This is a genomic window from Bradyrhizobium sp. BTAi1, from assembly GCF_000015165.1.
Lineage (GTDB): Bacteria > Pseudomonadota > Alphaproteobacteria > Rhizobiales > Xanthobacteraceae > Bradyrhizobium > Bradyrhizobium denitrificans.
The window spans coordinates 6265358-6323028 of sequence record NC_009485.1 but is presented as its reverse complement, the minus strand read 5'-3'; the positions used below and the strand labels follow the sequence as shown (position 1 = coordinate 6323028).

At 66.1% G+C, this 57671-nt stretch carries 50 protein-coding genes and 2 riboswitches (2 of these 52 running past the window's edge); of the genes, 28 read left to right on the top strand and 22 right to left on the bottom strand.

Annotated features, from left to right (window positions below):
- A protein-coding gene (locus tag BBTA_RS28505) for a Do family serine endopeptidase (RefSeq protein WP_012045972.1) crosses the window boundary here: on the top strand, window positions 1-925 show its 3' portion. The gene continues 572 nt to the left of window position 1, outside the view; only the last 925 of its 1497 coding nucleotides appear in the window; the start codon falls outside the window, past its left edge; it ends in the stop codon at window positions 923-925.
- 311 nt (window positions 926-1236) lie between these two features.
- Here the strand turns inward: BBTA_RS28505 and BBTA_RS28500 are convergent, their stop codons facing one another.
- Window positions 1237-2136 (bottom strand): LysR substrate-binding domain-containing protein, encoded by a 900-nt coding sequence (locus BBTA_RS28500; protein ID WP_244424178.1) that lies wholly within the window; start codon window positions 2134-2136, stop codon window positions 1237-1239.
- A gap of 118 nt (window positions 2137-2254) precedes the next feature.
- On the opposite strand from BBTA_RS28500, the gene BBTA_RS28495 reads away from it, so the two are divergent.
- A complete protein-coding gene (locus BBTA_RS28495; protein WP_012045970.1) occupies window positions 2255-3676 on the top strand; it encodes an MFS transporter in 1422 nt (473 codons plus the stop codon).
- A 39-nt stretch (window positions 3677-3715) separates the two neighbouring features.
- Here the strand turns inward: BBTA_RS28495 and arsH are convergent, their stop codons facing one another.
- From arsH to serB, 3 genes are all read right to left on the bottom strand, one after another.
- Window positions 3716-4429: an arsenical resistance protein ArsH gene (arsH, locus tag BBTA_RS28490; RefSeq protein ID WP_012045969.1), complete on the bottom strand. Its 714-nt coding sequence runs from the start codon at window positions 4427-4429 to the stop codon at window positions 3716-3718.
- Window positions 4430-4736: 307 nt separating this feature from the next.
- A complete protein-coding gene (locus BBTA_RS28485; RefSeq protein WP_012045968.1) occupies window positions 4737-5018 on the bottom strand; it encodes a hypothetical protein in 282 nt (93 codons plus the stop codon).
- A 453-nt stretch (window positions 5019-5471) separates the two neighbouring features.
- Window positions 5472-6362, bottom strand: a complete 891-nt coding sequence (serB, locus tag BBTA_RS28480; protein WP_012045967.1) for a phosphoserine phosphatase SerB — start codon at window positions 6360-6362, stop codon at window positions 5472-5474.
- A 3-nt stretch (window positions 6363-6365) separates the two neighbouring features.
- Here serB and miaA point away from each other — a divergent pair, with 3 nt between their 5' ends.
- From miaA to ilvC, 7 genes are all read left to right on the top strand, one after another.
- Window positions 6366-7283, top strand: coding sequence for a tRNA (adenosine(37)-N6)-dimethylallyltransferase MiaA (gene miaA, locus BBTA_RS28475; protein WP_041750951.1), 918 nt, complete (start codon window positions 6366-6368; stop codon window positions 7281-7283).
- A 434-nt stretch (window positions 7284-7717) separates the two neighbouring features.
- A complete protein-coding gene (locus BBTA_RS28470) occupies window positions 7718-9487 on the top strand; it encodes an acetolactate synthase 3 large subunit (RefSeq protein WP_012045965.1) in 1770 nt (589 codons plus the stop codon).
- Window positions 9488-9854: 367 nt separating this feature from the next.
- Window positions 9855-10838 (top strand): threonine dehydratase, encoded by a 984-nt coding sequence (locus tag BBTA_RS28465; RefSeq protein WP_012045964.1) that lies wholly within the window; start codon window positions 9855-9857, stop codon window positions 10836-10838.
- A 175-nt stretch (window positions 10839-11013) separates the two neighbouring features.
- The gene (gene ilvN / locus BBTA_RS28460) at window positions 11014-11556 is read left to right on the top strand and encodes an acetolactate synthase small subunit (RefSeq protein ID WP_012045963.1); all 543 of its coding nucleotides are present in this window, start codon (window positions 11014-11016) and stop codon (window positions 11554-11556) included.
- 3 nt (window positions 11557-11559) lie between these two features.
- A complete protein-coding gene (locus BBTA_RS28455) occupies window positions 11560-12249 on the top strand; it encodes a class I SAM-dependent methyltransferase (RefSeq protein ID WP_012045962.1) in 690 nt (229 codons plus the stop codon).
- A 235-nt stretch (window positions 12250-12484) separates the two neighbouring features.
- The gene (locus tag BBTA_RS28450; RefSeq protein ID WP_012045961.1) at window positions 12485-13090 is read left to right on the top strand and encodes a LysE family translocator; all 606 of its coding nucleotides are present in this window, start codon (window positions 12485-12487) and stop codon (window positions 13088-13090) included.
- Between the two features lie 150 nt (window positions 13091-13240).
- Window positions 13241-14260 carry a ketol-acid reductoisomerase gene (gene ilvC, locus BBTA_RS28445; protein WP_012045960.1) on the top strand — a complete coding sequence of 340 codons (1020 nt, stop codon included), beginning with the start codon at window positions 13241-13243 and terminating at the stop codon, window positions 14258-14260.
- A gap of 81 nt (window positions 14261-14341) precedes the next feature.
- Here ilvC and BBTA_RS28440 read toward each other — a convergent pair whose 3' ends face one another.
- From BBTA_RS28440 to BBTA_RS41685, 5 genes are all read right to left on the bottom strand, one after another.
- The gene (locus BBTA_RS28440) at window positions 14342-14917 is read right to left on the bottom strand and encodes a hypothetical protein (protein WP_012045959.1); all 576 of its coding nucleotides are present in this window, start codon (window positions 14915-14917) and stop codon (window positions 14342-14344) included.
- Window positions 14918-14987: 70 nt separating this feature from the next.
- Window positions 14988-17060, bottom strand: coding sequence for a TonB-dependent siderophore receptor (locus BBTA_RS28435; protein ID WP_012045958.1), 2073 nt, complete (start codon window positions 17058-17060; stop codon window positions 14988-14990).
- A 112-nt stretch (window positions 17061-17172) separates the two neighbouring features.
- A riboswitch (cobalamin riboswitch) is annotated at window positions 17173-17387 on the bottom strand.
- A 132-nt stretch (window positions 17388-17519) separates the two neighbouring features.
- Entirely contained in the window at window positions 17520-19562 is a 2043-nt protein-coding gene (locus BBTA_RS28430) for a TonB-dependent siderophore receptor (RefSeq protein ID WP_012045957.1), read from the bottom strand.
- A 109-nt stretch (window positions 19563-19671) separates the two neighbouring features.
- Window positions 19672-19890, bottom strand: a riboswitch (cobalamin riboswitch).
- Window positions 19891-19988: 98 nt separating this feature from the next.
- Window positions 19989-21101, bottom strand: coding sequence for a DUF2336 domain-containing protein (locus BBTA_RS28425; protein ID WP_041751654.1), 1113 nt, complete (start codon window positions 21099-21101; stop codon window positions 19989-19991).
- A 355-nt stretch (window positions 21102-21456) separates the two neighbouring features.
- Window positions 21457-21579: a hypothetical protein gene (locus tag BBTA_RS41685; protein WP_256374677.1), complete on the bottom strand. Its 123-nt coding sequence runs from the start codon at window positions 21577-21579 to the stop codon at window positions 21457-21459.
- Between the two features lie 48 nt (window positions 21580-21627).
- Between BBTA_RS41685 and BBTA_RS28420 the strand changes: the two genes are divergently transcribed.
- Window positions 21628-22485: an SDR family oxidoreductase gene (locus BBTA_RS28420; protein ID WP_012045955.1), complete on the top strand. Its 858-nt coding sequence runs from the start codon at window positions 21628-21630 to the stop codon at window positions 22483-22485.
- Window positions 22486-22493: 8 nt separating this feature from the next.
- Entirely contained in the window at window positions 22494-22796 is a 303-nt protein-coding gene (locus tag BBTA_RS28415; protein WP_012045954.1) for a hypothetical protein, read from the top strand.
- A 30-nt stretch (window positions 22797-22826) separates the two neighbouring features.
- On the opposite strand, the gene BBTA_RS28410 is transcribed toward BBTA_RS28415, so the two are convergent.
- Together BBTA_RS28410 and BBTA_RS28405 are read right to left on the bottom strand one after the other, a co-directional pair.
- Entirely contained in the window at window positions 22827-23468 is a 642-nt protein-coding gene (locus tag BBTA_RS28410; RefSeq protein WP_041750950.1) for a response regulator transcription factor, read from the bottom strand.
- Complete coding sequence (locus BBTA_RS28405; protein ID WP_041751653.1) at window positions 23465-24874, bottom strand: histidine kinase; 1410 nt, start codon at window positions 24872-24874, stop codon at window positions 23465-23467. The genes BBTA_RS28410 and BBTA_RS28405 overlap by 4 nt, the downstream gene beginning before the upstream one ends.
- A gap of 188 nt (window positions 24875-25062) precedes the next feature.
- On the opposite strand from BBTA_RS28405, the gene BBTA_RS28400 reads away from it, so the two are divergent.
- The 3 genes from BBTA_RS28400 (at window position 25063) to BBTA_RS28390 (ending at window position 28450) form a co-directional block, all read left to right on the top strand.
- Window positions 25063-26007, top strand: coding sequence for a DUF2380 domain-containing protein (locus tag BBTA_RS28400; protein ID WP_012045951.1), 945 nt, complete (start codon window positions 25063-25065; stop codon window positions 26005-26007).
- Between the two features lie 216 nt (window positions 26008-26223).
- Window positions 26224-27933 (top strand): sulfatase-like hydrolase/transferase, encoded by a 1710-nt coding sequence (locus tag BBTA_RS28395; RefSeq protein ID WP_012045950.1) that lies wholly within the window; start codon window positions 26224-26226, stop codon window positions 27931-27933.
- A 121-nt stretch (window positions 27934-28054) separates the two neighbouring features.
- Entirely contained in the window at window positions 28055-28450 is a 396-nt protein-coding gene (locus BBTA_RS28390; RefSeq protein WP_012045949.1) for a rhodanese-like domain-containing protein, read from the top strand.
- Window positions 28451-28540: 90 nt separating this feature from the next.
- On the opposite strand, the gene BBTA_RS28385 is transcribed toward BBTA_RS28390, so the two are convergent.
- Both BBTA_RS28385 and BBTA_RS28380 read right to left on the bottom strand, forming a co-directional pair.
- Complete coding sequence (locus BBTA_RS28385) at window positions 28541-30097, bottom strand: ABC transporter permease/substrate-binding protein (RefSeq protein ID WP_041750949.1); 1557 nt, start codon at window positions 30095-30097, stop codon at window positions 28541-28543.
- On the bottom strand, window positions 30094-30888 hold the full coding sequence (locus BBTA_RS28380; protein WP_041750948.1) for an ABC transporter ATP-binding protein: 795 nt from the start codon (window positions 30886-30888) through the stop codon (window positions 30094-30096). The genes BBTA_RS28385 and BBTA_RS28380 overlap by 4 nt, the downstream gene beginning before the upstream one ends.
- Window positions 30889-31044: 156 nt before the next feature.
- On the opposite strand from BBTA_RS28380, the gene BBTA_RS28375 reads away from it, so the two are divergent.
- The 5 genes from BBTA_RS28375 (at window position 31045) to BBTA_RS28355 (ending at window position 35535) form a co-directional block, all read left to right on the top strand.
- Window positions 31045-31857 carry an ABC transporter ATP-binding protein gene (locus BBTA_RS28375; protein WP_012045946.1) on the top strand — a complete coding sequence of 271 codons (813 nt, stop codon included), beginning with the start codon at window positions 31045-31047 and terminating at the stop codon, window positions 31855-31857.
- Complete coding sequence (locus tag BBTA_RS28370) at window positions 31857-32642, top strand: ABC transporter permease (RefSeq protein WP_012045945.1); 786 nt, start codon at window positions 31857-31859, stop codon at window positions 32640-32642. Before BBTA_RS28375 ends, BBTA_RS28370 begins: the two co-directional genes overlap by 1 nt.
- A gap of 221 nt (window positions 32643-32863) precedes the next feature.
- Window positions 32864-33892 carry an ABC transporter substrate-binding protein gene (locus tag BBTA_RS28365; RefSeq protein WP_012045944.1) on the top strand — a complete coding sequence of 343 codons (1029 nt, stop codon included), beginning with the start codon at window positions 32864-32866 and terminating at the stop codon, window positions 33890-33892.
- 3 nt (window positions 33893-33895) lie between these two features.
- The gene (locus BBTA_RS28360; protein WP_012045943.1) at window positions 33896-34612 is read left to right on the top strand and encodes an NUDIX hydrolase; all 717 of its coding nucleotides are present in this window, start codon (window positions 33896-33898) and stop codon (window positions 34610-34612) included.
- The gene (locus BBTA_RS28355) at window positions 34609-35535 is read left to right on the top strand and encodes a polyphosphate kinase 2 family protein (protein ID WP_012045942.1); all 927 of its coding nucleotides are present in this window, start codon (window positions 34609-34611) and stop codon (window positions 35533-35535) included. The genes BBTA_RS28360 and BBTA_RS28355 overlap by 4 nt, the downstream gene beginning before the upstream one ends.
- A gap of 19 nt (window positions 35536-35554) precedes the next feature.
- Here the strand turns inward: BBTA_RS28355 and BBTA_RS28350 are convergent, their stop codons facing one another.
- A complete protein-coding gene (locus BBTA_RS28350) occupies window positions 35555-38296 on the bottom strand; it encodes an EAL domain-containing protein (protein WP_012045941.1) in 2742 nt (913 codons plus the stop codon).
- A 146-nt stretch (window positions 38297-38442) separates the two neighbouring features.
- Window positions 38443-39747 (bottom strand): FecR family protein, encoded by a 1305-nt coding sequence (locus tag BBTA_RS28345; RefSeq protein ID WP_012045940.1) that lies wholly within the window; start codon window positions 39745-39747, stop codon window positions 38443-38445.
- 207 nt (window positions 39748-39954) lie between these two features.
- Here BBTA_RS28345 and BBTA_RS28340 point away from each other — a divergent pair, with 207 nt between their 5' ends.
- Complete coding sequence (locus BBTA_RS28340) at window positions 39955-41676, top strand: POTRA domain-containing protein (protein ID WP_168167922.1); 1722 nt, start codon at window positions 39955-39957, stop codon at window positions 41674-41676.
- A 6-nt stretch (window positions 41677-41682) separates the two neighbouring features.
- On the opposite strand, the gene BBTA_RS28335 is transcribed toward BBTA_RS28340, so the two are convergent.
- Window positions 41683-42927, bottom strand: coding sequence for a multidrug effflux MFS transporter (locus tag BBTA_RS28335; RefSeq protein ID WP_012045938.1), 1245 nt, complete (start codon window positions 42925-42927; stop codon window positions 41683-41685).
- Between the two features lie 209 nt (window positions 42928-43136).
- On the opposite strand from BBTA_RS28335, the gene BBTA_RS28330 reads away from it, so the two are divergent.
- From BBTA_RS28330 to BBTA_RS28320, 3 genes are all read left to right on the top strand, one after another.
- Complete coding sequence (locus BBTA_RS28330; protein ID WP_012045937.1) at window positions 43137-43457, top strand: YqfO family protein; 321 nt, start codon at window positions 43137-43139, stop codon at window positions 43455-43457.
- 1 nt (window position 43458) lies between these two features.
- The gene (locus tag BBTA_RS28325) at window positions 43459-44085 is read left to right on the top strand and encodes a CAP domain-containing protein (RefSeq protein WP_012045936.1); all 627 of its coding nucleotides are present in this window, start codon (window positions 43459-43461) and stop codon (window positions 44083-44085) included.
- 189 nt (window positions 44086-44274) lie between these two features.
- Complete coding sequence (locus BBTA_RS28320) at window positions 44275-44628, top strand: hypothetical protein (RefSeq protein ID WP_012045935.1); 354 nt, start codon at window positions 44275-44277, stop codon at window positions 44626-44628.
- Between the two features lie 121 nt (window positions 44629-44749).
- Here the strand turns inward: BBTA_RS28320 and BBTA_RS28315 are convergent, their stop codons facing one another.
- Window positions 44750-45475 carry a Crp/Fnr family transcriptional regulator gene (locus BBTA_RS28315; RefSeq protein ID WP_012045934.1) on the bottom strand — a complete coding sequence of 242 codons (726 nt, stop codon included), beginning with the start codon at window positions 45473-45475 and terminating at the stop codon, window positions 44750-44752.
- A 130-nt stretch (window positions 45476-45605) separates the two neighbouring features.
- Between BBTA_RS28315 and BBTA_RS28310 the strand changes: the two genes are divergently transcribed.
- Window positions 45606-45839: a hypothetical protein gene (locus tag BBTA_RS28310; RefSeq protein WP_012045933.1), complete on the top strand. Its 234-nt coding sequence runs from the start codon at window positions 45606-45608 to the stop codon at window positions 45837-45839.
- A gap of 158 nt (window positions 45840-45997) precedes the next feature.
- Window positions 45998-46558, top strand: a complete 561-nt coding sequence (locus BBTA_RS28305) for an HXXEE domain-containing protein (protein ID WP_012045932.1) — start codon at window positions 45998-46000, stop codon at window positions 46556-46558.
- Between the two features lie 23 nt (window positions 46559-46581).
- On the opposite strand, the gene BBTA_RS28300 is transcribed toward BBTA_RS28305, so the two are convergent.
- The 4 genes from BBTA_RS28300 to BBTA_RS28285 all read right to left on the bottom strand — a co-directional run bounded on the left by BBTA_RS28300 (window position 46582) and on the right by BBTA_RS28285 (window position 53767).
- Window positions 46582-47748, bottom strand: coding sequence for a PepSY domain-containing protein (locus BBTA_RS28300; protein ID WP_012045931.1), 1167 nt, complete (start codon window positions 47746-47748; stop codon window positions 46582-46584).
- 54 nt (window positions 47749-47802) lie between these two features.
- Window positions 47803-50103, bottom strand: a complete 2301-nt coding sequence (locus tag BBTA_RS28295) for a TonB-dependent siderophore receptor (RefSeq protein WP_012045930.1) — start codon at window positions 50101-50103, stop codon at window positions 47803-47805.
- Window positions 50104-50504: 401 nt separating this feature from the next.
- Window positions 50505-51956: a sensor histidine kinase gene (locus BBTA_RS28290; RefSeq protein WP_012045929.1), complete on the bottom strand. Its 1452-nt coding sequence runs from the start codon at window positions 51954-51956 to the stop codon at window positions 50505-50507.
- 236 nt (window positions 51957-52192) lie between these two features.
- Entirely contained in the window at window positions 52193-53767 is a 1575-nt protein-coding gene (locus tag BBTA_RS28285) for a serine hydrolase (RefSeq protein WP_012045928.1), read from the bottom strand.
- Window positions 53768-53919: 152 nt separating this feature from the next.
- On the opposite strand from BBTA_RS28285, the gene BBTA_RS28280 reads away from it, so the two are divergent.
- Window positions 53920-54417: a hypothetical protein gene (locus BBTA_RS28280; protein ID WP_012045927.1), complete on the top strand. Its 498-nt coding sequence runs from the start codon at window positions 53920-53922 to the stop codon at window positions 54415-54417.
- A gap of 81 nt (window positions 54418-54498) precedes the next feature.
- Here BBTA_RS28280 and BBTA_RS28275 read toward each other — a convergent pair whose 3' ends face one another.
- Window positions 54499-55305 carry an alpha/beta fold hydrolase gene (locus BBTA_RS28275; RefSeq protein ID WP_244424170.1) on the bottom strand — a complete coding sequence of 269 codons (807 nt, stop codon included), beginning with the start codon at window positions 55303-55305 and terminating at the stop codon, window positions 54499-54501.
- Between the two features lie 902 nt (window positions 55306-56207).
- Between BBTA_RS28275 and BBTA_RS41680 the strand changes: the two genes are divergently transcribed.
- The gene (locus tag BBTA_RS41680) at window positions 56208-56333 is read left to right on the top strand and encodes a hypothetical protein (protein ID WP_256374675.1); all 126 of its coding nucleotides are present in this window, start codon (window positions 56208-56210) and stop codon (window positions 56331-56333) included.
- Window positions 56334-56460: 127 nt separating this feature from the next.
- Window positions 56461-57671, top strand: partial view of a 2-isopropylmalate synthase gene (locus BBTA_RS28270; protein WP_012045924.1) — the 5' portion only. The gene runs 361 nt beyond the window's last position; only the first 1211 of its 1572 coding nucleotides appear in the window; it begins with the start codon at window positions 56461-56463; its stop codon lies off the right edge, out of view.

Sequence of the window (57671 nt, the reverse complement as noted above, 5' to 3'; positions counted from 1 at the left end):
CCCGTTCAGCCTCGGCGGCACCGTCACCGCGGGCATCGTCTCGGCCAAGAACCGCGACATCTCGTCGGGGCCCTATGACAGCTACATCCAGACCGACGCCGCGATCAATCGCGGCAATTCCGGCGGTCCGCTGTTCAACCTCGACGGCGAGGTCATCGGCGTCAACACCCTGATCATCTCGCCGTCGGGCGGCTCGATCGGCATCGGCTTCGCGGTGCCGTCGAAGACGGTGGCCGGCGTCGTCGACCAGCTGCGCCAGTTCGGCGAACTGCGCCGCGGCTGGCTTGGTGTGCGCATCCAGGGCGTCACCGACGAGATCGCGGAGAGCCTCAACATCAAGCCGGCGCGCGGCGCGCTGGTCGCAGGCGTCGACGACAAGGGACCGGCCAAGCCGGCGGGCATCGAGCCGGGCGACGTGGTCGTCAAGTTCGACGGTCATGACATCAAGGAGCCGAAGGACCTGTCGCGGATCGTCGCCGACACCGCGGTCGGCAAGGAAGTCGATGTCATCGTCATCCGCAAGGGCCAGGAGCAGACGCTCAAGGTCAAGCTCGGCCGGCTCGAGGACAACGAGAAAGTGCAGCAGGCGGCGATCAAGAAGGACGAGCCGGCCGAGAAGCCCCAGACGCAGAAGGCGCTCGGGCTCGATCTCGCCGCGCTGTCGAAGGATCTGCGCACGCGCTACAAGATCAAGGACAGCGTCAAGGGCGTCATCGTCACCGGCGTCGACCAGGGCTCCGATGCCGCCGAGAAGCGCCTGTCGGCCGGCGACGTCATCGTCGAGGTTGCGCAGGAGGCCGTGACCTCCGGCGCCGATATTAAGAAGCGGGTCGACCAGCTCAAGAAGGACGGCAAGAAGTCGGTGCTGCTTTTGGTCTCCAACGCCGACGGCGAACTCCGCTTCGTGGCGCTCAGCCTGCAGTAAGAGGCGGCCTCGCCGCCGTCATTGCGGGCGAGCGGCGCAATCCAGAGTTCAATGAGCGGCTCTGGATTGCGTCGTCGCATATGGCCCTCGCAATGACGGTGATCGGCACGCGCGCTGCCGCAGTGGGAAAGCCGTGCCCGAGCCTGCATGGAGTGGTTCGGGACAGGTTCGTCAGTTGGCGCCTCTCATAATATCGGTCGCGGCTGTCTGGCTCCTGGATCGGCGCATCGCCTTCATTGGCTGACCGCAAGATGATGCTGTTCACGCAAGTCTCCGCTGGGGCAGGGCCTGGATCTCAAAGGGCCTGGACCTCAATCACTTTCCGACAGCAGCGCCGCCTCGCCGGCCAGCCAGCCCGTGAACAGTTTGACGCGCGGGTCCGCGCTCAGCACGGCGGGCCAGCGCACGACATGGACTTTGCTGGACGGCATATCCCATTCAGCTGCCAGCACGCGAGTCAAGCGCCGGTCGGCCAGCGCGTCGTGCACCAGCAGTGATCGTCCCAGTGCCACGCCCGCGCCCGCGATCGCTGCGGCCAGCGCCAGGCTGATCGTGTCGACCCGCATGCCGCCCGGCGCTGCCGCGCCGAGGCCGAGCCGCTCGAACCATGCCGGCCATGACCATTCCGCGCCGTCGTCGCGGCCAGCGCGCCCCTTGTGAATGATCGGATAGTTTGCGAGATCGCGGACGTTGTGCAGGGCGCGGCTGCGTGGCAACAGGCGCGGCATGGCGACGGGGAAGACACGCTCCCGGAACAGCACCCGTTGCGTCGAGCTTGCGCGTGCCACTGTCTTCGGCAGCCACAGCACCTGAAGGTCGACATCGGCCGCCCGCGCTTGGGCTTCGCTTTCCGCGACAAAGAGCTCGACGCCGACATCGCCGTGTCGCGCCAGAAAGCCGGGCAATCTCCGCACCAGCCAATAATGCGACAGGGCCGCGCCCACCCCGACCTTCAAGACTGCGGGCTGTGCGGCGGCACGGTAGCGCGCACGCAGCATCGCCAGTTCGTCGAGCAGGCCCACGGTCTCGGTGAGCAGCGAGGCGCCGGCCGTCGTCGGCGACAGCCCAGTCCCGCTGCGGTGGTTGAACAGCTTGGCGCCGAGATAGGTCTCGAGCTTGCGCAGCCGGTGGCTCACCGCGCTCTGTGTCAGTCCGAGTTCGGTCGCCGCCAATGTGATGCTGCGGTGGCGGGCCGCAGCTTCAAAGGCCACGAGCCCATCGAAAGGCGGAAGAGATCGCATGATGATAGTATGAATGAAATTCATGCTGACGTGAACAGGCGCGACGGTCATTTCTGAGGGCGTCGCTCGTCACGTTGGAGTGCGCTCAGTGCCTAACGCCCGTTCAGTGTCATCGCCGTCCGAACTGGAGACGGTCACGTCGATGTGGCCGGCGCTCGCCTTGAGCTTGGCCGCCTTCCTCACCAATTTCGACGTGACCGCCGTGGTCGTCGCCTTGCCCGCGATCGCGGACGGGCTGGGGCTCGGGATCGCCGGCCAGGCCTGGGTGATGGACGCTTACAGCCTCGCCTTCACGGCGGCGCTCCTGGTTGCGGGCAGTCTTGCCGACAGCATGGGCCGTCGCCGTGCGATGCTGGCCGGCAATCTCGTCTTCGCGGCGGCATCGCTGGCGTGCGCGCTGGCGGGGGATGGCTTGACCCTCGGGCTCGCACGCGCCTTGCAGGGATTGGGAGCGGCCTTTGTGATGACCGGCGGCGTCGCGCTGATCGCCGCGCTCTATCCGGCGCCGGGCGCGCGCACGCGGGCGTTGGGCTGGCTCGGCGTGGTCTCTGGCGTTGCCATGGCGCTCGGACCGAGCATCGGCGGCGGCATCTCCACGTGGGTCGGTTGGCGCTGGATCTTCGCCGCCAATCTGCCGGCGTGCCTGCTGGCCGCCTGGAGCATTCCCAGGCTCGTGCCCGAAATGCGCAAGTTGCCGCAACGTCCGCTCGACTACCTCGGCATGGGGCTTCTGAGCGCAGCGCTCTGCATGCTGATCGCCGCGCTGTTGCACGCGCGCGGCGGCGCAGATCTGGTCCTCGGAATTGTCCTGGCCGTGCTGCTTCTGGGGGCCTTCCTGTGGCAGCAGCGGCGCCGGCCGCAGCCGATCTTTGATCCCGCGATCTTCGTCAACCGCGCGATGATTGCGGTCGCGCTGCTGCTGAATTCGGTGTCGCTCGGCTATTGGGCCGTCCTGGTCTATCTGCCGAACTTTTTCGCTGCGACATTCGGCTGGAACGCGGCCGAATGTGGATTGGCGATGCTCATGGCGACATTCCCGATGCTCGTGGTGCCGCCATTCGGTGCCAGGCTGGTCAACTGGTGGGGCTGGCGACGGCATTTCAGCGTCGCGCTCGCCATCACGGCTGTCGGCAATCTGCTGTTCGTCGGCGCGCTCGCCACATCAGATCCGACGTTCCGAGCATGGCTGGTGCGCGTCGCCATGGGCGCGATGGGAGTGGGCGCCGCGCTGGCGCATCCGCAATTGTCGGGGGCGGTCGTTGCGCTGGTGCCGGCTGATCAGGCCGGCATGGCGGTGGCGGTCACGGTGATCATGCGCCAGGCCGGCTTCGCGATCGGGATCGCGACGCTCGGCGCCGTTCTGGGTCTCTCGGGAGGAGCGCCTGACTATGCCCGGATGTTCCTGGTGGCGGCCTCGGCCTGCGCCGTGGCCAGCGTTGCCGCGCTCCTGCTGCTGCCCTCGGCCACCGTCGCGCGGATCGGCGGGGAGAAGCAGCAGCAAGCGGCCTGATGGCGGGAAGCCATCTTTCCGGATCTGCTCCAGGACCGATCAGATCGACCTCTGATTGACCCGTTGCGAGAGCGCCTCGGCGCTTTCCTTGCGCTCGGAGTAGCGGTCGACCAGATAGTCGGCCCGGTCGCGTGTCAGCAGCGTGAACTTGACGAGCTCTTCCATCACGTCGACGAGGCGATCATAATAGGCCGATGGCTTCATGCGCCCGGCCTCGTCGAACTCCGCGAAGGCCTTCGGGACTGACGACTGGTTCGGGATGGTGATCAGCCGCATCCAGCGGCCGAGCACGCGCAGTTGGTTGACGGCGTTGAACGACTGCGAGCCGCCGCTGACCTGCATCACCGCCAGCGTCTTGCCCTGCGTCGGCCTGACGGCTCCCACCGACAGCGGAATCCAGTCGATCTGGGTCTTCATCACGCCGGTCATCGCCCCGTGCCGCTCGGGCGAGCACCACACCATGCCCTCGCACCAGGTCACGAGCTGCATGAGCTCCTGAACCTTCTGATGATCGGGCCCGGACTCGTCGACCAGGGGCAATCCGTGCGGATCGAAGCTCCGCGTCTCCACGCCATAACGGGCGAGAATGCGCGCGGCCTCCTCGGTGAGCAGCCGGCTGAACGAACGCTGCCGCAGCGATCCATAGAGCAGCAGGATGCGCGGGGGATGCGAGGACGGGGCTGGCTCCAGCAGCTTCGCCCGGTCGATCGGACGGAACGCGGCATCGTCCAATTGCGGCGTCGTGTCAGTCAACGCGGCTCCCTCCGGCCTCACACAGCAGCTGACATCCACTCTGGAGCGGGGATCAATGGCTCGTAATCAGATGCTGACCAAAACAACCCTCGTCAACACCATGGCGGGTTGGATCATCTGATGTCAACGGCGGGGGAAGGGAGGGGAGAAGGAGGCTCGTTGCCTCGACTGCTCCGACGTGGCGGCGCACCATCGTCACGTCGTGGTCGGCATCGTCCCGGGCGGTGGCGCCCGCGACCGGCGACACCTCCTCGAGCTATGACAGAACGGGGCTCGAGGAGATGGGTCGAGAGATCACATCAGGCGCTTAGTTGCGTGCGCTGCCGACCGTGGTCGGGACAACAAGAGCGGCGCTGCGGCGGTGGGTGGTCAGCACGGCGAGCTGGTGGTTCGTGGCGGGCATGCCGGCGCGCGTCAGGTCGGCAGCGGGGGCCTGCTCCTCGGCAGTCGAAGCGCCGACGACGGACAGCTGATGCGGAGTGGCCGGCAGCGCCTTGACTTCGTAGTTCGGCAATTCGGCTGCAACAGCGGCGCTGCTGAGCGCGGCGAGAACGAGCAGAGTGCTGGGAATGAGTCGCTTGATGGTCATCGGAGGTCCTTTTGTGACGATGATCGATCGCGTCATGCGCAATCGTGTTCGTGTCTTGGACGCTTCCTCACCTGAAAAATCATATATGCGATGCAGCATGGTTTGACAATTGATGGAACGGTGACGCGGTTAAAATTAGCGGCGTCGTTGCTGGATCTGATGCGAGTGTCGAATGACACGATCAGCGTTTTGAAATGATTTGGAACGTGGTTGCGCGTGAGCGCGGCAGATTGAAATAAACGTTCAGCCCGATTGCGCGAGCAGAGGCTGCACATGTCCTCGCCCTCGAATGCATGATTCGTATTCAAAGCGGCGTGCGCCGTTCGGCTGCCATCACGGCGCGATGTGTCATTCGTTCGGACGAGGCCGCGCCGTGTTCACGATCCGGCTCTCGGGGGTGACATGATGGCGCGCAGGCAGCCGCTTCTGCGCGGCGGCTGCTTCATCCAGGGCTCATTCCACGAATTCGGCGCGCGTGTAGCCCTGGGCGTAGAGGAGCGCGGTGAGGTCGCCGTGGTCGATGCGCGCGGAGGCGGCCGCGGAGACCGCGGGCTTGGCGTGATAGGCTACGCCGAGGCCGGCCGCCTCGATCATGCCGAGATCGTTGGCGCCGTCACCCACCGCCAGCGTGTCGATCTCGTCGAGGTCGAAGGATTCGCGAAGCTCAGTCAGGGTGGCGAGCTTGGCGTCGCGTCCGATGATCGGCTCACGCACGTCACCGGTCAGCTTGCCGTCGGCCACCACGAGCTCGTTGGCGCGATTTTCCTGAAAGCCGATCGTGGCCGCGATGGGACGCGTGAACAGCGTGAAGCCGCCGGAGATCAGACATGTATAGGCGCCATGTGCCCGCATGGTCATTACCAGCTGGCGGCCGCCCGGGGTGAGCTTGATACGCTTGGCGAGAACCTCGTCGACGACGCTCACCGGCAGGTCCTTCAGCAGCGCCACGCGTTCGCGCAAGGCCGGCTCGAACGCGATCTCGCCGCGCATCGCCCGTTCGGTGATGGCGGAGACACGCGCCTTCAGCCCGGCAAATTCGGCGAGCTCGTCGATGCATTCCTGTCCGATCATCGTCGAGTCCATGTCGGCCAGAAAAAGCTTCTTGCGCCGGACGGCTTCCGCCTGCACGACGATGTCGATCGGCATGTCGCCGCGCAGGTCGCGCAAGCGCGCCTCGATCTTGTGGACCTCGCCCTCGCCGGCGAACGGGATGTCGATCGCGACTTCGTCGAACAGCCAGCGCGGCGTCCCCGGCGATGGCAGTACGGCCATGAAGGCCTCCACGATCGTGGTATCAAGCGCGGGATCGGCGGGATTGCAGATGAAGGTGGCGACGAGAGACATCCGGTGACTTTGCCAGGGATCAACAAAGCCGTGCTTATCGCAGGGCCGACCGCCAGCGGCAAGTCGGCGCTCGCTCTGGAACTTGCGCAAAAAGCGGGCGGGGCGGTCATTAATACCGATTCGATGCAGGTCTACCGCGATCTGAGGGTGCTGACGGCCCGGCCGAGCCTCGCCGAAGAGGCCGCGGTGCCGCACCGGCTCTATGGCTGTGTCGATGCCGCCGTGAACTACTCGGCCGGCCATTATGTCCGTGATGCCAAAGAGGTTCTCGACGAGGTGCGACGAGGCGGGGGGCTGCCGATCTTCATCGGCGGCACCGGGCTTTACTTCAAGGCCCTGACGCGCGGCCTGTCGGCCGTGCCACCTGTGCCGGACGAGGTGCGCGAGGCGGTGCGTCTCAGGCTCGATCGCGACGGGGTGGAGGCGCTGCATGCCGAGCTGGCGCGGCGCGATGCCGCGGCGGCGGCGCGGCTGAATGTCCGCGACCGCACCCGTATTGCCCGGGCGCTGGAGGTGATCGAGGCCACCGGTCGGCCATTGGCCGAGTGGCATGCCGAGACCACCCCGCCACTGCTCCCGGAGGGAAGCTATCGGGCGCTGTTCATCGCTCCGGAGCGCGAGGCGCTGTACGCCAGGATCGATGCACGGTTTGACGCCATGCTCGCGGACGGGGCGCTGGAGGAGGTCGCGCGGCTGGCGGCGCGCGGGCTCGATCCGCTGCTGCCGGCGATGAAGGCCCACGGCGTGCCGGCGCTGATCCGGCATCTCCGCGGAGAGATCACGCGGGAGGAGGCGGCCATGATCGGCAAGGCCGACACCCGGCATTATGCCAAGCGGCAATTCACCTGGTTTCGGCATCAGCTGCCGGAGTTCGATTGGCTGACGCCGGAGCAGGCGCGGGGGTGGGTGGCGTTCCTCTAATTGTCATCGCGAGAAGCGCAGCGACGAAGCGATCCAGAGTTGTCGAGTGGCCCCGGGTTGCTTCGCTTCGCTCGCAATGACGGCGTGACGGCCAAATTACCGCTCGCCGAACGGCGAATTCCGCGTTAACCTGACAAAATCGCGCGCATGAGCCGGCTTTGCCTTGACATCGGGGTATCCGTGGCTATGTTCGCGCAACCTTTGGGAAGTCTGCTCGGCAACATGCGCAACATTATTACCGCCATCCTTATCGTAGTCGTACCCAGGCGCATCGCCGGGGATGGCTAGCGGCCATCCATCATCCGAGCGGTGCGCAGGGCCTTCCAGGGCCCTTTTTTATTGCCTGGACGACCCCGAACCGAGACGACCCCGAACTGACCGAAACGACTGACCCAGACGACAAAGCCGCTGACAGAAGCGATCCGGAGCCTGCCATGACCGACAAGAGCCACGATCCGAACCAGATGACCGGCGCCGCGATGATCGTGCGCGCGCTCATCGACCACGGCGTGCAGCACATTTTCGGCTATCCGGGCGGCGCGGTGCTTCCGATCTATGACGAGATCTTCCAGCAGAGCGAAGTCGAGCACATCCTGGTCCGTCACGAGCAGGGCGCCGGCCATGCCGCCGAAGGCTATGCGCGCTCGACCGGCAAGCCGGGCGTCGTGCTGGTGACATCAGGTCCCGGCGCCACCAACATGGTGACGCCGCTGGCGGATGCGATGATGGATTCGATTCCCTTGGTCTGCATCACCGGCCAGGTGCCGACGCATCTGATCGGCAACGACGCCTTCCAGGAATGCGACACCGTCGGCATCACCCGGCCTTGCACCAAGCACAATTGGCTGGTCCGCAACGTCAACGATCTGGCCAAGGTGCTGCACGAGGCGTTCTATGTCGCGACCTCGGGCCGGCCGGGCCCCGTCGTCGTCGATGTGCCGAAGGACGTGCAGTTCGCCACCGGCACCTATCATCCGCCGCGCAAGTCCGACGTCCACGTCTCCTACGCCCCGCGCGTCAAGGGCGATGCGATGCAGATCCGCAAGGCGGTCGCGCTGCTGGCCTCGGCCAAGCGGCCGGTGATCTATTCCGGCGGCGGCGTCATCAATTCGGGGCCGGAGGCCTCCAGGCTGTTGCGTGGGCTGGTCGAGGTCACGGGCTTTCCGATCACCTCGACCCTGATGGGGCTGGGCGCCTATCCGGCGTCGGGCACCAATTGGCTCGGCATGCTCGGCATGCACGGCACTTACGAGGCCAACATGACGATGCATGATTGCGACGTCATGCTGTGCGTCGGCGCGCGCTTCGACGACCGCATCACCGGCCGCACCGACGCGTTCTCGCCGAACTCGAAGAAGATCCACATCGACATCGATCCGTCCTCGATCAACAAGAACATCCGCGTCGACGTGCCGATCATCGGCGATTGCGGCGACGTGCTCGCCGACATCCTGCAGGTGTTCAAGGCCGAGGCAAAGACGCCGGACATCAAGGCGTGGTGGCAGCAGATCGCCACCTGGCGGGCGCGCAACTCGCTGGCCTACAAGCCGAACCGCGACGTCATCATGCCGCAATATGCGATCCAGCGGCTGTTCGAGCTGACGCGCGGCCGCGACACCTACATCACGACCGAGGTCGGTCAGCACCAGATGTGGGCGGCGCAGTTCTACGGCTTCGAGGAGCCGCACCGCTGGATGACCTCGGGCGGCCTCGGCACCATGGGCTATGGCCTGCCGGCGGCGATCGGCGTCCAGGTCGCGCATCCCGACAGCCTGGTTATCGACATCGGCGGCGACGCCTCGGTGCAGATGACGATGCAGGAGATGTCGACGGCCGTGCAGTACGAGCTGCCGGTCAAGATCTTCATCCTCAACAACCAGTATATGGGCATGGTGCGGCAGTGGCAGCAACTGCTGCACGGCAACCGCCTGTCGCATTCCTACTCGGAAGCGCTGCCGGACTTCGTCAAGCTGGCGGAGGCCTATGGCGGCGTCGGCCTGCAGGTCTCAAAGCCCGGCGATCTCGACGGCGCGATCAAGGAGATGATCTCGGTCAAGAAGCCGGTGCTGTTCGACTGCCGCGTCGCCGCGCTGGAGAACTGCTTCCCGATGATCCCCTCCGGCAAGGCGCACAACGAGATGATCCTGCCGGCGGAAGCGTCGGATCCGGCTGCGGCCTTCGCCGGCGGCAAGGCGCTGGTGTGAGGACTGTTCGTGAGCACAGCGCGCCCGACAAACTCCACTGTCATCGCCCGGCTTGACCGGGCGATCCAGGACGCCGCGGCGGTCGTGGGTCTCACACCGGCCGCGGCGTACTGGATGCCCGCCTTCGCGGGCATGACACGGTGGTGCGGTGCCGGCGCTCTTCACCTCTCCCCGCTTGCGGGGAGAGGTCGGATGGCATCGTCAGATGCAATCCGGGTGAGAGGGGCTCTCCGCACGGCCGTTGCGTGTGGCTGTCCCTCACCCCAGCCCTCTCAGCGCGAGCGAAGCTCGTCGCGCCCCCGTCAGCACGGGGAGAGGGAGCGCAGCGGCGTTCGCGGCTATCGGCAAACAACACATGAGCAGTCCCATGTTCACGCTCGCTGAGCTGGAAGCCGCCCATGCCATCGTCGGCGCCGCCGTGCCGGCGACGCCGGCACATGCGTGGCCGCTGCTCGCCGCGCGGCTGGGGGCCGGCGTCGTCGTCAAGCATGAGAACCACACGCCGGCCGGTGCCTTCAAGGTGCGCGGCGGGCTGGTGTATGTCGACAACCTCAAGCGCACGCAGCCTGATGTCCGCGGCCTGATCACCGCGACGCGCGGCAATCATGGCCAGAGCGTCGCTTTCGCCGGCCGCCGCAACGGCCTGCCGGTGACGATCTACGTGCCCAGGGGCAATTCGGTTGAGAAGAACCGCGCGATGGCCGCGTTCGGTGCCGAACTGATCGAGAATGGCAGCGATTTCCAGGAATCGCGCGAGGAAGCCGGGCGGCACGCGGCGCGTGATGGGCTGCACATGGTGCCGTCGTTCCATCCTGATCTCGTGCGCGGTGTTGCGACCTACGCGCTGGAGCTGTTCCGATCCGCCCCTGATCTCGATGTGCTCTACGTCTCGATCGGGCAGGGCTCCGGCATCTGCGGCTGCATTCTCGCGCGTGACCTGCTCGGCCTGAAGACCGAGATCGTCGGCGTGCAGTCGACGGAGGCGCCGTCCTACGCGCTGTCATTCGCGGCGCGCACCGTGGTGACGACCAGCAGCGCCGACACGAAGGCTGATGGGCTCGCGACGCGCAGCCCCGATGCCGATGCGCTCGCGATCATTCTCAAGGGGGCATCGCGCATCGTGCAGGTCAGCGACGCCGAGATCGCCGAGGCTATCCGCATCTTCTGGACCGACACGCACAATCTCGCCGAAGGTGCCGGCGCAGCCTCGCTCGCGGCGGCCCTGCAGGACAAGCGCAAGCTCGCCGGCAAGCGCGTCGGCCTGGTGCTGACCGGCGGCAACATCGATCTCGATTTGTTCAGGCGCTGGGTGATGCCGGCAACCTCCGAAGAAATGGCAGGAGTGTCGTGATGGGCACTCGGCGCACCACAAACACCGCCGTCATGCCCGGGCTTGACCCGCCTGCGCGGCCGAAGCCGCTTCGGCGCGGCGAAGGCCCGGGCATCCACGAGCCGCGCGCGCGACGCTCGACGTGGATGGCCGGGACAAGCCCGGCCATGACGGCAGAGACACCACGGGGACAGCAATGAACCAGCCAGCATCAGCCTATTTCCTCGAAGATCGCCACGACCCTAACGAGACGCACACACTGTCAGTGCTGGTGCAGAACGAGCCCGGCGTGCTCGCGCGGGTGATCGGCCTGTTTTCCGGCCGCGGCTACAACATCGAGAGCCTGACCGTCTCCGAGACCGAGAGCCAGAAGCACCTGTCGCGCATCACCATCGTGACCACGGGCACGCCGATGGTGATCCAGCAGATCAAGCACCAGCTCGACCGCATGGTGCCGGTCTATCGCGTCGTCGACATGACCTTGACGAAGCGTGCGATCGAGCGCGAGCTGGCGATGATCAAGGTGCGCGGCACCGGCGAGCCGCGCGTCGAGGCGCTGCGGCTGGCGGATGCGTTCCGGGCCCGCGTCATCGACGCCACCACGGAAAGCTTCGTGTTCGAGATCACAGGCAACACCGACAAGATCAGTCAGTTTATCGATCTGATGCGTCCGCTCGGCCTGGTCGAGGTGGCCAGGACCGGCATTGCGGCGATCGGGCGAGGACCGGAAGGGATGTGAGCCATGCTGGCGCGCGACTGGTACTACAACGAACGGAACCGGATCGGGCTGGATCATGCCGTGGCCTCGATCTATGGCGCGGGGGATGATGCGGACGAGCGCGCGCGCGCGGCGCTCAAGATGCTGGGCGTCAAGCCCGGCTGGCGAGTGGCCGATATCGGCTGCGGCAATGGCGTGCTGGCGACGGAAGCGGCGCTGCTGGGCGCGGTCGTCGACGCCATCGACATCTCCCCGGCGATGCTGGCGCTGACCAAGATCTACACCCGCGACCGCCGCACCGCGGTGCGGATGCATTCGGCCGGCCTGCTGTCGTTCGCCTATGAGGCCAATTCCTACGACCTGATCGCCAGCGAGTTCACGCTGCATCATCTGCCGGACTTCTGGAAGGCGGTGGCGCTCGCGCGGATCTACGGCGCGCTGAAGCCGGGCGCGCAGTTCTTCCTGCGCGATATCGTCTATGTCAGCATGCCCGACGGCGCCGAGCGCTCGATCGAGCAATGGGCCGATTTCAACATCAAGAACCACGACCTCGCCCGCGACAGCGTCATCACCCATATGCGCGACGAGAACTCGACCTTCGCCTGGGTGATGGAGCGGATGCTGAGCGAGGTCGGCTTCGTCACTGTGTCGGCCGACTACCACGCCCCGATGCACGCGACCTATGTGCTGCAGAAGCCGGCGGGGCAGGGGTAGGCGAGCTGTGTTGATGTTTGCGCGAGATGGCGAGGCGAGCACGCTGCCACCCTCCCCTGGAGAGGGAGGGGCGTTTCACATCGCGCGAAGCCGCGATGTGAAACGGGGCGGGGGGACGCCTCCCCGCGCGAGCTGTGCCTGGGGCCCACCCCACCCCGATCGCGCATTTCATGCGCGATCGACCCTCCCCCTCCAGGGGAGGGTGAAGAATCGTCGCGTGGCGGAAGCTCATTAGATGTCCCAGCAGCTCCTCATCGCCTTCGTCACCTTCGCCTTCGTGATGGCGTTCACGCCGGGGCCGAACAATATCATGCTGCTGTCGTCGGGCGTGACCCACGGCTTCCGCCGCACGGTGCCGCATATGATGGGCGTCAGCTTCGGCTTCGCCTTCATGGTCGGCGCGGTCGGCTTCGGGCTGGCCACGGTGTTCATCCGCTATCCCGTGCTGCAGGAGGTGCTGAAATATCTCGGCGCTGCCTATCTGATCTATCTCGCGGTCGTCATCGCATTCTCCGGATCGGCCAAGACCGATGACGACACGGCGCCGCGCGGCCCGATGTCGTTCTGGGGCGCGGCGCTGTTCCAATGGGTCAATGCCAAGGGCTGGGTGATGGTGATCAGCACCATCACGGCCTATGCCGCCATCGCCCGCTTTCCCGCCAACGTTGCGTTGCAGGTCGCCATCAGCTTCGTCATGGCGATCGGCTCGACCATTACCTGGACCCTGTTCGGCACCGCATTGCGGCCGCTCTTGAGCTCGGAGCGCGCGGTCCGCGGCTTTAATATCCTGATGGCCGTGCTGCTGCTGGCCTCGCTCTATCCCGTGTTCATGGACGCATGAGAGGGGCGGCCGCCATGCGAGATCGGGGTTTCCATCGCACCTCAAAATGCTCTAGACACGGGCCGGATTTCGTCCGGGCGCAGCCGCCCGTGCCTCACCCAAGCGTCTGACTTTCCAGCCAATTCCGGCCATTTCAAAGAGGAAACGACAATGCGTGTCTACTACGATCGCGACGCCGATCTGAACCTGATCAAGGGCAAGAAGGTCGTCATCGTCGGCTATGGCAGCCAGGGCCATGCCCATGCGCTGAACCTGAAGGATTCCGGCGTCAAGGACGTCGCGATTGCGCTGCGCAAGGGCTCGGCCTCGGCCAAGAAGGCCGAAGGTGCCGGCTTCAAGGTGATGGAAGTCGCCGAGGCCGCGAAGTGGGCCGACCTCGTGATGATGCTGACCCCGGACGAGCTGCAGGGCGACATCTACCGCGAGCACCTGCACGACAACATGAAGCAGGGCGCCGCGCTCGTCTTCGCCCATGGTCTCAACGTGCATTTCAACCTGCTGGATCCGCGCCCCGATCTCGACGTGCTGATGATCGCGCCGAAGGGCCCCGGCCACACCGTCCGCTCCGAATACCAGCGCGGCGGCGGCGTGCCCTGCCTGATCGCGATCGCCAAGGACTCCTCGGGCAATGCCCATGATCTCGGCCTGTCCTACGCCTCGGCGATCGGCGGCGGCCGCGCCGGCATCATCGAGACCACCTTCAAGGAAGAGTGCGAGACCGATTTGTTCGGTGAGCAGGCGGTGCTGTGCGGCGGCCTGGTCGAGCTGATCAAGGCCGGCTACGAGACGCTGACGGAAGCCGGCTACGCCCCGGAAATGGCCTATTTCGAGTGCCTCCACGAGGTGAAGCTGATCGTCGACCTGATCTATGAAGGCGGCATCGCCAACATGAACTACTCGATCTCCAACACCGCTGAATATGGCGAGTACGTCACCGGCCCGCGCATCATCACCCCCGAGACCAAGGCCGAGATGAAGCGCGTGCTCGACGACATCCAGTCCGGCCGCTTCGCCCGCGACTGGATGCTGGAGAACAAGGTCAACCAGTCCTCGTTCAAGGCCACCCGCGCCCGTCTCGCCCAGCACCCGATCGAGGAAGTCGGCGCTCGCCTGCGCGACATGATGCCCTGGATCAAGAAGGGCGCGCTGGTCGACAAGTCGAAGAACTAAGGTCTCGCGACGACGATCGAGAAATGCAAACGGCGGGCCGAGGCCCGCCGTTTTTGTTGGATCGAGCCGTCGCCGGTCCATTCAGGACATCGCGCGGCGTGAGACGCGCGGCGCGAGCAGGCGGACGATCTCACAGGTGGCGACGAGCCCGGCCAGCCAGGCGGCGCCGGTCAGTCCAAGGCGCGCGACGATCGCGGGCGTGAAGCTCGACGCGCCGCCGAGCGCGGGCGTGGCCGCGAGCAGCAGCAGCTCGTAGCCGGCGTAGGCGCCGAGCAGGGCGGTGGTGAGCGCGAGCGGCGCCGGTGCGGTGCGCAACGCCTGCAACACGAGGCGCGCGATGATCGTGGCGCCGAGCGCGGCGGCACCGATCGCGATCCCCCAGGCCAGCGTGTTGGCATCGATGGGATAATGCAGGGCGCCGAAGCCGATGCCCTGGTTGACCAGGAAGGCGCCGAGCACGCAGAGCAACGCGGAGCGGAGCGGCAGCAGGGCGGCTGCGACCACCGCGAAGGCCGCGAATGGCGTGGCGCAGGCAAAGGCGAAGCTCGCCAGCGCGCAGGCGGTGACCAGCAGCGCGAAGCAGAAGGCTGCGGCATGCCGCGGCGGCACGGGCGTGAGGCGAGCGTCGGCGGGGGAGGTGAGGATGTCGAGAGCCATGGGTCGTCTCCTTCGGGGGGATTGTAGTCCATTGGGGATGTCGATGACAGCGATTCGCAGGGCAGGGCGTTCACTCCATCCCGAAGCTCGCCACACGGATGCCGCCGAACATGCCGAGGCCCGGGGCCAGGAAGCCGGTCGGGTTCTGATAGTGCCGGTTGAACAGGTTATCGATGCGGCCGAATAGTTTGACTTTGTCGGAGACCGCGTAGTCGGCGCGCAGGTTCACGACCGTATAGCCGGGCGCGACGAGGCCAGAGGTCATGCCGTCGCGGCTGACGTCGCGCCAGTTGCTGACGCGCAGCAAGGTGGCCGACACCGTCAGCGGGTCCAGCGGCGTCCAGATCGCTGTCGCGCTCCATTTTTCCTTCGGGCGGCGCAGCAGCTGCTGACCGGTCGTCGCGTCGACCGCGCGCGTGAACGTATAGTCCGCGCGCAGCGACAGCCGGTCCGTCAGTTGCGCTGTGACGAAGCTCTCGGTGCCCTCGGTGGTGGCGAGTCCGACATTGGCGTAGGAGGTGAAGGTCGCATTGGAGTTGATCAGGTTGCTGATGCTGTTGTGGAAGTAAGTCGCGCCGAAGCGGATGCGATCGTCGAACAGCGGCTGCTCGAATCCCGCATCATAGCCGGTGCTCTGCTCCGGCTTGAGGTTCGGATTGGCGAAGAAGTTGAACGCCGGAAAGTCCTGATAGAGCTGGCTCAAGGTCGGCGCCTTGAAGCCGGTGCCGTAGCTCGCCTTCAGCTTGGTTTCGGTGACCGGCAGGATCACGGCCGGTGCGATCCGGTAGGTGCCATGGCTGCCGAATTGATCGTTGATGTCGTTGCGTAGGCTCGCGACCAGGAACATGCGCTGTGCGAAATTCGTCTGCACCTCGACGAAGCCGGCTCTGTTGCCGTTCTCGGCCGTCAGACCCGTGGTCTGGAGACGGTCGGTCTGCTGCTCGAGCCCGACGATGAAATTGTTGTGCGGAGCGAGTTCGGTGACCGCGTGCCAATCATATTTGATGCGCTCGCCGGTCGAGATTGCGGCGAGGGGATTGCCCGCGGTGAGATCGGACGTCCGGTTGTTGACGTAGTTGATAACGAAATAGTTTTTGATGCGGCCGTCGAGCAGCGACCACACGGCTTCCTCGCGCGTGGCGAACTGCTGCACGGCATGGCTGCTCTGGGCCGCGTTCGGGACGCTGGGAAAGCCGCCGTCGCCGGTGAACAGCAGCGTCGCGTCCGTATAGCGCAACACCGAATTCAGCGACCAGGCCTCGTTGAGGTCGACGCCGAATTTGGTCGAGGCGGTGACGTTGTCATAGGCGTTGCCGATCGCCTTCTGCCCCGCCGGCAGCAATTGCTGTGGCGTGACCGGAATGTCGCCGGCATGGAGATGCGCGACATTGATCGCGTAGTTCACATTGTCCTGCGACCCGCTGACGCCGGCCGACTGGTTGAAGGTCTGATACGTGCCGGTCTCGATCGAAGCGGTTGCCCGCGCCGGGCCGTCGCCCTTGCGCGTGATCACCGAGATGACGCCACCGATCGCATCCGAGCCATAGAGGCCGCTCTGCGGCCCCCTCAGCACCTCGAACTGCTGGATGTCCGAGGTCAGCAGATGGGCGAAGTCGAACGCACCATTGGCATTGGTGGCGTCGCCGACATCGATGCCGTCGATCAGGATCTTGGTGTGATTCGCGTTTGTCCCGCGGGTGAAGACCGAGCTCTGCCCGCCAGCGCCGCCGGTCTGCACGACGTTCAAGCCGGGAATGGCGGCGAGGATGTCGGGCACGCTGCGGGCCTGTTGTGTGGCGATGTCCTTGGCCGTAACGACGGTGATCGCGTTCGCCACATGGGCAGCGGGGGTTGCGATGCCGGTCGGGCTGACGACGAGTTGTGCGTTGGCCTTGGCGGCGGCGCTCTGCGTGGCCGCCGGCTGCGATGCGCGTGCGCGCGGCGTCTGCGCCCCACGCGGCAAGGCCGACTTCGGAGCGGCCGGCTTGCGGGGCGGATCGACCTCGACCGGCGGCAGCAGGTCGGGGGAGGCGGATTGCTGGGCGGTGGCCGGAGCCGCGCCGAACGTCGCGATGGAGACCAGGACGGTCGACGACAACAGGCCGGCGCGATGGCGCCGGGCGACGGATAGGAACGAGAACACGAGGAAACCTCGGCATGACGTCAGTGGCACGTCACCGCGAACGAGGTTTCACACCGGCCAATGCTGCCCGGCGTAGAAACGATGCCAATAAACGCCCCGACCGGCATCCTCGCGTGTGACCACGGCTGACGGCAGGTCTCCTGGCTCGCGGGTCGTCACCTCAACGCCGCCTTCCCAGGACCGAGAATTCCCAGTGGCATCTGACGTGAGATTCGCCGCTTACAGTTGCGGGGGCAGCTGCGGCCTTCGAACGATCCGTTAAGGACGTCCGGCACCGCATTCCCTTTTGAGCCCCGGTCAGGGGGCACCGTCACCATCACAGTAGGTGTGCGCGTGTGGCTGAGTCAATCGTGGCGATGATGGCGCCGAAGGGCCCCCGGCTACACCGTCTGCTCCGAGTCCGAGCGCGGCCGCGTGCCCTGCCTGACCGCGACCGCCCAGGCCAGCGTGTTGGCATCGTCACTGCAGCCCGGAGGTGGCCATCCGGATGCCGCCGAACATGCCGAAGCCGGGCGCCAGGAAGCCGGTCGGGTTCTGGTAATGGCGGTTGAACAGATTGTCGATCCGGGCGAACAGCTTGACCTGGTCCGAGAGGGCGTAGTCGCCGCGCAGATTCACCAGCGTATAGCCGGGCGCGACGAGGCCGGTCGTGGTGCCGTCGCGGCTGATGTCGAGCCAGTCGCCGACGCGCAGCAGGGTGGCCGACAGCGTCAGCGCATCGACCGGCAGCCATGTGGCGGTGGCGCTCCATTTCTCTCTCGGCTGGCGCAACAGCTGCTGACCGGTGCTCGCGTCGACCGCGCGGGTGAACGTGTAGTCTGCGCGGAGCCAGATGCGATCGGTCAGTTTCGCCGCGACGAAGCTCTCGGTGCCTTCGGTGGTGGCGAAGCCGATATTGGCAAAGGAGGTGGCGTTCGCGTTGAAACTGATCAGGTTGGTGATGTCATTGTGGAAGTAGGTCGCGCCGAAGCGCAACCGATCGTCGAACAGCGGCTGCTCGAAGCCGGCATCGTAGCCGATGCTCGCCTCCGGCTTCAGGTTCGGATTGGCGAAGAAATTGAAGGCCGGAAAATTCTGATACAACTGGCTCAAGGTCGGCACCTTGAAGCCGGTGCCATAGCTCGCCTTCAGCCGGGTCTCGGTCACCGGCAGGATCACCGCCGGCGCGATCCGGTAGGTGCCGTGGCCGCCGAACCGATCGTCGACATCGTCGCGCAGGCTCGCGACCACGAACCAGCGCTTGGCGAATTCGGTCTGCAGCTCGACGAAGCCGGCCTTGTTGCCGTTCTCGGCCAGGACGTCGGCCGCCTTCAGCCGCTCGGCCTGCTGCTCCAGGCCGACCACAAGATGATTGCGCGGCGCGATTTCGGCCACTGCGCGCCAGTCATATTTGATGCGCTCGCCGGTGGCGATGGTAGGCGCCGGATTGCCGGGCGCCAGATCGTAAGACCAGTTGTTGACGTAGTTCACGCCGAAATGGTTGCGGATGCGGCCGCCGAGCAGCGACCAGACGGCTTCCTCGCGGGTCGTCAACTGGCGGTCGGTGTGATGGCTTTGGGTTGCATTCGGAAAGCTCGGAGATCCGCTGTCCCCGGTGAACAGCAGGCTCGCGTCGGTGTGGCGAACCAGCGCGTTCAGCGTCCAAGCCTCGTTCAGGTCGACGCCGAGCCTGGTCGACGCCGTGACGTTGTCATAGGCGTTGCCGATCGCCTTCCGTCCTGGTGGCAGCAATTGCCAGGGCGTCACCGGCACATCGCCGGCGTGAAGGTGCGCAATGTTGAACGCGTAGTTGAATTGATCCTTTGAGCCGCTGAGTCCCGCGGTCTGGTTGAAACTCCGATACGCGCCGGTTTCGATCGAGCCGGTGGCTTGTGCCGGTCCGTCACCCTTGCGGGTGGTGATCGAGATCACGCCGCCGAGCGCATCCGCGCCATAGAGGCCGCTCTGCGGCCCGCGCAGCACCTCGAGCCGCTGGATGTCGGCGGTGAGCAGATGCTCGACATCGGGCGCGCCATTGCTGTTGGTGACGTTGCCGACATCGACGCCGTCGATGACGAGCTTGGTATGGTTGGCGCTGGTGCCGCGGGTGGAGACGGTGCTCTGCCCGCCCGGACCGCCGGCCTGCACGACGGTCAAGCCGGGGACCGTGCTCAGGATGTCCGGCAGGCTGCGGCCCTGCTGGGTGGCGATATCCTTGTCAGTCACCACGGTGATCGACCGGCCGGCCTCGGCGGCTGGCGTGGCGATGCCGGTTGGGCTGGCGGCGGCAGGCGCTACCGGCCTCTGCGCCGATGCCGCGCTGCGGGCATGAGATCTGCCGGCGACGACCGGTTTCCGGGCGGCCGGTTTGTGTGGCGGGTCGACCTCGACGGGCGGCAGCAGATGCGGGGAGGCGGATTGCTGCGCGGCTGCAGAAAACGCACCGAGCAGCGCAATCGATGTGAGCACACAGGACGAGGACAGGACGGCGCGGCAGTGCCGGGCATGGGAAACGGGAGACACGTGGACCTCGGCATCACGTCAGTGGCACGTCACCGCGAACGAGGTGCCACGCAGGTCGTTGCCGGCCGGCCTGAAGACGGTGCCAACACCATCCGGACCGATATGTTCGCGTGTGACCACCGCTGACGGCGGGTGCCCTGGCTCGCGTGTCATAGCCGCCATGACGTCGTTCCGGGACCAGGATTTCCGAGTGGCCTATGACGCGTCATTTGCCGCCTGCACGAGCGGGGACAGCTGCGCCCTTCGATCATGTCCCTCGCGAGACGCGTCCGGCGCCGCATTCCCTTTTGAGCCCCGGTTATGGGGCACCGTCGTCATCACAGTAGGTGTGCGGGTGTGGCCGAGTCAATCACGGCGACGCGATCTCCCGGCGATAGGCCGGTATCGCGCGACTCCGTCCTGCGAAACCGGCAAGGTCGGTCCGGCTTACTTCTCGACCTTGTTGTGCACCATCCAGAACCGCAGCGTGCGCTGCGCCGTGTCCAGCGACAGTCTGGTGTAATCGCGCTCCGCCAGCTTGAGCGTCTCGCTGTCGATGGCGTGCTTGATCGGGCGGTGAGTCAGGATCTTGGCGACGGCGGGCCAGATCAGCCCGGCCGCCCGGCAGGGGATCAGCACGATGTCGGTGCGCGGGCCTTCCAGCACCTTGGCCATCATCTCGGTCGGCACGTTGTTGAGCAGGCCGAGCGCGGCCGCTACTTCGCCGAAGCGGCGGGTCTCGGCGAAAAAGGCAATGGCGGTGTCGTTGAGCTCGTTCAGCCCTTTCATGCGCTTGACGGCCTCTTCGGCCAGCGTGAAGTCGCGCCCGACCAGGCCGCCATCGCTGCGCGCGACGTCGCTGATGGTCTTCAGGACCTTCTTGATCTCCTTCTGCAGCGCCGGCGGGGCGGAGGCCATCAGCTTGGTGCGCACCGAATCGGTGGCGCGGCGCAGGAGGTCGCGCAAATGCTTGTTCGGCAGGTCGACGCGCAGCCCGATGATCTCGGTCAGTTCGTCGTCATCCTCGGCATGCGCCATCATCCCGGAATAGCCGGTCTCGGAGAAGCGCGCGGTCTGGTTGTTGGCGAGCTTGCGGATGACGCGACGTTCGCCGCGGTCGACGATGATGTCGGTGACGGCCTCGGTCAGATGCGGGCGGCTCGAGATCGCCATCAGGTGGTCCTGGCCCTTGGTCGATGCGACCTCGACCAGGGTGTGTTCGGACAGCCGGGTCGAATGCATCAGCACGCTCTCGGCGACCGAAATCTCGTCGTCACGGGCGAGGCGCTGGATGACGTCGACCGGCGCGTAATCGACCGGCGCCAGATGCTTGCTGAGCTCGGCCCGCGCCCGCGTCTCGACGCGGGACACCAGCATGCACAGCACGTTGTCGAACACTTTGATCTGCTCCTCGCTGAGGCGTTCGCCATCATGCAGGAACAGGTTGGTGACTTGGCGGAGCGTGTGGACGCGCTTCTCGGAGGAGCCGCCGCGAACCGCGTCCTCGAGTTCGGAGATGATCGAATGTTCTGAATCGGGAAGCTGTTCTGGCTGAGACACGGTCACGCTCGTCTGGTCCGGAATTGCCGCAGCGGCCGCGCTTCTGCTCCGCTGCGGGCTCGGCACCGCGCAGCTTTCCGTATCGGCGATAACAATGTGTTAGGGGCCAGGAGCGTAGTACTCCGGAGAAACACGGATACGGAAAATTAAGACGAAGCGGCTAGCGCTGCTAAACAGGTGCCGATTGGCGCCACCGCAGCGCTGCATCGGACGATCGGCCACGATCGGCAAAAGAGCTCCGGGTAAAGACGGAAAGGTTAATGATCTCATAAGGTCAGAGACGTTTCTTGATCTCGATTATCCGCCCTCATCCAGCTCACCTCAGCTGTCATCCGCTCAAGGATCGAATTCTAAATCACATTCTTGCGGCGGTCCGCCCGGCCGCCAGCGAGACGATTCCCGGTGTCATCGGCTCGAACGGCTGCCGGAAGCGCAGCCGGCTGTCGCGCCCGTCCGCCGCTGAAAACAGCACCAGCATGACGCTGCATCTCATGCGATAATCGTCCGGCAAATCGTTGAGGTCGCCATGAAATCCGTCGTCGTCACCGGCGCGTCCACGGGCATCGGTTTCGCCTGTTCGAAGCTTCTGCTCGCACGTGGCTTTCGTGTCTTTGGGAGTGTTCGCAACCCGCTTGATGCGGAACGGCTGCGCACCGAGCTCGGCGCGAACTTCACTCCCTTGCTGTTCGACGTCACGGACGAGGCGGCGGTCAAGGCAGCCGCCGGCGAGGTGCGGGCGGCGCTTGGCGGCGAGGCGCTTGCCGGCCTGGTCAACAATGCCGGCATTGCGGTCGCTGGTCCGGTGACGGAGCTGCCGATCGCGGAGTTCCGCCGCCAGATGGAGGTCAATGTCATCGGCCCGGTCATTGCCACCCAGGCCTTCGCGCCGCTGCTCGGGGCGGATCCCGCGAGGTCCGGCGCGGCAGGGCGGATCGTGATGATCAGCTCGGTGGCAGGCCGCAATGGCAATCCGCTGATGGCGCCTTATTCGACCTCCAAGCACGCGGTCGAAGGTCTGTCGGAGAGCCTGCGTCGCGAATTGATGCTGTTCGGGATCGACGTCATCATCATTGCCCCCGGCGCGGTGAAGACGCCGATCTGGGCCAAGGCGGAGGAGGTCGACCTGTCGGCCTATCAGAGCTCGCCGTTCTTTCCGGCGTTGCAGCGGATCCGCGGCTTCATGCTGCATCTCGGCAAGATCGGGCTGCCGGCTGAGACCATCGCCGAGCGGGTGTTCGAGGCGCTGACGGCGCCCGCGCCCAAGGTGCGCTACGAGATTGCGCCCGATCCGCTGCGGCAGTGGATCACCCGGCTGCTGCCGAAGCGGACCGTCGACCGCATCATCGCCAAGCGGCTCGGCCTGACACCGCCGGCCAAGGTCTGACCCAGGCCATGACGACCATCGGCAAGACCCGGGCGGAGCTGACCCGCCTGGTGGAAGACGCGATCCGCGCGCAGCCGGGATGCGAGACCGCGCGCGTGCCGTCCGTCCAGGCCGTCGACGTGCGCAGCGGCCGCAACTGGGAAATTCCCCATGTCGTTCTTGGCGACAGCCTGATCAGCGACATCGACCGCGCCGTCATGAGCGTGCAGCGCCGGCTGGGGCGGGAGTTTCATCTGACGGTCGATCCCGAAAGCCGGGAGTCCGCATCGGAGACGGCTGACGCGGCACGCATTCACCCGGAGCAGTCCTGACCCCCGATAAATCGTGGACGTCGATCGGGGTCAGGTCAGCAGGCCCTGGCGCAGCGCCAGGCGCACCAGCTCGATATCGGTGCCGACGCCGAGCTTGTCCTTGATCAACGAATGCAGATTGGCGATCGTCTTCGGGCTGAGGTGAAGCGCGGATGCGATCTCCTCGGTGGTGCGCTCGGCGAGCAGCATCTGCATGACCTCGAACTCGCGCGCCGTGAGGACGTCGGCGGCGGCCCTCTCGCCACACAGGCGGCTGAGCGCGAGTTCGTGGTCGATGTCGGGGCTGATCGCGATGGCGCCGCCGAGCACCTCCATCACCGCGCGGACCAGGATCTCCGGGGGGCTGCTCTTGGTGACATAGCCGCGGGCACCGGCGCGGATCGCCTGCACGGCGAATCCCGCGTTCTCATGCATGGTGAACACGAGAATGCGCGCGTCGCGATCCCATTGCCGGATGCGTCGAATGCCCTCGATGCCGCCGACGCCCGGCATCGTCAGGTCCATGATGACGAGATCCGGCCTCACCTCCTTGAACAGGCGGTAGGCCTCGGCGCCATCGGACGCTTCGGCGACCACACGCAGGCCGTGCTGCTTCTGCAGCATGGACCGATAGCCCTCGCGCACCACGGCGTGGTCGTCCACCAGCATGATCGTGCCCGCCGCGTTCGTCATGCTGCGCACCCGATCGGTGCCTGCACGGGCGAAAAGGCCGGGACGGGGATCGTGACGTGAAGCCGCGAGCCGCCATGATCTCCCGCGGCGAAGCTCATGTCGCCGCCGAGAGAGGCCACGCGCTCGCGGATCCCGAGCAGGCCCATGCCTGGCGGGCCCATGAGATCGCTGGCTGCGCCATCATCGGCCACCGTGAGGACGATCCGATCCGGCGAAGGGCCCTGGCCCAGGCTGTTCTGTGCCGCCAACTGCAGGCGGACCCGCGTGGCCGCGGAATGCTTGGCGCAGTTGGTGAGCGCCTCTTGCGCAATGCGATAGAGATTGTTGGCGGTTGTGTCGGGGAGCCGATCGATCGGGCCGGACAGGTCGATCTCGAACCGGGCTGGTCCGCGCTGTCGCCTGTTCCAGCCCGCGACCAGGCCCTCAAGGCTGGCGGCCAGGCCGAGCTCGTCGATATCCGGCGGCCGCAGCCGCACCAGCGCGCCGCGCAGTGTCTCCATCATGTCCGCGGCGGTGCGTGCAATGCTGTCGCACTCGCCGAGCGCAGCGGGACACGCCAGGGCGACGCTCTCGCGCATCGCCGCCGCCAGCGCGCGGATCGCTGCGAGCGACTGCCCGAACTCATCGTGAAGCTCGCGCGCGAGGTGACGCCGCTCGTCGTCCTGCAGGGCGATCAGGCGCCGCGTCAGCTCGCTGCGCTGCGCCAGCGCCGCCTGCAGCCCGTCGGCAAGCTGGTTGAAGGCGTCGCGGATGGCTGAGAGCTCAGCGAGGTCGAAGGGCGGCAAACGCGCCGTCAGATCGTTGGCCACGATCCGCTCGAGGCCGGCGCAGATCAGCCGGGTCGGGCGCAGGGCGCGTGCCAGCGCCGCATGGGCCAGCACGCAGAGCAGCACCAGCGCCGTTCCGAGCACCGGCAGCAGCCGGCGCAACTCTCGCCAGGCGTCGGCCGTCATCACGTCCGCATCGATCCAGACCACCGCATCGCCGATCTTGCGGTCACGCGACAGCACCGACCGCGTGGCTTCCTGGCCCGGACCGAACAGCCCGCGATACAGCATCGCAAAGGCGCGCGGCGGTTCGTCGCTCTGCGCGTCCGCGCCGCCGCAAATCCGCTGCAGCATATGATCGCCGACCGCGCGGTAGGCGATGCAGAGGCCGGGCGTCATGCTGGCCGCCGCGACCGCATCGAGGTCGGGAAAGCCGGCCGGCGGATTGTTGACCCATTGCATCTTGCTCTGCTGCAACTGAAGCGTCCGGGCCGTGATTTCGGCAATCCGCGCATTGCGCGCATCCGCCGATCTCGCGATGTCGAACAGGACATAGGCACAGATCGCTGCGAAACAGAGGGTTGCCACCCCGGAGATGCGCAGTGTCAGCCGGTATTTGAGGTCGTAGCGGGTCCACATCTTCAGCGCATCCATGGCAGTCCAGCCCGGTCGGCATTTAACGGCAGAACCGGCAGGGCCGAAAGCGCCACGGGCGAGTGGCCGCGTGGTCGTGAAATTTTCCCGCGGGCCGTCGGGAGCGGAGCCGGTTCTGCGCGGCGGCAGCACGCCTAGCATTCGGTCCTGCAAGCATGTCTCTGGAGACCGCCATGTCACACCGCCGCTCCGTCCATTGTCTCTTCCTCGCGCTTCTTGTCGTCGCTGGTCCGCTCCGTAGCGCGGCCGCATCCGATCCCGTCCCGGCTGTGATGGTCGACGATTTCAGCTATCTCGACACGTCCGGCGAGCCGATCGACCAGACGGCGGCACATCAGCGCCGGCTGCAGGCCTTCGTGGCGGCGTTGAAGCACGACGTCGCGACCGATCAGCGTCTGCGGCTGGTCAGCCCGTCCTGCGGCGCCGCCTGTCCCGCGGCGGATGCTCCGCCGGCCGCCCGATTGCAGATGGCCGCCGCGGCCGGCGCGGGCATCGTCATCACCGGCGGCGTGCAGAAGCTGTCGACCCTGGTGCAATGGGCGCGGGTGGCGGCCATCGACGTCGCATCCAGCCGGGTGCTGTTCGACAAGCTGTTCACCTTCCGCGGCGACAATGACGAGGCTTGGGAGCGTGCCGAAACCTTCGTCTCACGCCAGATGCGCGAGGCGCTGGTCACGCCGGCGCCGGTCCGGCTGGCCTTGCTGCCGTTCGAGCTCGACGATACCAGCGCAGGCGCTGCGCTCGGCGAGACCGAGGCGGACCACAAGGAGCTGCAGGCGGCGACCGATGCGGTCCGGCAGGTGCTGGAGCAGTCCGGACGCTACCGCCTGGTGGACGCAGCCGCCGGCATCAAGCCGGGCCAGGGGCTGCGCGCGTGCGACGATTGCGAGGCTCGGATCGCCCGCGAACTCGGCGCGCAGCAGAGCCTGCTCGGGATCATCAGACGGATCGGCCGCACGGAATACATCGTCGGCTTTCGTGTCCGCCAGGCAGACGATGGTGCGCTGGTGCTTGCCGGCGACAGCGGGCTGCGCCTCGGCGCCAATTATTCCTGGAGCCGTGGCGCGGTGCGCGTGATCCGCGAGCAACTGCTCGGCAGTGGCGATTCCGAACGGTGATTGCCGGACCGAACGCGCAGGTGCCGCCGTCAGGATCGCGCGCCGCGGCGGTGGCCGGTGCGCCATGCTGCGATGCCGGCCGAGCGGCGGCGCTCCGGGCAATTCCGGTTGTTGTTATTTGTGACGATTTGATTACGGTCGGATGACACAGTAGGGCGTCCTGGTCGGCTGGCAGGTGCCGGCGCGGGGACTGTCCGGTCCGAGTATCGCCGCGTCATGTCGCTGACTCCGAACCACGAACCGATCACCACGCTCGCAGCGGCGAGCGCGACGCGATCTGCCGCCGTGCGGCTGTCGGCCGTCGCGGCACCGCATGTCGCGGCGCTGGCGCTGATGCTGCACACCGAGACCGATTTCGGCTCTCGCCTCGGCTTCGTGCTGGCCTGGGGCATCCTGAACGGCTTCTGGCTGGTGCTGCTGCGGCGCCCGGCGGTGTCGGGCGCCCTGGCGCTCACCATGGTCGTGGTGCTGGTGCTGCTGTCTCAGCTGAAGCACGCCGTGGTCCAGATGACCGCGAACTTCGTCGATGTGATGCTGATCGACCACGACAGCGCGGCATTCCTGTTCACGATCTTTCCGAACCTGAAGCTCTCGGTGCTGGTGGCGGCGGCCGTGGTGCTGCCGCTGATGGGCCTGCTGTGGTGGGTCGATCCGTTCCGCGTCGCGCGGCTGCCGGCGCTGGCGGGCAAGCTCGCCTGCCTCGCCGCGCTGACGCTTTATTCACTGAACTGGCGCGACGAGGCTTGGCGCGGCTATTACGACGACGGCTATCTCTCCAAATTCGCGCGCTCCGGCGTGACCGCGGTCTCGGATTTCCTCGCCAACGGCTTCATGGAATCCGACGCCACGGCCGATCGCCGGCTGGCGGCCGTGCTCCCGGACTCCTGCCATCCGGCCGGACGGCGGCCGAACATCGTGCTGATCCACGACGAATCGAGCTTCGACATCCGCTCCGCCCCCGGCATCAAGGTGCCCGAGGGTTATGGCAGCCATTTCAAGTCCTATGACGGCAAGGCGCGGCAGTTCATGGCCGAGAGCAATGGCGGGCCGAGCTGGTTCACCGAATACAATGTGCTCGCCGGCCTGTCGTCGCGCTCGTTCGGCCGCTTTGCCTATTTCGTCACCCGGATCGCCGCTGGCCGCGTCGAACGCGGACTGCCCTGGGCGCTGCGGCAATGCGGCTATGACACGGCCTCGATCTATCCCGCGCACGGCGCCTTCATGAGCGCGCGCAGCTTCCAGACGACAATGGGGATCGAGCGCTTCCTCGACGCGCGCGACCTCGGCGCCAAAGGCGTCGAGCCCGACAGCTTCTTCTATGACGCGGCGCTCGATCTGATGCAGCAGCGGCAGCGGACCAAGCCGCTGTTCATGTTCGTCTATCTCGCCGCCAATCATTTCCCCTGGGAGACCACGTTCCGGCCGGATCTGACGCCGGCCTGGCGCGCGCCCGGCAATCTGCCGGCGATCGATGAGTATCTGCGCCGGCAGGCGATGAGTGCGTCGGATTATCAGCGCTTCGTGGCGAGCCTGAAGAAGCGCTTCGGCGACCAGCCGTTCCTGATCGTGCGCTATGGCGATCACCAGCCGGAGTTCTCGCCGCACATTCTCGATCCCAAGCTCGACGAGGCCGGCATCGGCCAGAAGCTGGAAACCTATGATCCGCGCTATTACGCGACCTATTACGCTATCGACGGCGTCAATTTCGAGCCGCGCCGGAGCGAAATTGTGATGGACAGGATCGACGCGGCCTATTTGCCGCTGGTCACCCTGGAGGCGGCCGGCATTCCGCTCGACCCGTCCTTCGCCGAGCAGAAGGACATCATGCTGCGCTGCAAAGGCGTGTTCTATGCCTGTGGCGAGGGCGCCGAGGCACGCCGCTTCAACCGGATGTTGATCGATGCCGAGCTGATCCGGGGCTTGTAGAGCAGGCCTGTCGCTGGCGGAAGACCTCACGGATTCGCGATCAGCGGGTCGACCGATCGGAGCATTGCAGGGGTGGCCGTGCTGGGCTACCCCGTGCGCTCCGTCCAATGGGAGGTCCGACATGTCCACATCGGTAAAAGAGCTGTTGGCTGCGGCCAATGCCGTGGTGCCGAAGATCACCCCGGCCGAGGCGCAGGCGATGATCGCCAAGGGCAATGCCCTGGTGCTCGACGTGCGCGATGCGCCGGAGATCGAGAAGAGCGGCAAGATTGCCGGCGCCTTGCACGTGTCGCGCGGCATGCTGGAGTTTCGCGCCGACCCGGACTCGCCCTATCACGACAAGACCTTCACCAAGGACAAGAGCGTGATCATCTATTGCGCCTCCGGCGGCCGCGCCGCGCTGTCCGGCAAGACGCTGAAGGATCTGGGCTACGACAAGGTGTTCAATATCGGCGGCTTCAAGGATTGGGCCGACCATGGCGGCGCGGTGGAGAAGCCGATCGAGCCGGGGATGTGATCCAGCTCAGTTGATGGGTCGCGGCGGTCGTCGCACCAACCACCTCCGTCATTGTGAGCGCTCGCAATGACGCGGAGGATATGGCGCGACCTACTTCGCGATCCTGCTCCACAGCCAGCGCGCCACTGCTTGTGGTGACGAGTCCGCGTCGCTGCCGGAGGCGCGCAAATTCGCCTGTTGCATGGTCGCGATGTCGATGCGGCCGAGCAGTGGCCGCAGCGCGTCCTGCAGGGCGTGGTCCTCGGCCCGCTTGGGCGACACCAGCAGGATCGCGTCATAGGGCGGGATCGCATGCTTGGGATCGTCGAGCACGACGAGATCGTATTTCGCGATCAGGCCATCGCTGGTGTAGCCGGCGATGACGTCGACCTCGCCCGAGGCCACCGCGGCATACATGAAATCCGGCTGCATCTGGCGCTGGGTGCGGAAGGCGAGACCATAGGCGTCGCGCAAGGCAGCCCATTCCGGGCGTGAGAAGAACTCGTAGTCGCCGGCGATCGACATGTCCCGGCTGCGGCGTGCGAGATCTTCGACCGTGCGAATGCCGAGCGCCGTCGCCTTCTGGCGCGGCATCACCAGCGCATAGGCGTTCTCGAAGCCGAGCTCGCCGAGCAACGTGATCTTGTCCCGAGCGAGATCCTGCTGCAAGGCCGCGAGCAGCGCCGCGCGGGGCATCTGCTCCCGATGATGGAACTGGTTCGCCCACAGCGTGCCGGAATAATCGACATAGGTGTCGATGTCGCCGTTCTTGAGCGCCTCGTAAATGACGCTGGAGCCGAGGCCGGCGCGCGAGGTCGCGGAGAGGCCTGCCGCCTGCAGCCGCTCGCTGATCAGCGCCGACAGCACATATTGCTCGGTAAAGGTCTTGGCGCCGATCGCGTAGCGTGCGGGGCTGCTGCCGAGCGAGGGCAGCAGGCTCGCGCCCACCATCAGCGCGATGGCCGCGGTCCCCGATCCGACGCGGGCGCGGCTGCGTGTCCGCAGGCCGAGCTCGATGAAGGCCAGCAGCTGATCGACGGCGAGCGCCAGCACTGCGGCGGCGACGCAGCCGAACATGACCAGTACCCAGTTCTGGGTCTGCAGCCCGGCAAAGATGTAGTTGCCGAGCGAGGTCTGGCCGATCGGCGTCGACAGGGTGGCGGTGCCGATCACCCACACCGCAGCGGTGCGGATGCCGGCCATGATCACGGGCAGCGCCAGCGGCAGCTCCACCATGAGCAGCGCCTGGCGCTCGGTCATGCCGACGCCCTTGGCGGCCTCGATCAGGCCGGGGTCGACGCCGTTCAGCCCGGTGATGGTGTTGCGCAGCACCGGCAGCATCGAATACAGCGCCAGCGCCAGCACCGCAGGCAGAAAGCCGAACGCGGAGAATGACAGGCCGAACCAGCGCAGGGTCAGCGCGGCGAGTGCAAGCAGCAACGGGTAGAACAGCGCGAGCAGCGCCAATCCCGGAACGGTCTGCACCACGCTCGCGATCCCGAGCAGGAGGTTGCGCAAGGTGGGGCGGTTGCGTGCCAGCAGCGCGAGGGGAAAGCTGACAGCGAGTCCCAGCGCGAGCGCGGCGATGCTCACGCGCAGATGGCTGCCGAGATAATCGGCGAGATGCGACAGCGCCTCGGCGAAGCGTGGATCGGACAGCAGGCTCATGCCGCGCCGCTCTCGGGCAGCAGCGCGGCGAGGCGTGCGGCCTGGCGGCGCGGCGTGGTCATCAGCTCCGCCACGTAAGGCTCGCGGCTGGCGGCGAGCGCGGCTGGCGTGCCGGCCTCGACCAGGTGCCCGCTGCGCATCACCGCGATGCGGTCGGCGAGCAGCAGCGCCTCGGTGATGTCATGGGTGATCATCACCGTCGTCAGCCCGAGCTGCGCATGCAGGGCGCGGTAGTCGCTGCCGAGCGTGTCGCGGGTCAGCGGATCGAGCGCGCCGAACGGCTCGTCCATCAGCACGATGCGGGGACCCGCGGCCAGCGCGCGCGCCACGCCGACGCGCTGGCGCTGACCGCCGGAGAGCGCATCCGGCAGGCGGTTGCGATGGGCGGCGCGGTCGAGCTGGACGAGGTCGAGCAGTTCGTCGACGCGGGCGGCGACCGCCTTGGGCGCTGTCCCCAGCAGCCGGGGCGTGATGCCGATATTGGCCGCAACCGTCATGTGCGGAAACAGCGCGCCGTTCTGGAACACGGTGCCGATGCGCCGGCGCAGGGCGACCGGTTCGAGGCAGCTGATGTCCTCGCCAGCGATGCGGATGCTGCCGCCATCCGGCTCGATCAGCCGGTTGGCGAGCCGCAGCAGCGTCGTCTTGCCCGAGCCGGAGCTGCCGACGATCGCCAGGAACTCGCCCTCGGCGATGTCCAGCGAGACGTCGTCGACCGCAGCCACCGCGCCTGCCGGGCCGGCAAAGGTCTTGTGGACGCGATCGTAGCTGATCAGGGGCGTGGGCTGCATGCGGCCTTTGGCGATCTCGAAGCTCGCGCGCTGCTCCCCCTCCCAGGGGAGGGCAAGGGCCCGCCCGATCGGACCTAGCACGTCCCGCCGGTGCGTTGAACTTCGCCGCGCAAGCGGCTAAGCCGTCCCGGCCATTTTCGGGGAGGAATCTGGAACGTGACGACGCCCACGGCCGCCGCGGTCTCGCTGGACGGGACGACGGTGGCATTCCGTCTCGCCGGCGGACGCACTTACACCGCCGTCGAAACGGCGCAGCTCAGCGTGGCCGATGGCGAGTTCGTCGCCATTGTCGGGCCGACCGGCTGCGGCAAATCCACCCTTCTCAACGTCGCCGCCGGGCTGCTCAAGCCGGCCGCCGGCAGCGTCCGCATTTTCGGCCAGCCGCTGGCCGGCCTCAATCACGACGCCGGCTACCTGTTCCAGGCCGATGCGCTGTTCCCCTGGAAGACAGCCCTGGAGAACGTCGCGATCGGGCTGGAGGTGGCGGGCTCCGCCCGGGCCGACGCGGCTGCGAAGGCGCAGCAATGGCTGGCCTCGGTCGGCCTTGGCGCCTTCGGCAACCGCTACCCGCATATGCTGTCGGGTGGCCAGCGCAAGCGCGTCGGGCTCGCCCAGGTGCTGATCCGCAATCCCAGAATCATCCTGATGGATGAGCCGTTCGGGCCGCTGGACGCGCAGACCCGGCAGATCATGGGCAATCTGCTGCTCGACCTCTGGAGCGCCGACCGCAAGGCGGTCTTGTTCGTGACCCATGACCTGGAGGAAGCGATCGCGCTCGCCGATCGCGTCGTCATCATGTCGGCCGGTCCCGCCTCGCGCATCATCGGCGACTGGCGGGTCACCCTGCCGCGCCCGCGCGACATCTTCGAGGTGCGGATGAAGCACGAGTTCCATGAGCTGCATCGCGAGATCTGGCAGACGCTGAAAACCGAGGTCGAGAAGACCTACAAGCAGGCGGGGGCGGTGTGATGTCGCGTCTCGGTCTGCTCGCGCTGCAGCTGCTCGTTGCGATCGTCGCGCTCGCGCTGTGGCAATTGCTGGCCACCGTGCCGGTGTTCGGCCGCATTTTGCTGCCGCCGTTCTTCTTCTCCAACCCGGTCGACGTGTTTGCCCAGGTCGTCAAATGGTTCGCGAGCGGGGCGATCTGGAAGCATCTTGCGATCACGCTGTGGGAGTCGATCCTCGCTTTCGCGATTGGCTCGCTCGGCGGGGTGCTGGTCGGCTTCTGGTTCGCGCGCAAGCCGCTGGTCGCCGCGGTGTTCGATCCCTACGTCAAGATGGCCAATGCGCTGCCGCGCGTGGTGCTGGCGCCGATCTTTACGCTGTGGCTGGGCCTCGGCATCTGGTCCAAGGTCGCGCTCGGTGTCACGCTGGTGTTCTTCATCGTCTTCTTCAACGTCTATCAGGGCGTGAAGGAGGTCTCGACCGTGGTGCGCGACAATGCGCGCATGCTCGGCATGAACGAGCGGCAATTGATGCGCCATGTCTATTGGCCGTCGGCGCTGTCCTGGATGTTCTCCTCGCTGCACACCTCCGTCGGCTTTGCGGTGGTTGGCGCCGTCGTCGGCGAATATCTCGGCTCCGCGGCCGGCCTCGGCTATCTGATCCAGCAGGCCGAAGGCGTGTTCGACGTCGCCGGCGTGTTCGCCGGCATGTTCGTGCTGTCGGCCTTCGTGATCCTGATCGATATCGGCGTCACCCTGGTCGAGCGGCGGCTGCTGGTGTGGCGCCCGGACGCCGCGGATGGGCGATGACGGGCGCGGTGTCTCATCACGCTCAGCTGTCGTCCCCGCGAACGCGAGGACCCATACCGCGTGATCTCGAGGTTGGAACAGATTGGTCGTCGCGCCGGCCACAAACGAGGGCCTGTGGTTATGGGTCGCTGGGTTCGCAGGGACGACAGCGAAGTTGGGGCCGCCTTCTCATTGATGGCCGACGGGCCTAATCTGATCGACGACATGAACGGAGGAAACGCATGAACAAGATCATCGGCCGGATCACCGGCGCGCTGCTGGCGCTGGGCCTGAGCACCGGTCTCGCCACCGCCGCGAGCAAGGTCACCGTCGCGATCGGCGGCGGCGCCTGCCTGTGCTACCTGCCGACGGTGCTGGCCAAGCAGCTCGGCGAATATCAGAAGGCCGGGCTCGACGTCGAACTGGTGGATCTCAAGGGCGGCTCGGATGCGCTGAAGGCCGTGCTCGGCGGCAGCGCCGACGTGGTCTCCGGCTATTTCGATCATTGCGTCAATCTCGCCGCCAAGAAGCAGGAGATGCAGTCCTTCGTGGTCTATGACCGCTATCCCGGCCTGGTGCTGGTGGTGTCGCCGTCGCACAACAAGGAGATCAATTCGATCAAGGATCTCGCCGGCAAGAAGGTCGGCGTCAGCGCGCCCGGCTCCTCGACCGATTTCTTCCTGAAATATCTGCTCAAGAAGAACGGGCTCGACCCGACCGGTACCGCCGTGATCGGCGTCGGCCTCGGCGCCACCGCGGTCGCCGCGATGGAGCAGGGCCAGATCGACGCCGCCGTGATGCTCGATCCCTCCGTCACCGTGCTGCAGGGCACGCATCCGGATCTCAAGATCCTCTCCGACACCCGCACCCAGCACGATACTCTGGAGGTGTTCGGCGGCGAATATCCGGGCGGGGCGCTGTATTCGACCGTGGCGTGGATTGCCGGCCATGAGAAGGAGACGCAGGCGCTGACCAACGCGATCGTCGCCACGCTCGGCTGGATCCATGCGCATAGTCCGGAGGAGATCATGGCCAAGATGCCGGAGGAACTGGTCGGCAAGGACAAGGCGCTCTATCTCGCCGCCCTGAAGAACACCATCCCGATGTATTCGCAAACCGGCAAGATGGATCCCAAGGGGGCCGACGCCGTGCTCGCGGTGTTCAGCACCGGCTCGCCCGATGTCGCCAAGGCCAATATCGACGTCAGCAAGACCTTCACCAACAAGTTCGTCGAGCAGGCGAAGGGCACGACTGGCACGGGCGCGAAATAGCGGATGACGGGCGCCGTCATCCATCGCGTCACCGCGCTCGACCTCAAGGTCGAGCCCTGGGACTGGCCGTTCGCGCGTGAGCGCCGCGACGACATCGCGGCGCATTTCGCCGAGCGGCAGCGCGAGAAGCCCGGCCTGTGGAACGGCCGCATTCTGCTCGGGCGCGATGCCCGCTTCGACGGCGGCACGTTCTCCGCCAGCTATTTCGAGGCGGATTTCGCCAGCCTGCTGGCGTGGCGGGACTGGGGCTTTCCGGACCGCACCGCCTTCAACGGCTTCGGCATGGGCGCGCTGCGCGCCTCCGACGGCGCCTTCGTGCTCGGCGAGATGGGCGCGCATACGGCCAATGCCGGCCGGCTGTATTTTCCCGCTGGCACGCCCGATCTCGACGATGTCCGCGACGGCACGCTCGATCTCGCCGCCAATGTCGCCCGCGAGGTCGAGGAGGAGACCGGGCTTGCGCCTGCGGACTATCAGGCATCGCCGCATTGGGACTGCGTCGTGACCGGGGCATCGATCGCCTTGATGCGTGTGCTCGATGCGGCCGAGACCGGCGAGATCCTGAAACGCCGCATCGAGGCCAATCTCGCCGCCCAGGACGAGCCGGAACTGTCGGCGATCCGCCTGGTCCGCAGCAGGGCAGACCTGACCGCGGCGATGCCGCATTTCGTCACCGCCTTTCTCAACACCCAGTTCAGCGAACCGGAGCGCTCCGCATGAGCAAGAAGGCCCGCACCTTGGCCACCGAGCTCGACGGCTTCATTTCGCCGTTCCGAATCGATGGCGGGCACAAATTTCACCTGAAGTCGCACAAGACCAAGGTGAAGGGCGGTCTCGACAAGCCGGACGGCGAAGCCATCATCGAGCAGAACCGCAAGCGTCTCTCCGACTTCCAGGAGAAGCTCTATGCCCAGGACCGCTGGTCGGTGCTGGTGCTGCTGCAGGGCATGGACGCGTCAGGCAAGGACAGCGCGATCAAGAGCATCTTCGAGGGCGTCAATCCCCAGGGCTGCGAGGTCACCTCGTTCAAGCAGCCGACCTCGAAGGAGCTCGACCATGATTTCATGTGGCGCACCGTGCTTGCTCTGCCGGAGCGCGGCCGCATCGGCATCTTCAACCGCTCCTACTACGAAGAATGCCTGGTCACGCGCGTTCATCCCGAGGTGCTGAAGGCCGAGAAGCTGCCGGCGCGGCTCGTCACCAAGAACATCTGGCGCGAGCGCTTCGAGGACATCTCCGCCTTTGAGCGTTACCTCACGCGCAACGGCACCGTGATCCTGAAGTTCTTCCTCAACATCTCCAAGGAGGAGCAGCGCGAGCGCTTTCTCGATCGGCTCGAGCAGCCGGCGAAGAACTGGAAGTTCTCGATGGGCGACGTCACCGAGCGCGCCAAATGGCATCGCTACCAGGCGGTCTACCAGGACATCGTGCGCCACACCTCGACGTCGTATGCGCCCTGGTATGTCGTCCCGGCCGACCACAAATGGTTTGCCCGCGTCGTGATCGGATCGACCATCGTGGCCGCGCTGGAAGCGCTCGATCTGCATTTCCCGCGCGTCGATGGCGCCGCGCTCGACGAGTTCAAGGCGGTGCGCAAGGCGCTGGAAGGCGAAGGCAAGGGCGGCAAGAAAGGCGGCGGGTGAGGCGGGCCTCAGCGCCCGTTCACGCCGCGCCGGCCTGCCGCGCCGTGTTGTCCGCCGACAGGAATCGGCGCTCGAAATCGGCGGCCGGCATCGGCTTGCCGAAGTGATAGCCCTGGCCATGCTCGCAGCCGAGCGCGAGGAGGAAGTCGGCCGTCGCCTGGTTCTCAATGCCTTCGGCGATGACGGACAGATTGAGCTGCCTGCTCAGGCTGACGGTGGAGCCGACGATGGCGGCGTCATCGGCCTGGGTCAGCACGTCACGAACGAAGGAACGGTCGATCTTGAGTCCGTCCAGCGGGAATTTCTTGAGATAGCTGAGGCTTGCGTAGCCGGTGCCGAAATCGTCGAACACCAGGCTGACGCCGAGCGCCTGCAGTCGGTTGAAGGTCTGCAGCACGCCGGGTTCGTCATGCAGCAGAATGTCCTCGGTGACTTCGAGCTCGATCAGGCCCGGTGACACGCCGGTGACCGTCAGCAGCTTGCTGACGAAGGCGGCGAGATCGCCGGACTGGAACTGCGACGGCGACAGGTTGATACCGACCCGGATCTCGTGGCCGGCGAGCTGCCATTCCCGTGCCTGTCGGCAGGCGGTCGCCATGACCCAGGTGGCAACGGCTTCGGACAACGGCGAGGTGTTGACCACCGGGATGAAATCGCCGGGCGGCACGAGGCCGCGCGTCGGATGCCGCCAGCGGATCAGCGCTTCGGCGCCGATCACGCGGCCGCTCGAGAGGTCGACCTGCGGCTGGTAGAACAGCTCGAATTCACGGCGTTCGACGGCGAGCGCCAGCTCGGCTTCGAGGGTGAGGCGCCGCTCCAGCTCCTGCCGGATCGCCGGCTCGAAGATCATGTGGCTGCCGCGCCGGTCGGTCTTGGCGCGGCACAGCGCGAGGTGGGCATTGCTGAGCAGTTCGTCCGCGCTCTGGCCACCGTCCGGATGAACCGCGACGCCAAGGGTGATCTTGACGCGCTGCTGCCGCGCGGCGGCTTCCAGCGGTGTTTCGAACAGATGTGAGACGTGCTCCGCGAGTTCGGCCACGGTGCCGCCGATGGCGGAAGAGGGAATGGCGACGGCGAATTCGTCGCCGCTGAGCCGGGCGACGCAGCCCATGCTGCCGATTTCGCTCCGCAGCCGCTCAGCGGCCGCACGCAACACGCTATCGCCGAAGGCGTGGCCCAGCATGTCGTTGATGTGCTGGAACCCATCGAGGCCGATCACGAGCAGCACCAGCCGGTCTGCTCCCGCATCTGCCGTTTCGATCATCGCAGCAAGCTCGGTCTGCAGCGTGTTGCGGTTGATCAGCCCGGTCAGAGTATCGTGCTCGGCCAGATAACGAATGCGCTCCGCCTCGCGCTTCCGCACCGAGATGTCGCGCAGGATCACGCCATATTGCAGACCATCCGCGCCCTGCCAGGCCGAGACGCTCGCCTCGACCGGGAAGACCTCGCCGTCCTTGCGGCGGCCCTCGAATTCGACCGTCGCGCCGCCGGGCAATAGGGGGGCCGGCAGTGCCGCTTCTTGCTGCGGGAACAGGTCGTCCGTGTCGCTGCGGTCCGCCCGCAAGCGCGCGAAAGGCTGACCGATGATCTCCTCTGCGCCATAGCCGAAGATCGCGACCGCGCCGGGATTCCACACGGTGATGTGCTTGTCCTTGTCGGTGCACACCAGCCCGTCGCCGATCGACATCGCGATCCGCTCGAAGCGGCTCTCGGCAACATGGCGCAGCAGGCCGCGAAAGTCGATCTCGTCGAGCGCGGTGGCCGCCAGATAGGCGACCAGCGCGATCTGCAGCAGCGCGGTGTCGAACACCAGCGCGAAGCGATCATGTAGAATCAGCGCCACGACCTCGATCGTGATGCTGAGGATCCCGACCAGCAGGGCGCGCCGCGCGGCCGACAGATGCGGCCAGCTGAGCAGCATTGTGACGACGATCAGCAGCAGAGCCGCGACGGTCGCCACACTCGATGTCGGGACCAGCGTGCGGTTCTGGAGGATCGATTCCGCCGCGAGCGCCTGTAGCACGGCGCCCGGCAGGACGCGGCCATTCGGAACGCTGTAGTGATCACCGAGCTCGACGGCGGTCGAGCCGACAATGACGCGCTTGTCCTTGAGCTTGGCCAGCGCCGCCGCGTCGCCGTGCAGCACATCGACATAGGACACTCTTGGCAATGATGACGGGTCGATGCCGTAGTCGATCAGGAACGTGGTGTCCCTGGTGACATTGCTGCCGGCGAGAAACGCGCCCATCGACTGCAGGAAGCTGTCCTTGTCGTAATCGCCATAGGCATAGCTTCGGACGCGGCCGTCCCGCTCCACCACGATGTTCACGAAGGCGGACCACGCCTCCTGTTCGAACCGCGGCAGCGGCCGATTGGCGAACAGGACCGCGTCCTTGAGCTGCTTGAAGGCCGGCAGCACCACGGCCCCCTTGGTGCTGAGCAGCGCATCCACAAAGGCCTGATCCGCGGCCGGGTCTGACGGCGCGCTGAAGTCGATGTCGAGGGCGATGTCGCGTGCGCCGGCGCGCTGAAGCTGCTCCACCAAGCGGGCATGATGTGTTCGCGGCCACGGCCAGACACCGATAGCCTCGATCGAGCGCGGGTCGATGGCCACGACCGCGATCTCCCCGCTGGCTGGATGACGGTCGAGACGGAAGCGCAGGTCGACCAGCGCATGGCTGAGGAGCTCGTAACCGCCGGACAGGCCGACGGTGAGCAGCGCAACGACGACCAGAATATGCGGCATAAACCGCCTGAACATGCCCCCTCCCGCTTCTGCGCGGATCACGCCGACCTCCATCCGCGCGATCCCGGCTTCATTGGTGTCCCCATTTGCGCGGCGCTCATCCGCGCCAACGACGTCGTCCGCATTCATCCGATTGCGCCCTTGCTACGCGGGCGGTCGCATCAGTTCTTGTTGTGGCCGTAGGCGTAGGCATTACCGCGGCCACGATTGCTGCCATGGTCGTCACTACTGCCGCCGTTTCCGTTTCCGTTGCCGCTGTTTCCGTTGCCGCTGTTTCCGTTGCCGTTGTTTCCGTTACCGTTGTTTCCCGCGTTGCCGTTATTGCCGTTGCCGTTATTTCCGTTTCCGTTTCCGTTTCCGTTTCCGTTTCCGTTCCCGTTCCCATTTCCGTTGCCGTTGCCGTTGCCGTTGGCGGCGGCGAGATTAGCGGCAGCGTTGGCGTTGCCATTGCTGGCGGATGCGGCCGGCGAGCCGACAGCGGCGGTCACTGCGGCTGCCACCGACGAATCTCCGAACGCGCTGCTCGTGGCCGAACTGCTTGCCGCATTGCCGTTGCCGCTGCGCGGGTCGTTCCAGGCAGCACTGCGTCCAGCGCCTCCGGTCGCCGTGTGCGCGCCATGGGCGAGGCCGCGCGTCGCCTTCTGAACGTTGAGGTTGACCTCACCGATCGAGGTCGAAATTCGGACGACGTTCGGCCTTGCAGTTGCAGACGCTGGTCCGGAATGTTGCGGAGCAGGCGTAGCCGTCGCGGCACGGAGCGCGGCGCCGCTGGCGTTGAGCGCATGAATTACGCCGCCTTTGGCATCGCGCGGCGCGCGCAGGCCGTCTCTCGGCACCGGGATGCGATCGATGGTCGGGGTGCGCGGCCGGCCCTGTTCGATCGGGCTGAATGTGCCCGCGCCGGACAGGACAAGGCCCGCGCGACCGCTTGCATACGCCGTGGCGGCTTGGCGGGGCATCACCTGGGCGATCTGCCCGGTCTTGAAGTCTGATACCTGAACCTGTCCGCGGCTGACTTCGACCCTGGTGTTGCGGCCGCTGATCGTGACGCTGAACTTGGTTCCCTTCACCACGGCGGCGAGATAGGGCGTTTCGACCTCGAAGTGCTGAACATTGCGCTTCTCGACCTCGAGCAGGATCGAGCCGGCGCGCTGGAGGATCGTCGTCGCCATGCCGTCCTTGGCTGCGGCCGGGAGACCGACCTCCGAGTTCGGCCCGATCATCATCATCTCGGCGCCGCGCGTGAGGCGCACGTGCCCGCTTGGCCCGGTGCGGATCGTGTCTCCTGGCTTCAGCATGTCCTCGCGTCCGAGCGAAACCTGCGTGGCGCCCGAGCTTGTGACCCAGACATCGCCCGAGAATTTGCTGACCAGCCACGGCTCGCCGTCGGCCGCGAATGCGGCGGGGGCCGCACCGAGAACGAACGCGGCCATCAGAGCCGGTAACAGGAAGCGCTTGGCTGACATGGTCCACACTCGCGGCGGTTGCTGTCTCCCAAAACTAGACAAAATGTTTCAAGAGAGCCTTATGAGTTGTGCCTAGGTTTTCCTCCCGCGTTTACGCTTCATTGACCTTAACAAATTAAGAACGACGGCATGGGTCGCCGTTGTGTCGAGAGCGTCGGGAAATACGCGGGCCGGCGCGACGGAGCCGCCGGGCCGCGCGCATCGCGCATGCTCAGGGGAACCGCGGCCGCTGCGGGCATGGCGTTCTCCGCCTTGCTGGGCGCGGCACCCGGTCATGCGCAGCAGGTCAATCAGCCGAGCTTCGATCCCCGGCAGACCGAGAAATATTTCGACGAACAGTCGCGTCCCGCACAGCAGCTGCCGCCGCGCCCGCGCGCGCCGACATTCGGCTCGCAAGACAAGGGCGGCGATCGTAAGACCTTGTTCACCCTCCGCGGAGTCACGCTGACGGGCGCGTCGGCGCTGCCGGCGGACCAGCTCGCGGCAGCCTATCAGAGCTATATCGGCAAGCCGGTGTCGCAGGCCGATCTCGCCGCCATTGCGACCGCGATCAGCGATCTCTACCGGGCCGCCGGCTTCCATCTGAGTCGGGCCATCATCCCGCCGCAGGACGTCAGCAACGGCACGGTGCGGGTCCAGATCATCGAGGGCAGCATCACCGAGGTCAGCCTGCAGGGTCCCGGTGCGGAGGAGTTCGGAATCCGTGCAATGCTTGGCCCGGTGCTGGCCGAGCAGCCCTCGCGCCTTGCCACGCTGGAGCGGCAGTTGCTCCTGATCAACAGCCGCGGCGGCGTACGCCTGGTCGATTCCTCGTTGGAGGAGATCGGCGGCACCACCGGCCGTTTCCGCCTGATCCTCGAGCTCAAGACCTGGCACGTCTACGGCTTCGCCGGCATCGACAATATGGGATCGTCGACGGTGGGCCCTTGGCAGAGCTATGCCACGGCCGCCTTCAACTCCTATCTGCTCCCGGGCGACACGCTGACGGCGAACCTGTCGACGACCCCGGGGGATCCGCGGCAGCTCGCGTTCGGGCGACTGTCCTATGACGTTCCGCTCGGAACCGACGGGGTGCATATCGGCGCCTCTGCGCTGTATAGCGAGGTGCGGCCGGGCGACATCAGGCGTCGCTTCAACGACAACACCGTGACCGAGACGGTCGAGCTGCGCGGTGGCATCGCGCCGATCCAGTCGCAACGCGCATCGTTGAATCTGACGATGGCGGCCGCCTTCAGCGACGTGACCGAGCGCGACATCTTCGGCATCTGGTATCGTGACCGTATCCGTACCTTGACGTTCACGTCGGACTACCGCTGGAAGGATGATCTCGGCGGTGACAGCTATCTGACGCTCGCCTATCGGCAAGGGCTCAATGCCTTTGGGGCGACGCCGGCTGGCGATATCATGGCGTCGCGTGCGGGAGCTTCGCCGAGCTTCTCCGTCGTCAACGGCTGGTTCACGCGCTATCAGGCGCTGTCGGAGGCCTGGTCGCTGAAGCTTGCGGCCGCGGGCCAGCTTGCCTCGGGGCCGCTATATAACTCCCAGCAATTCTATCTCGGCGGCCTGTCCTATGGTCGTGGCTATGGCAGCGCCGAGATCAGCGGCGACAACGGCATCGCCGGCACGTTCGAGGTCCGCTTCGAGCAGACGCCGAACTGGGCCTATCTGAAGAGCTATCAGCTCTACAGCTTCTTCGATGCAGGGCTTGCCTGGAATGACGGCTTTCGGCCGTCCGATGGCGTTGCGCTGACGTCGGCCGGAGCCGGTGTGCGCTTCACCTTCCCCAACGACTGGCGTGCCGATCTCGGCGTCGCGGTGCCGCTCGGCTACCGAGCGCCGGACAATTCGACGCGCGGCGTGCGTCTGTTGCTGTCGCTGTCGAGCGTGCTCAAGCTGTGCCCGCAGCGCGGGCAGGGCGCCTGCATGTGAGGTCGATCAGACTGGCTTATGATGGCTGCGGAACAGCCGGCCCTTCTCGGTGATCAGCACGATGATGAGTGCGCTGGCCGTGCAGGCCAGGAAGCCGGTTGCGAACGGCACGACCGTGCCGTCGAAGGCTTGGCCCACGACCGCGCCGGCGGCCATGCCGAGCAGCGTTGTGATCGAGCCGTAGATCGAGGACGCCGTGCCCGCATTGGCGCGCTGCGGCTCCAGCGCCAGCGCCGTGAAATTCGCGAAGGTGAGGCCGAACGAGAACATCATCGCCGCCGACAGCGTCATGAACAGCCACAGCGGCAAGGTGCCGAGCATGGCAGCAGCGAAGCAGGCCAACGCGATCACGACGCTGCCGACCAGCGCGCCATGGGAGATCACGCGCATGCCGAGACGGCCGACCAGCCGGGCATTGAGAAAGCCCGCGAGCGCAATGGTCACCGCGATCGCCGCGAAGGCGAGCGGGAAGTAATGGCCGAGATGATAGACGCCGGTGAACAATTGCTGCGACGACAGCACGTAGCCGAACAGCGCGCCGAACACGCCGCTGGCGGCAAGTGCGTAGCCGAGGGTCTGGCGGTCGGTCAGCGTCTTGCGGAAGGAGGCCGTGATTTCGGCGACGGAGAACGGCTTGCGCTCGTTTTCTGGTAGCGTCTCGGGGAGACGGGCTGCGGTCCACAACAGCGCGACGACGCCATAGATCGTCAGCACGATGAAGATGCCGCGCCATTGCGTCAGAATCATCACGGCCTGGCCGAACGACGGCGCGACCACGGGCACCGCGATGAACACCATCATCGCCAGCGACACCACGCTCGCCATGCGGCGGCCGGCATAGCAGTCGCGCACGATCGAGGTCGCGATCACGCGCGTGGCGGCCGTTCCGAGGCCCTCCAATGCGCGCGCCAGCAGCAGCATTTCAAACGACGGAGCGGCAATCGCGAACAAGCTTGCCAGCACGTAAAGCACCATGCCGCCGATCAGGACCGGGCGGCGGCCGAAGCTGTCCGACAGCGGGCCGATCGCGAACTGGCCGAGCCCGAAGCCGATGACGAACGCCGACAGCACCGTCTGCACACGGTTGGCGACGTCGATGTGGAACGTCGAGCCGATGTTCGGCAGGGCCGGCAGCATCATGTCCATGGCCAGCGGATTAAGCGCCATGATCGCCGCGATGACGATCACGAATTCGGCGAACCCCATCGGCCGATGGCGGACGATCTCGATGTCGGCACTGGTGTCAGTCAAGGCGCGGCTTCCGTCAGGTCAGATGAATGAGGTGATGCACCCTGTGTATCGGACTTGCTGCGGCGCACAAGGCGCGTTTCGGAATGGCTGGTCGGCGCCTTGTTGCGGCGCACTGGCGGGATTGTGACCGGGCGTCGCTTGCTGTGAAATTGCGCGATTCTGGCGGTGGTGGTAACGCGCGTGTGATCCAGGTTGGACGTTGGCCGCGCATGAAGACCTACAAGATCGTCGTCTACGTTCCCGCAGCCGCCGGTGAGGCCGTGCGTGACGCCATGGGCGAGGCCGGCGCCGGGCGGATTGGCAATTACGATTACTGTTCGTTTACCGTGACGGGCATCGGGCGCTTCCGGCCGCTCGCCGGCGCCAATCCCACGATCGGCAGCGTCGGCCGGATCGAGGCTGTTGAAGAGGAGCGGATCGAGACGGTCTGCACGGAGGATAGATTGAAGGCGGTGCTCACGGCGGTCCGCGCCGCCCATCCCTATGAAGAGCCGGCCATCGACGTCTATCCGATCGAGGTGGTCGCGTAGGATGGCGGTTCTTCGTTTCATGTCGCATGGGCTGCGCGCGCTCGTCGTCGCTGCGATCATGTTTATGGCGGTCCCGGCGGCACATGCGGAGGATGCCTCGCCTGCGGCGCAGATCTCGGCGTTCCGGCTCAAGAATGGCGAGGGCCGGGTGATACGCGATGCCACGCTCGACCGCATCGCGCTGGAGCAGGCCCGCGCGATGGCCGAGAAGGATGATCTCAGCCATGAGGTGCTCGGTCCATTCACCCGTCGCGTCGCGCCGTCGAAGGCCGGGCGTGCCGCCGAGAACATCGCTTACGGCTATGACAATTTCGACAAGACGCTCGGCCAATGGATCAACTCGCCGGGCCATCGCAAGAACCTGCTGCTGCCGAAGGCGACCAAGGTCGGCATCGCCAGCGCGCGGAATGCCAGCGGCAAGCGCACTTATTGGGCCATGGTGATCGCGGGCGACTATGACAGCGACCGGCCGAAGCCGGCTCCGAAGAGCAGGGGCAAGGCCGTGGTCGCACAGACCGCGCCAAAAGCAGAGAAGAGCGAGACCAAGCCGGTGACGCGCTGGGGCGCCAAGCCGCCGGCCTCCAAAGATTGTCATCTCAACATCAAGGTGATCGGCCTCTGCATCTGAGGTCGATTGATCTGAGGTCGCTTGCGTAACGCTGCGTCCTGCGCGGGGTGATCTCACGCAGCGATCACGGGGTTGTGCGAGGAGTCCCGTTGTTCGGGTGAGATTATTCTCTTATACAAGTTGAGGTTGTTGTTTTTCGGCAGCCATTCTCGTGAAGATTTTTCATCTCATTTCAAACGGAGACGATCCATGTCAGTTATTGAGCACGCGTCGGCCACCAGCACCAATCCGCAGCCCGTGTCGGCATCCTTTCAATGGACGCTCACGGCCTATGAGGAGCAGGGCAATCTGTGGCTCAAGTGGAGCACGACCGCACCTTTCCGTGCGCAGCAGGGGCAGATTTCCGTCTACAACAGCAGCAGTTTCCCGTCCGATCCGCAGAAGGATCGCAAGGCCTGGTCGTGGGACAATGAGCACGGCGGCGGCTCGGGATGGGATACCGGGCTGCGCTACGGCTCGGACTGGCACTGCGCCTGGATCGCCGAGAAGAGTCCGAACGGGCCCTACGCCTATGCGCTGAAGCTCGTCACCAAGGGCACCTGACCGCGTCTGCGTCGTCGTCGCGGATCGTGCATCGCGTAAGCGGCGATGATGCCTTGAAGCAAACCTTGCGGGCGACACGTCGCCGCCCGCACCCGGCCTCGCGTCAGCATGAGCTTGCCCCTCAGCGCGGCAGGCTTTTCAGATGCAGATAGCCGGGATCGAACTCGCCGATCGCGCACAGCCGTGGCCAATGATAGACCGCCAGCGTGCCGCTGCGGAAATCGACCGCGCGGCTGGCGCGCAGCTCGACCAATGTGCGGTTGACGGTCGCGATCGCCATGCCCAGCGCCTCGCCGAGCTGGATCAGGCTGACCGGCAGCTGCAGCAGGTTGCCGTCGACATGGCCAAGCGCTTTGGCGCGGTAGAACAGCTCGCAGAACAGGTGCGCCATGCGCGCCGGCTTGCCTCGCGCACTGTTGTTGGTGATGGCCTCGCGAAAGATCGACGCGTCGACCAGTGTCTCGCGCCAGATCGCAAAACCCAGCGACGGCCGCCGGCTGATCGCCCGCGTCAGCTCCTTGTGCTGAACGGACGCGACCGCCGCAGAGCCGATCGCGCAGACCGCGTGGTCCATGCGGTCGAGGAACAGCGCCTGCGAGTCCGGCCAGTCGCCGGCCATGTGAAATGAGAGATATTGTCGCCCGCCGCTGCGGAGCAGATGATAGCGCGCAACCCAGCCGGACATGACCACGACGGATTTGTCAGGTTCGTCGCCTTGCCTGATCAGGTCTTCATGGCCGGCCAGCTCGCGCCGCGTGAAGCTGAGAGTCTTGATCTCGGCGATGTCGTCGCTCGACAACCGGGAATGTTCCTTGAGCTTGTTGACGACGATCCTGTCCGCATCCATGGGAGATTCGAGCTCGCTGCTCAGCTTCCGTATCAAATGAGCCGATGCTTTCAGCCGGTCCTACTAAATTCGACAATCGTATCACGGGATGCGGAGAGGAGTTGGTGGTCGCCGCATCGGGAGAACAGCCGTGCCCCACATTGCGTTCCTCTACCGGATTCGCCGCCTGTTTGGCGGCTCAGGGCCGCATCTCGACAGCATCGCGGCGGCATTGACCCGCGGCGAGCTCAGGCAGCCGGCCCAGCCGATGTCGGATCATGAACTCGCCCGCGCGATCCGCGAGTTCCAGAGTGCGCCGCCGTCGGAGGCGACGTTGAGGAAGCTGGCGCAGCGCCTGTCTGCCGCCGAGCAGAAGACGAGTTAGAGCCGGGAACGCCGAACCGTCGGCGGCAGGCGCAGTCCTTGTACCTTCGGAACGCCGGCTGGCGGACGCCGCTTGGGCGGTGTCCGGCGTCCACGCCCCGGTGTTTCCCCGGTGGAACTTCGCTTGGCAAGTTCCTGCGACTCGCGCATCAATTGAAGATGCTCGACCTCCTCGCCCGCCATTGGGTTGCCGGTGCCGTGTTCATGGCCGCAGCGCTGCTGGCTTTGGTGCCGGTGCTGGCCGCGGATTGGCCGTTGCCGCTGCTGCTGATCTTCCTGCATTCCCCCGGCTACATGATCCACCAGGTGGAGGAGCATACCGGGGATCGCTTTCGCCGCTTCGTCAATCAGGTGATGTTCGGCGGCCGCGAGGCGCTGACCACGATCGACGTGCTCTGGGTCAATTGCGGCGCGGTGTGGGGCATCGACCTGATCGCGATCTATGTGGCCTGGATCGCCGGTCCTGCTTGGGCCCTGGTCGCACCCTATCTGATGCTGGTGAATTCGCTCGGGCATATTGGTCCGGCGCTGCGCTTCCGCGGCTACAATCCGGGCCTTGTCTCCAGCATCATCCTGTTCATCCCGCTCGGCCTCGTGACCGTGCTCACCATCCCGGCGACGGCGGCCCAGCATGCCCTGGGATTTGGCACGTCACTGCTGCTGCATGTCATCATCGCGGCCAACGCGATCCGCCGCGCCGCGCAGGCGCGGGCGGCCTGAACGCGCCGGCAGCGGCGCTGTCGTTATTCGCCGGGGACCAGCTGGACCGTTTGCACCGGCTGCGGCGGCCGCCGCAACCGTCGCCGCGACAGATAGAGCAGCAGGCCGGTGACCGCGAATAGCGGCATCGTTGCGGCGGCCAGCATGAACAGAATCCGGCCGGGCCAGCCGAGCATGCTGCCGCGATGAATATCGAACACGCGCGCCAGCACCCGCTCACCGGTGGACTTGTCGGCATAGCGCTCCGCTGCGATCAGCCGGCCCGTGCCGGCATCGATCCGGAACTCGTCGCGGATGTCGTGCGTCTCGTCGAGCCAGGATCGCACCCGCACAGCGGTCGCGCCGCCCGCAGGCAGCATGAGATCAAGCGTGATGTAGCGGTCGCCAGCCTCGCGCAGCGCGGTCGCCCAGATCAGGTCGAGCGCCAAGGGCTGCTGCGAGGCGGGACTGGCATCGCGCTCGCCACGCGCCGGCTTCGGCGCAGCAGGCGGCTTCGGGCTCAACAGCCAGGTGAGTCCGTCTTTGTACCAGACGTAGGAGTATGACAGACCCGACAGCGCGATCACCAGATAGATCGGCAGCAGCCAGGTGCCGATCACGCTGTGCAGCGAGCGGTGCAGGCCGCGCCCGCTCAACCGCCATTGCGGCTTCAGCCACAACGCCGCGCTGCTCGCCCGCCGCGGCCAGCGCAGCACGAGGCCGGAGATCAACAGCACGATCAGCCCGAGCACCGTCGCGCCGGTGATCTGGCGGCCGGCGCCCTTGCCGTCGCCGGGCAGCAGCAGCCAGCGATGCAGCCGGCGGATCGTGGCGAAGAAGCTCTCGCCGAGCGGCGTGCCGAGCACGCGCCCGTCATAGGGATCGACCAGCACGGAGGCGGGATGGCCGCCATCCTCGCTGCGCGCGAAGCGGACCCTGACGGCTGATGTCGGATCGCGCGACAGCGAGAGCGCAGCGACCTTGCCGAGGGCCGGATCGGCCTGGAGCCGGGCAATGAGCTCGGCCGGCGCCAGCGGCGCCGCATCGCGCGCGACGACATGGGCGAGGGCGCCGTTGAGCCCCGCCTGGATCTCGTCCTCGAAGCTCATGATCGCGCCGGTGACGCCCATCACCGAGAGGATGAGCGCCGCCGCCAGCCCCAGGATGGAGTGGATCTGCAGCAGAGCCGTCTTGATGTGTGATGTCGTCAAAGGAAGCTCCCTTCTGCCTGTCTTGCGAGCTGTCGAACGGCGCGATCCTGCCGGCTAGAATTTGACGGTCGCGGCCAGCGAGACCCGCCTGGCATCGCCGACCGCGACATTCAGGACGCTGTTGGCCGACGGGTAGTAGACGTTGTCGAACAGGTTCTTGACGTTGAGCTGGTAGATCACCGGCAGGTTCTGGTGCTTCGTCTCGTAGGTCGCGAACAAGTCGGCGACCACGTAGGACGGCATCACGAAGCTGTTGGCGGCATCGCCGGCGCGGTCGCCGACATAGCGCGCGCCGCCGCCGAGCCTGAGCTTGCCGGGCACAGCGGTGCCGAAATCGTAGACGAGATACAGCGAGGCGGTGTTGAGCGCGACATTCTGCAGCCGCTTGCCGCGGTAGGTCGGGTCATCGGTGACCCGCGCATCGGTGTAGCCATAGCTGCCGATCATGCTCCAGGCCTGCGTCAGCCTGCCGGTGACGTCGACCTCGGCGCCGCGCGAGCGCACCTTGCCGGCGGTGGTGTATTCGAGCACGTTGCTGGCATTGAGCTGCGACACCAGCACGTTGCTCTTGTCGATGTCATAGACCGCGATAGTGCCGGACAGCCGCTTGTCGAGATCGAATTTGACGCCGGTCTCCCAGGACGTTCCTTGCTCAGGCGCGATGTTGGAGCCGAGCACGACGCCGCCGGTCAGTGGCGCGATGGTCGAGTTCGGCTTCAAGGATTGCGTGTAGCTGGCATAGAGCGAGAGCTGGTCATTCAGCTTGAGAATGGCGCCGCCGAGCGGCAGCACCTTGTCGGCGGCCACGTTGGTGTTGGCCTTGAACGGCCGGCCGCGGCCGGCGATCTGCTCATAGTCCATGTAACGCACGCCGCCGATCAGCGCGAGCCTGTCGGTGAGATGCAGCGTGTCCTGCAGAAACAGGGAGTACTGACCGAGCTTGTCGGTCTGTTCGCTGTCGGTCGCCGAGATCGTCGTGCCCGGCTGGATCAGGCCGTAGACCGGGTTGTAGATGTTGAACGGCGTCGAGACGGTCTGGCGGATCAGGTCCTGGCGGTAGATCGTGCGATATTGCGCGTCGCCGCCGAACAGCACCTCGTTGCGCAGGCCGCCGAGCCAGAAGCCGCCCTGCACATAGGACGTGCCGTAGCTGACCCGGCTCAGCGAGCCCCAGGTGCCGTCATTGCTGCGCGTCTCCAGGCCCGTGGTCGCATTGATCGCGGTGATGCGCAGCTGGTTGGCGCTGAAGGTCTCGGTGTTGTAGCTGTAAGCCGCGGTGAGCTTCCAGTCGTCGTTGAGCTTCTGCTCGACCGAGGCCTGCACCAGGTCGGATTGCCCCCACATGTTGTTGAAGGGCTCGTCGAGGCGACGCGTGGCGGGGATCGCCAGCGGCGCGCCGTTGACGAAGGCGGTGCCGCGATCGAATGGGGTGATGAATTCGCGGTGCTCGTAGTTGAGCTGCACCGTCGTCATGTCGCCATACCAGGCCAGCGACGGCGCCACCAGCATCTCGCGATGGCGGCCGAAATTGCGCCAATAATCCTCGCTGACGCCGTAGCCGATGAAGCGATAGGCCAGGCCGCCATCGCCGATCGGGCCGGTCACGTCGATGGTGCCATCCGCACCGGTTCTGTCGTTGGCATAGGCCGAGCCGAGCAGCGTGACAGAGCCGTGCTGATACAATTCGGGGCGCTTGCTGATGGTGTTGACGATGCCGCCGGGATCCATGATGCCGTAGAGCAGCGACGCCGGCCCTTTCAGCACCTCGACGCTCTCGACGGCGGCGTTGAGGCTGCGGCCCTGGACCAGCGGCATGCCGTTGCGCATGATCGAGCCGTCGCGATTGTCGCCGAAGCCGCGCCGCATCACCGCATCCTGCGTGCCGGCGAGCGTGTTGGCCTGGGTGACGCCGCTGACATTGGCGAGCGCATCGTCGATGTTGCGCGGCAGCTGATCCCTGATCACCTGCTCGGGCACGACATTGACGGATTGCGCGGTGTCGAGCGGCGAGGCCCCGCTGCGCAGTGTCGTCGCGCTCGGCATCGCGCGGTAATTGAGCTTGGCCGCATTCAGCACCACGGCTTCCGCCGCGGCGCGCTCCGCCCGCGTTGGCATCGGTGGCGGCTGCATGGCGCGGCGCGACGGCGTGGCGCGCGCCTGACGCTGCGGCGCGCTGGACGATGTCGCGGGTTTGCGCTTCGGCGCCGGTGCATCCACCGTCACCGCCGGCAGCGTCGCTTGGGCATGGAGAGAAGAGGAGCAGACCAGGTCTGCGGTCAGGGCACTCACGAGCGCGATCGCGCCATACATGCCGGTTCGCGCGCGAGCATCGCGCCGGCCTTCATCGTCCATCATCGTTCAATGCACTTCCAACGTCGCGCCGTTCAAGCGAACGGTTTGCTTGAGGTGAGCTCTAGCAATGCAGTGCAGCCAAGAATACGTCGCGCGCCGTTGAATCCCTCTAAGTCGTGCGGTGCCGAAGTGTTCGAAATGCTGCGAAGCTGCGCCGGCGCGCGGCGACTTTGCGTCATCGGCCGTGGCTGATCACGGCTTGCGCACAGCGTCCTGCGGACGCGTGCAAGTCGTGCAGATGAAGGAGACCGCGGCGCGCACGACAGCGCTCCAGCCACTGTGGATGACGCGCCGCCGGTCTCATTTTTCGGGACCAGGCGCCGGCTGATGTCAGCGCTTCGGCGTGATCGTGCCGGACTGCGCGCTCATCGTGCCCATGGTGCCGTTGTCGGTTGCGATGACGTCTACTGTGCCGCGGCGAGCTCCAGCTCGGCCGGCTTGCTCGGTCCGATCAAGGGAATGTCGAGCGTGACGCGCGTGCCCTGCTGCGGTTCGCTGTCGAGCTCGATGCGGCCGCCGAGCGTGGAGGCCACGAGGTTGAAGGCGATGTGCAGGCCGAGGCCGGCATTGCCTTTCTCGCGGCGCGTGGTGAAGAACGGATCGAACACCCGCCCGCGGACATGGCCGGGCATGCCGACGCCGTGATCGGCGCACAGGATGCGCACAACGCCATCGGCGGGCGGCGCGACCTCGACAGTGAAGAGGCCGCTGACCTCGCCGGGATAAGCGTGCGTCGCCGCGTTGAAAGCGAGGATGCTGATGACCTGTCCGAGCGCGCCCGGATAGCTGGTGAGCACGATGCCCTCGGGGCAGGACAGCGCGACCGTGAGGCCTTGCCGCGCCAGTAGTGGGCGGAGCTTGGCGATGTGATCGGCCATCCAGCCCTGCAGTTCGAACCTGTGCAGCGCCTCGTTGGCCTGGTCGACGGCGACCTGCTTGAAGCTGTGCACCATCTCGGAGGCCCGATGCAGGCTCTGCGTGGTCAGCTGCAGGCCCTCCTGCAGCCGCGCGACGCCCTTCGCCAGGTCCGAGCGTCGCACCAGTCCGCCGCCGAGCATGCGGGCGATCGTCTGGACGTCGCCTTCCATCGCGGTCGACGTCGTGAGCGCCAGCCCCAGCGGCGTGCTGACCTCGTGGCCGACGCCGGCGACGAGCTGGCCGAGCGAGGCGAGCTTCTCCGCCTGCACCAGATGGGCCTGGGTGGCATGCAGATCGCGCAGCGAGGCCTCGGAGCGCTCCTTTTCCCGCTGCAGCGCTTCGGCGGTGCGGAACTGCTTGCGTGCCTGGTACTCGCGCGCCCCGACGGCATAGAGCGAGAGCAGGCAGGCATTGCCGACCAGCGAATGATCGATGAAGCGCAGGCCCGGCGGCAGCGGCTCGGCCGCAAGACTCTCGGCCACCGCCAACGCGCTCCAGCTCGTCGCACAGAACGTCGCGTAGGAGCCGATGCGCAGCGGCAGCATGGTCGAGACGAACAGGATGACGATGATCATGCCGGCGGCGGAGTAGGTGAAGCCCGAGGGCAGCACCCAATAGATCGTCGGCAGCACGCAGCCGGGGATGACGCAATAGAGCAGATGGATCGGCTCGGCCCATTTGCGGGCCGGCGTCGACAGCAACGCCGTCAGCGGCAGCAGCACCAGCACGGCGGTTCCGCCGCGGATCGCAAGCGTGGTCGGCACGATCTCGGGATACAGCACCCAGTCCCACAGCGTGTAGCCGGCAAAGGTGAAGGCGCCGAGCACCATCGCGATCTGCGTCCAGCCGGTGCTGCCGCGGACGTAATGGTCCACGAAACGCCGCTCCTCGACGGCATCCTCGAAACGCAGCCCCAGCCGCTCCAGCAATCTCAACATGATGCCACCGCAATCGAAAAACGATCCCCCGCCGCGGCGTGGGAGCCGCGACGGGAGGGCAGACATACACGAGATGAGTCCGTTGAGAAAACGACGGGAGATCGCATCCGCCGCCTGCGGCACGCGCAGCGTTATTAGAACGGTTCCAAATCCTCTCACGCGGCATGCAACAGCACGATGAGGGCATTGATCCAGTCGCCCGGCGGGGAGACGAACATCGTGGCGGTCTCAGAATCTCATGGCAGCGCTTGCCCCTCGACGGCAAGTTCCTTGCCGTATCGCCCCTTCGTCTTGAAGGTCACCTTGTCGCCATCGAAGCTGAGCCGCCAGTTGCGCTCTTCGCCCTGGCCGATGAACTGCACGTCGATCGCAAACGTCGTCGCGTCGATCCAGCTGCCCTTCATCGCCCGATAGGTGTAGGGCTGCCACGGATGGGGTTGCGCCGTCTTGCGATAGGAGCCGTCGAGGCCGATCGGGCTCTGCAGGTGTAGTGTGCCGCTACCGCCGCCTTGCCGTGGAATGTCCCACGCGACATGCGGGTCGGGTCCTGTGAGGTCGAGCGTGATCGCATTGATGCCGAGCGGGCCCGGCGGGAAGCTGAAGGTCTTGCCCGAAACGGCCGCCGCGATGTCCGGCGCAGCTCCGACCGTGCTCCGTGTCTCCGTCGCGGCATCGCTGACGGCCGCGGCCAGGGCCGTCGTCGCTTCGGGCGCGGCGGGCAGGGCCTCGCTCGATTTCACCGTCGCCAGGATATCGTTCGCGAGCTTGCGGAAGGGACAGAAATTGCGGGCGGTCATCACCGCCACGATGTCGGCATCGGGCAGCACCATGATGAGCTGGCAATGATAGCCCACCGCCATCACGACATTGCGGTCCGGCAGGGCCCAGAACTGATTGGCATAGTGCAGGCCCGGGTCGAACGTCGCGTTCATGCTGGTCGTGGCGTGATTGACGGCCTCGATCCAGCCGGGCGGCAGCAATTGCTGCCCGCCCCAGCGGCCGCCGCGTAGATACAGATAGCCGATCCGCGCCATGTCGCGCGGCCTCAGCGCCAGCCCGAAGCCGCCGCTGGAAATTCCCTTGGAATCCTTGAACCAGGCGTGCTCGGTGATGCCGAGCGGGGCGAACAGTCGCTCTCTGGCGAAGTCCTCCGCGCTGCGGCCGGTCAGCTTGGTGACGATGGCGGAGAGCAGATGCGAGTTGCCGCTGTTGTAGTAGAAGGTCTCGCCCGGCGCATGCGCCATCGGCCGGTCGAGAATGTACTGCACCCAATCGGGGCTCCGACCCATCTCGAACAGTGATCGCTCGGTGCCGCCATTGTAGCCTTCGTCCCAGTCCAGGCCGGAGGTCATGTTGAGCAGATGCTGCACGGTGAGCGCCTGCTTGCGCGCATCGACGTTGTCGATCTGGCGGTCCTTGAACAAGTCGAGCACCGGATGATCGAGGCTGTCGAGCACGCCGTCCTTCTGCAGCATCGCGATCAAGGTGGCGACCACCGCCTTGGTCGCGGAATTGATGATGTGCAATTCGTCCGATTTGTAGGGCGCGTAGGAGGCATCGAGCACGATGCGGCCGTGGCGCGTGATCAGCAGGCTGTCGAACCTCAACGCCTTGCCGGCGTCGACGAGCTTGGCCAGCGCCGCCGAATCCATGCCTTCGTCCTCGGGCGTGGCGACCGGCCAGTCGGCTTGCGGAAAGCCGGTTCGGCTCGCGTCATCGGCGGCCGCCTGGCGGAGGGCGAACAAGTGGAGGGTGAACAAGCCGGCGAGCAGCAGAGCCGCGACCCGGACGCTGGTCCTGACACGCAACATCCCGCATTCTCCAAACAGCGATGCGGGTCATGGTATCAGAAAACCATGACTCATCAAAGATTGTGTGACGATCATGGCGCATGCCGCAAAAGCGGCGTGTTGCCGTGGCAAAGACTGCGATCTGTCGATCTCGGCAGATCATGCAGCCTCCTATGCCCGGACCAGCGCGGTTCGCCGCTTTTCTCGTTGTCAGATTTGCGCTTGCCGCTCTGCTCGCCGCTGTCGCGCGGCCAGTCTTTGCCGACAACGAACGCGTCATCGCGGTGCCTGCGATTCGAGCGCTGGCGCCCGAGGTCAGCGACGACGCCGCGCGCGTGACGGCCGAGATCCGTCAGCGGCTGAAGGCGCTGCCGTTGTTGCGCATCGTCGATGGTCCGCCGGTCCTGTCGACCTATGAGGATCGGGTGCCGCAGTTTGAGGCCCGGCTGCAGGAGCATGTCGATCTCGTGCTGATCGGCATTGCGTCACTGCTTGCGGATGGCCGCCACACGATGCTGCTGCGCGTCTGGAAGGCGGACGGCCGTACTCAGCTCGTCGGCCAGCAGTACGTTTCCGGAGCCAACCAGCTCGTGGAGGCCGAGATCGCGGACGGGCTTTGCGGAGCGCTGGCGGCCGCTCTGCAACAAGAGAGAGCACCGGCGCCGCGGTGAACGTTGGATGTCCCTGGATTGTGCGTATGCATCGGCGGCTCGTCAACGGCTGCGGGAACCACCGTTCACTCGGCCCAGCGCTCACCCCGCCCAATGCGCCCGCAGCGCGGCGGCGATGCTCTGCGGCCGCTCGACGATGCTCCAGTGGCCGGCGTCCTGCTCGACATGCAGCGGCGCGCCATGGCGTTGTGCGAAGCGGCTGAGCGTGTCGAGCGGCACGTAAGGGTCTTGCGTGCCCGAGATCACGAGGCCACGCGGCGGCAATTGCGCCAGCCGCTCGATCCAGTCGCCGCTGAAGCGCAGCCCATCGGCGGACCGATAGAGCGCGAGGATCGACCGCCGCATCGGCGCGCGCCACGCGGCGGCTTCGTACGCCGCCAGGTCCGCCGGCAGCCCGCTCTGCCGGAACATGCGCGCCATTGCCCGCCGCGACGACAGCGCCATGAAGATCTCGCCCAGCACGGGCGTGTTCCAGATCCGCGCTATCAAATGGCCGCGATAGCCGGGATCGAGTGCACCGCCGGCAACAGCCCAGGAGCGCACCAGCTCCGGCCGCAGCGACGCCGCGCGCAGCACCAGCAGTGCGCCCCAATCATGCCCGACCAGATCGAGCGGCCCGAACGCCGCATGCTGCGCCTCCATCAGCGCGACGAACCAATCCGCGTAGTCGTCCTTGCTGCCGCCGAAGCCCGCCGGCGCCTCGCCGCAGAAGCCGGGCAGGCAGGGCACCGCGACGGTCTCGCCGAGCGCCGCGATCAGCGGCCCCCAGATCGCAGGCGTGTCCGGCACGCCGTGGATGAAGATGCGGTTGGTCATGGCGCTTGTTACCGTATCATCCGTGAGCTTCGGTCCGGCGCGAAATTTATATTTCTTTTTTTCAGAAATCATGCTTATCTCTCGCCATCCCGCCTCGTCGAAGAGGGACGTACGCGTCGTCACGATACGTGGAGTGCGGGGAGCGATGGCCGTGAGGCGCCAGTGGACGAGTGGTGTCCTTGCGGGCGACGAAGTCGTGTGGTCCTGACACCCCGATGCTGGTGTCAAGCCGGCGCCGTTCATGACGCGCGCGCCGGTGACGGGGGCAATCAAGCCGGTCCCGAGGAGAGCGCGAAGTAAGTCGCAGAGCGGTTGCGCAGGGAAGGCCGGGAGTCCTGGCCGATCCTGTGGTTCCTGCCCCGTACACTTCTTTCACGCACGGGGGCCGCGGGCGTCGGCAGACGCTCGGTCTTCCCTGCACCCTCGATCGACGAGGGTTTAATGTCGATGATCAGCCCGGGCATGATCGTGCTGCGGGAGCGGAGAGGTGTGTTTGGATGCGGGCTGTTTGCCGATGTTCGGCGAGAGTGAGGCGTGGAACTGTTGCGTCAATCACCGCCGTCGTTGCGAGCGCAGCGAAGCAATCCAGGGTGGTGCGCGGGACTGTGGATTGCCTCACTGCCTCACTGCGCCACTGCGCTCGCAATGACGCGGATAAAGCGGGGTTCCACGCTAGCTGTCATCGTCCGCGAAGGCGAAGGCGGACGATGCAGTATTCCAGAGCCCGTTATGGTTGACCCGAGAGGCCGCGGCTTGCTGGATACCCGCCTTCGCGGGGTATGACGGCAGCGGATGCGGCAGTGGCATGGCCCGGGCCAAAAGGGAGCAGGGGCTCATTACGTCATATCTCCTGACCCTTATTCGGCGTTGCGGGACCCTCTTATTCCCGGTAAAAGCTCCGGTGAGGGCGCCTCGGCAACAATCCGTCAATGGTTTTGCCGCACAGTTTTCGTGTTCTCGCAAAGGGTTTGGCAATGCTGATTCGCAGCGCAGAGATCGAGGCCATCGCCGGGGCAGACGCCCGGTCGATCGCGCTCGCCGCGCTGCAGCCCGCCGGCCTGATCGGCGCGATCGAGCTTCTGCTTCTTAGCTGCCCCTGAGGGCCGGCTGGGCGGGATGCGCCTGGGCACTCAGGGGGTTGCTTCGACAGCAGAACACCCTTCAGCGCCCAGTTGATCAGAGATCCTGACAAACATGCGCACCACCCGACAATCCGAGGAATAGCAGATGTCCAGCACCACCCCGTCCGACAAGGACCGCGTCGTAATTTTCGACACCACTTTGCGCGACGGCGAGCAGTGCCCCGGCGCCACCATGACGTTCGAGGAGAAGCTCAACATCGCGGCCATGCTGGACGGCATGGGCGTCGACGTCATCGAGGCCGGCTTCCCGATCGCCTCCGACGGTGATTTCGAGGCGGTCAACGAGATCGCCAAGCGCACCCAGAACGCCGTGGTCTGCGGCCTGTCGCGCGCCGGCGCCAAGGACATCGACCGCTGTGCCGAGGCGATCCGCCCGGCCAAGCGCGGCCGCATCCATACCTTCCTGTCCACCTCGCCGGTGCACATGAAGTACAAGCTGCAGATGGAGCCGCAAGCCGTGTTCGAGCTGGTGGTCTCCTCGGTCACCCGCGCGCGCAACCACACCGACGACGTCGAATGGTCGTCGGAGGACGGCACCCGCACCGAATTCGATTTCCTGTGCCGCTGCGTCGAGGCCGCGATCAAGGCCGGCGCCACCACCATCAACATCCCGGACACTGTCGGCTACGCCGTGCCGGAGGAGTATTACGACCTGTTCAAGCGCGTGCGCGAGACGGTGCCGAACTCCGACAAGGCGGTGTTCTCGGTCCACTGCCACAATGACCTCGGCATGGCGGTCGCCAATTCGATGGCCGGCATCCGCGCCGGCGCCCGCCAGATCGAGTGCACCATCAACGGCATCGGCGAGCGCGCCGGCAATGCGGCCTTGGAAGAGGTCGTGATGGCGATGCGCGTGCGCAACGACAAGCTGCCGTTCTGGAACAAGATCGACACCACGCAGCTGACCCACGCCTCGAAGGTGGTGTCGGCGGCGACCTCGTTCCCGGTGCAGTACAACAAGGCGATCGTCGGCCGCAACGCCTTCGCGCATGAGAGCGGCATCCACCAGGACGGCATGCTGAAGAATGCCCAGACCTATGAGATCATGCTGCCGGAGACGGTCGGCGTGAAGCAGACCTCGCTGGTGATGGGCAAGCATTCCGGCCGCCACGCCTTCATCCACAAGCTGGAGGAGATGGGCCACAAGCTCGCCGGCAACCAGGTCGAGGACGCCTTCGTCCGCTTCAAGGCCCTGGCCGACCGCAAGAAGCACATCTACGACGAGGATATCGAGGCGTTGATCGACGAGGGCATGGTGAGCGCCCATGACCGCATCAAGCTGCTGTCCTTGAGCGT

Excerpts from the sequence above, each read along its gene's own strand:
- BBTA_RS28485 (WP_012045968.1), bottom strand. The coding sequence starts at position 5,018 with ATGACCATCAAGCGACTCATTCCCAGCACTCTGCTCGTTCTCGCCGCG.
- serB (WP_012045967.1), bottom strand. The coding sequence starts at position 6,362 with ATGTCTCTCGTCGCCACCTTCATCTGCAATCCCGCCGATCCCGCGCTT.
- BBTA_RS28470 (WP_012045965.1), top strand. The coding sequence starts at position 7,718 with ATGACCGACAAGAGCCACGATCCGAACCAGATGACCGGCGCCGCGATG.
- BBTA_RS28465 (WP_012045964.1), top strand. The coding sequence starts at position 9,855 with ATGTTCACGCTCGCTGAGCTGGAAGCCGCCCATGCCATCGTCGGCGCC.
- ilvN (WP_012045963.1), top strand. The coding sequence starts at position 11,014 with ATGAACCAGCCAGCATCAGCCTATTTCCTCGAAGATCGCCACGACCCT.
- BBTA_RS28455 (WP_012045962.1), top strand. The coding sequence starts at position 11,560 with ATGCTGGCGCGCGACTGGTACTACAACGAACGGAACCGGATCGGGCTG.
- BBTA_RS28450 (WP_012045961.1), top strand. The coding sequence starts at position 12,485 with ATGTCCCAGCAGCTCCTCATCGCCTTCGTCACCTTCGCCTTCGTGATG.
- ilvC (WP_012045960.1), top strand. The coding sequence starts at position 13,241 with ATGCGTGTCTACTACGATCGCGACGCCGATCTGAACCTGATCAAGGGC.
- BBTA_RS28440 (WP_012045959.1), bottom strand. The coding sequence starts at position 14,917 with ATGGCTCTCGACATCCTCACCTCCCCCGCCGACGCTCGCCTCACGCCC.
- BBTA_RS41685 (WP_256374677.1), bottom strand. The coding sequence starts at position 21,579 with ATGCTGGTGCTGTTTTCAGCGGCGGACGGGCGCGACAGCCGGCTGCGC.
- BBTA_RS28420 (WP_012045955.1), top strand. The coding sequence starts at position 21,628 with ATGAAATCCGTCGTCGTCACCGGCGCGTCCACGGGCATCGGTTTCGCC.
- BBTA_RS28415 (WP_012045954.1), top strand. The coding sequence starts at position 22,494 with ATGACGACCATCGGCAAGACCCGGGCGGAGCTGACCCGCCTGGTGGAA.
- BBTA_RS28410 (WP_041750950.1), bottom strand. The coding sequence starts at position 23,468 with ATGACGAACGCGGCGGGCACGATCATGCTGGTGGACGACCACGCCGTG.
- BBTA_RS28405 (WP_041751653.1), bottom strand. The coding sequence starts at position 24,874 with ATGTGGACCCGCTACGACCTCAAATACCGGCTGACACTGCGCATCTCC.
- BBTA_RS28400 (WP_012045951.1), top strand. The coding sequence starts at position 25,063 with ATGTCACACCGCCGCTCCGTCCATTGTCTCTTCCTCGCGCTTCTTGTC.
- BBTA_RS28395 (WP_012045950.1), top strand. The coding sequence starts at position 26,224 with ATGTCGCTGACTCCGAACCACGAACCGATCACCACGCTCGCAGCGGCG.
- BBTA_RS28390 (WP_012045949.1), top strand. The coding sequence starts at position 28,055 with ATGTCCACATCGGTAAAAGAGCTGTTGGCTGCGGCCAATGCCGTGGTG.
- BBTA_RS28385 (WP_041750949.1), bottom strand. The coding sequence starts at position 30,097 with ATGAGCCTGCTGTCCGATCCACGCTTCGCCGAGGCGCTGTCGCATCTC.
- BBTA_RS28380 (WP_041750948.1), bottom strand. The coding sequence starts at position 30,888 with ATGCAGCCCACGCCCCTGATCAGCTACGATCGCGTCCACAAGACCTTT.
- BBTA_RS28370 (WP_012045945.1), top strand. The coding sequence starts at position 31,857 with ATGTCGCGTCTCGGTCTGCTCGCGCTGCAGCTGCTCGTTGCGATCGTC.
- BBTA_RS28365 (WP_012045944.1), top strand. The coding sequence starts at position 32,864 with ATGAACAAGATCATCGGCCGGATCACCGGCGCGCTGCTGGCGCTGGGC.
- BBTA_RS28360 (WP_012045943.1), top strand. The coding sequence starts at position 33,896 with ATGACGGGCGCCGTCATCCATCGCGTCACCGCGCTCGACCTCAAGGTC.
- BBTA_RS28355 (WP_012045942.1), top strand. The coding sequence starts at position 34,609 with ATGAGCAAGAAGGCCCGCACCTTGGCCACCGAGCTCGACGGCTTCATT.
- BBTA_RS28350 (WP_012045941.1), bottom strand. The coding sequence starts at position 38,296 with ATGTTCAGGCGGTTTATGCCGCATATTCTGGTCGTCGTTGCGCTGCTC.
- BBTA_RS28345 (WP_012045940.1), bottom strand. The coding sequence starts at position 39,747 with ATGTCAGCCAAGCGCTTCCTGTTACCGGCTCTGATGGCCGCGTTCGTT.
- BBTA_RS28340 (WP_168167922.1), top strand. The coding sequence starts at position 39,955 with ATGCTCAGGGGAACCGCGGCCGCTGCGGGCATGGCGTTCTCCGCCTTG.
- BBTA_RS28330 (WP_012045937.1), top strand. The coding sequence starts at position 43,137 with ATGAAGACCTACAAGATCGTCGTCTACGTTCCCGCAGCCGCCGGTGAG.
- BBTA_RS28325 (WP_012045936.1), top strand. The coding sequence starts at position 43,459 with ATGGCGGTTCTTCGTTTCATGTCGCATGGGCTGCGCGCGCTCGTCGTC.
- BBTA_RS28320 (WP_012045935.1), top strand. The coding sequence starts at position 44,275 with ATGTCAGTTATTGAGCACGCGTCGGCCACCAGCACCAATCCGCAGCCC.
- BBTA_RS28315 (WP_012045934.1), bottom strand. The coding sequence starts at position 45,475 with ATGGATGCGGACAGGATCGTCGTCAACAAGCTCAAGGAACATTCCCGG.
- BBTA_RS28305 (WP_012045932.1), top strand. The coding sequence starts at position 45,998 with ATGCTCGACCTCCTCGCCCGCCATTGGGTTGCCGGTGCCGTGTTCATG.
- BBTA_RS28295 (WP_012045930.1), bottom strand. The coding sequence starts at position 50,103 with ATGATGGACGATGAAGGCCGGCGCGATGCTCGCGCGCGAACCGGCATG.
- BBTA_RS28290 (WP_012045929.1), bottom strand. The coding sequence starts at position 51,956 with ATGTTGAGATTGCTGGAGCGGCTGGGGCTGCGTTTCGAGGATGCCGTC.
- BBTA_RS28285 (WP_012045928.1), bottom strand. The coding sequence starts at position 53,767 with ATGTTGCGTGTCAGGACCAGCGTCCGGGTCGCGGCTCTGCTGCTCGCC.
- BBTA_RS28280 (WP_012045927.1), top strand. The coding sequence starts at position 53,920 with ATGCCCGGACCAGCGCGGTTCGCCGCTTTTCTCGTTGTCAGATTTGCG.
- BBTA_RS28275 (WP_244424170.1), bottom strand. The coding sequence starts at position 55,305 with ATGATTTCTGAAAAAAAGAAATATAAATTTCGCGCCGGACCGAAGCTC.
- BBTA_RS41680 (WP_256374675.1), top strand. The coding sequence starts at position 56,208 with ATGCTGATTCGCAGCGCAGAGATCGAGGCCATCGCCGGGGCAGACGCC.